Raw genomic sequence first — 57,671 nt, 5'->3', positions numbered from 1 at the left:
TTGCGCCCACCGTACTCCGTGTGGATGATCCGATGTACGTAACCATGTGCGAGGAGCTTTTCGGACCGGTGCTTACCATTTATGTGTATGATGAGCACAAATTCGAAGAAACGCTTAAACTGGTGGATAAAACATCAATTTATGCGCTCACCGGTTCAATTATTGCGCAGGATCGTTATGCCATTGAACTGGCCACCAAAACGCTCGAACATGCGGCGGGTAATTTCTACATCAATGATAAGCCTACGGGAGCAGTAGTGGGGCAACAGCCTTTTGGCGGCGCCCGCGGTTCGGGAACAAACGACAAGGCAGGAGCAATGATAAACCTGCTGCGCTGGGTATCACCCCGTACCATTAAAGAAACCTTTGTGCCTCCTGTTGATTATCGTTATCCCTTTCTTGGATAATATATAACCACGGCAATTATTTCTTCTGAAAAGCCCCGGCATCAAAAGCCGGGGCTTTTTTCATAACCGGACTGATAATAACAGTAAGTTTTTCCAAAAACAACAGAAAAAAATGAAGGTTCAAACCCTAGCGGAACTGCAGTACGGGTTTCATTTTTTCTGAAAGGGCTGTAAATGAAAATGAGTTTGGTCTGTCTAAACAAACAACGAATAACAGAGGTAAGCCTTTAGCTATTTCTTCCTTGTATTCATTGAAAGTTGTATGAATATCATGCAATTCAAAATAAACGAAAGCACAGGCCGGATAATCTGATTTTATTAGGTTGGGCGAATGTCGCTTTTTGAAAATACTTGTTTTCGCTGATGAATTTCGGGGGATACCAAAGAAGTTTTTTAATTTCTTTGACTCAATAATGTGAAACCTAAGCAGAACGGGTAATTTATACAGAAATACTTGTCTGCTGGGGGGGCTCACACACCGATAAAAATATGTAACTTTCATTTTCAATATTGGAAATCAAAATCAATCCGTGAAATTATTATTTAGCTACAGGAAACAACTATTGATAATCTGCAGAACGCTCATTCTCAAGCAAATGTTGAGATTTGGGCATGGCACTACACATCGGAAAATTAATCCGCAAACGCATCGAGCAGGCGGGCATGAACAAGAGCGAATTTGCCCGCCGGATCAACTCTACACCGCAAAATGTGTACAGCATTTTCAAACGCGAATCAATAGATACCGATTTACTCTGGGAAATTTCGCGTGTATTGAATTACGATTTTTTTCAGCATTACACTACTTCCGGCGGGGCCTATCTGAACGACGATTCAATGTCGTACAAGAATGCTTCGGAACTGAACAAGGAACTGGCTCAGGTAAAACGAGACACCGAATTGTTTGCGCAGGAAAACCGATATCTCAAAGAGTTAGTAAGGCTGCTTCGTGGTCGAACCGAAGGTCTGCCTTTCGAATTGCCTGAACAACCGGCAAAAACGTCAGATACTAAAAAGTCGTCCCAGAAGCAGGTATCACAAAAAAACACTAAAACCACCAAAGCGAACACAAAGAAACAACCTAAAACCACTAAAGCTGCCGCTGGCAGTTCGCTCAAACGCAAATAATATAACTCCGTTTTCTTGGGGAAGGAACCGGCAGATTTATTGCTCTAGCGTTTTTGTTCTGAAAATAATAGCTGAATCAATTAATTACAAACCACAAAAACAAACAGACCCACAAAAATGGCATTACACATCGGAAAAATTATTCGCCAGCATCTTGAGGAATTGGGGATGACGAAAAGCGAGTTTGCCCGTCGTATCAGCACTTCACCGCAAAATATCTATGGTATTTTCAAGCGTAAGTCAATTGATACCGAGCTTCTCCGCGAAATTTCGCGTACCCTCAATTACGATTTCTTTCAATATTATTCTTCTTCGGCACTTGTGGTGCATGAAGACAAAGCTGCTTATGGTAAAGCTCAGGTAATGACTGCCATGGAGCTTCAGCGCGAACTCGATGCGGCTAAGAAAGAGCTCGAAATTCTGCGCAGCGAAAACGCGTATCTGAAAGAGATTCATAAACTGCTGAAAGAAAGATCAGACGCAGATCCTGCTGTTCCTGCCCCCGCCCCCAGCAAAAAAGGCAAGTAACGGTGTTTCTTCACATAAAAAATCCCGTCTGTTAGCGCAGACGGGATTTTTTATGCATGACTTTCAGCAGGCTGTCCTTTTTTCTCAGGCAGCATAAGCAGAATAAATACGGCGATAAACGGCAATACACAACCTATCCCAAACCAAACGGCAAAAGAGCGTCCAAGGCGTTTGGCTAAAAAGGCGGCGGTGAGCGGCACCAGAAAAAAGAAGGCACCAAAAAATCCAAGTACAGGCATGAAGTGGTTGTTCTATGAAACAAAGTTAGTGTTTTTTTATTATTTAGAACAAATGTTCTAAATAATTGCCGCCTCACCCCAAAAAAAAAGACCGGCAATTACCGGTCTCTTTTTTCAGATGCACTTGAAATAGTCAAACGGCTCCTTACAATCGTCGCATTGCCAGAGGGCTTTGCAGGCTGTGGAGCCGAAATTGCTGATCATGTGGGTGTGTGCCGATTTACAGCGCGGACAATGCACTGTTTTGCCGGCGCCGTGTAATGCGGCTTTTTCGGCTGTGCTGTGTTCGGGCGGTGCAATGCCGTATTGACGTAATTTTTCGCGGGCCTCGTCGGTAAGCCAGTCGGTAGTCCAGGCCGGGCTCAGCATGTATTTCACGCTTACCTGGTCAAAGCCGTTCTGTGTAAGGCTGCGTTTTATTTCGTCGCCAATTACATCCATGGCCGGACAGCCGCTGTAGGTGGGTGTAATGCCCACAAACACGTTGTTGTCTTTCACTTCCACGCTGCGTACAATACCCATTTCCACCACGTTCAGCACGGGTATTTCAGGATCGGGTACGCGGCGCAGGAGATTCCACACGGCGGCAGTTTCTGCAAGAGTGGATTGTTCCGGCTGCATTCGTTTTCAGTTATTCATTCAATCGCTTCGCCGGCGGGGGCTGTTACCAGTTCACACCGGGATAGGCGCGGGTAAGTGTTTGCATTTCGCCCAGCAGGTAGCTCAGGGCTTCGGTATGCACGCCCTCACGGCTGCCTTTTTGCATCCAGCTGTCTGGCGGAAGTGTAAGTGTGGCCTGGCTGAGTATGCTTTCGAGCTGCTTTTTCCACGGCCCGTGAAGTGAGGCAATGTCGGGAATAATGCCTGCGGCAACGAGTTGGGCATCGGCTTCGGTGGAGGCAAATAAATCGCCGGTGTACATCCAAAGCTCGTCGATGCCTTTTTGCATGCGGCGGTGGCTTTCTTCGGTACCATCGCCGAGGCGAAGTGTCCATTCCGTGCAGTGGCGCAGGTGGTATTGAATTTCCTTGTGTGCTTTAGCGGCAATGCCAGCAAGCTGTGCATCGGTACTTTGGCGAAGGGCGCTGTAGCACAGATCGGCAAATACCGTGTAGTAAAGCTGGCGGGCAATGGTCACTCCGAAATCGCCGTTAGGCTGTTCTGCAAGCAGGGCATTGCGGTAATCGGCCGAGAGGCGGCCATAAGCGAGATCATCTTCGCTCCGGCCTTTGCCTTCTGTTTCGCCGGCATACGTAAGCAGCAGGCGTGCCTGACCAATGCAATCGAGTGCAATATTGGCCAGTGCCAGATCTTCTTCCAGAATGGGGCCTTTGCTGCACCATTCGGAAAGCCGGTGCCCGATTACAAGGCTGTTATCGCCAAGGCGAAGCAGAATTTCGAACAACGCCTGTTGTTTATTGGTTTCGCTCATGGCGGGAATTACATGTATTTAACGCCTTCGGGAATTTCGTAAAACGTGGGGTGACGATACGGCTTGTCGTTCGAAGGGTCGAAGAACGGGCCAATATCTTCCGGGCTGGATGCCGTGATGGCGTTGGCCGGAACAACCCAGATGTTTGTGCCTTCGCTGCGGCGGGTGTAAACGTCGCGCGCATTCTGAAGGGCAATTTCCTTATCGGGTGCGTGTACACTGCCGCAGTGTTTGTGCGGCATACCTGATTTGGTTTGTACGAATACTTCCCAAACAGGCCATTGACTATCGGTTACTGAACTCATTTTATGGTAGAATCGGTTTGGACAAAAGGGAGAATAACTCAGGCTACCTGCACCTGTGCGGCTTTGGCTTTTTTGGCGGCGTAAGCTGCGGCAGCTTCACGCACCCATTTGCCTTCTTCGTGGGCACGGATATGGTTTTCGATACGCATTTTGTTGCAGGGACCATTGCCTTTTACCACATTCCAGAACTCTTCCCAGTCAATTTCACCGAAATCATAACTGTTCCGCTCGGCATTCCATTTCAGGTCCTTGTCAGGAACGGTGAGGCCAATGTGTTCGGCTTGCGGCACCGTGCGATCTACAAATTTCTGACGGAGTTCGTCGTTTGTTTCGCGCTTGATTTTCCATTTGATGGATTCGGCGCTGTTTGACGATTCGGCGTCTTTCGGGCCAAACATCATCAGCGTGGGCCACCACCAGCGGTTTATGGCATCCTGCGCCATTGCCTTTTGTTCGGGCGAGCCTTTTGCCAGCGCGCAGATAATTTCGTAGCCCTGACGCTGGTGGAAACTTTCTTCCTTGCATATACGCACCATAGCGCGCGAGTATGGACCGTAGGATGTACGTTGCAGCATTACCTGATTCATAATGGCTGCGCCGTCAACTAACCAGCCAATGGCGCCGATATCGGCCCAGGTAAGTGTGGGGTAATTGAAAATGCTTGAATATTTCGCTTTGCCTGACTGCAGTTGCTGTATTACTTCGTCGCGGCTGATGCCTAACGTTTCGCAGGCGCTGTAAAGGTAAAGACCATGACCGCCCTCGTCCTGCACTTTAGCAAGCAGTACGGCTTTGCGGCGCAGACTCGGGGCGCGGGTAATCCAGTTGCCCTCGGGCTGCATACCAATTACTTCAGAATGGGCATGTTGCGAGATCTGGCGGATAAGGGTTTTGCGGTATTTCTCCGGCATCCAGTCTTTCGGCTCGATGAATTCGCCACGTTCGAGTTTCGCGTCAAATAATTCTTCGAGTTGAATGGTGTTTTCCATGCGGCTTACAAAAGTTTGTGATGCACAAATATACAGAAAGGTTTTGGGCCTGTGCTGACGATTATCATGCCTTTTTCGTAACGGCGGAAGTGCCCGCACTCAACCTGTGCACCCGGTGTGTATTTCATGCAGAATTAAATTTGAAACTGATTTTCATCAGCCTGAACACGCCCTGCGTGCATATTGTTCGTGTACAAAAGGGAATTGAAGATTTGTGGAAGAAATTTATAAATGGTACCTGCCCGTCTTAAACATAGTGGCTGATAAATACCACTCAATTTGCAATGCTGTTCTGGCTCAGTGCAATCTGTGCGTTTGCGGGCTGATGCTGTTTTCGGGGGCTGAGGATGTGGATAAAGTCGGTGCGGGAAAAACCTTAATTGGCAGAACGGGCAGATAATCCTATTTTTGCGCTCCGTTTTCCAATTTTGACCAAAAAAATATGGCTCGTTTTCATTCGCTCAGCGTAAAAGAGATCACCCGCGAAACCGCCGACTGTGTATCAATCGTTTTCGACATTCCGGAAGCGGCAAAGCAGGAGTTTACCTACATTCAGGGGCAATACCTGACGTTGAAACTGCAGGTGGGCGGCGAAGAACTTCGTCGTTCATACTCGCTTTGCAGCAGTCCGGTGGCTGATCCGGAAGTGCGTATTGCGGTAAAAAAAGTGGAGGGCGGCCGTGCGTCAACCTGGCTCAACGATTCGTTGAAAGCGGGTGATAAGTTGGACGTAATGACACCGATGGGCAATTTCTGGTCGGCAATGGATGCCGGAAACGAGAAGCATTATGTGCTTTTTGCAGGCGGCAGCGGCATTACACCTATGCTTTCCATTCTCAAAACCGTGCTGCACAGCGAGCCCAAAAGCCGGATTACACTTTTCTATGGCAACCGCGATGAGCAGTCGGTAATTTTTAAAGCACAGCTTGATGCGCTGGCCGCACAGCATGGCAGCCGTTTCAGCGTGTTTCACGTGCTCGAAAATCCTGCAGCTGGTACAGCCGAACTTTACACCGGCATGCTTACCGAGGTAAAAGTAAAAGCGCTGATCGAAAACCATGTGGGCCTGAACGGTAACAATGAATACTTCATTTGCGGCCCCGGCCCCATGATGGAAAATGTGAAGCAGGTGCTTACACAACTTCGTGTGGATACCAAGCTAATTCATATTGAATATTTTCAGGCAGTAGCTGAAGCCGTGCAGGCTGCCGAAAGCAAAGCCGCCACCGCATCAGCTGCCGGCACCAGCAAAGTCACTGTAATTCTCGATGGCGAAGAAATGCAGTTTGATATTGCCCAAAACGGCGCCACCATTCTCGATGTGGCTTACGATGCGGGCATGGATGTGCCGTTTGCCTGCAAAGGCGGTGTGTGCTGCACCTGCCGCGCCAAAGTAACCGAAGGCACTGTGCGCATGGATCAGAACTTTGCGCTTACCGATGACGAAGTGGCTAAGGGTTACATCCTCACCTGTCAGGCACATCCGGTGTCTGACAATGTGGTGGTGAACTTCGACGAGTTCTAGTCTGTATCTTCTCAGGAATTATCGTTCGCCCACACGCAGCGGTGCGGCACGCGGATTGAGCAGCTTGTAAATTTGCGGCTCAAGTACACCGCCGCTGGGTAAATCGGCCGGGGCGGCAAGCAGGCGGCCTTCTTCGTCAATCAGAAAGCCTACAGGCGTGGCGTAAATGCTGTATGCTTCTTTTGTGCGCTCATCGAAATTGTAGTGCAGCATTACCCAGTTGTATTTCGGGTTTTCGCGCAGGAATTTTTTCCACGCCAGCGTATCATTGCCAACCGACACGGCCACAAACGTCATTTTTTTGCCGTAACGTTTATGCAGTTCACTCATCAGGCGCATTTCATTTTGCGCGTTGGTGTTCCATTCGCTGAAGAAGAAAAGATAAACCGGCTTTCCGGCAAATTCAGTAACCGGATCAATCATTTTGCCGGTTTTGTCGATGGCTTCGAAATGCGCGGCCATGCTGCCGGCTTTGAGTTTGGTATAGAAAGCCACAATGCGGCGGGCAATTTCGCGGTGCTGCGGAATACGGCTTCGCGAGGTGGTTTGCTGGGCAATACTCAGCATGTTTCGCGGAATAAATGCCGGGTTGTGGTAACACTCAAAAAGGCCTTTCAGCATCACCAGTTCGCGCAGGGTATCGCTGCCCATCCAGCGCAGTGGTTTCATGGCATTCATCAGCGAATCATAACTTACCCACTGGTTAATGGCCGCACCAATACCGGCGCCTTCTTTGCGAATGCTGCCCATGTACATGTACTGCTCAAAGAAATTGTTGAAGAAGTTCATGTACTCGTTATTGTTATAAAATATCGGCTTGCCCAGCAGGTAGTTTTTGGCTAGTTTTTTTTCAGGATGAAAGGTGGCATCTTCCATCGAAGCAAACGAAAAATCCATCCACGGCAGGAAATACGGATTCTTTACAAACGCATAATGCTTGCGCATGGCAAGGTGAAAGGAGTCGAGTTTGTGGTATGAATTTTTATCGACGAAATAGCTGAAGTTTTTATTCCAGAATTTCTGAAAACGGGCGTTGAAGTCGATCGCCAGAAAATTCATATCCGTTGAATCTTCGGTGAAGCAGGTGAGTTCGGTTTCGTACTCCACATCCATATTCACCATACGGGCCGAATCGCGGGGCGGGCACATAATACGTACAAGGCGGCCGGGCTCGGTAAAGAAAAAGCCTCGGAGTTTGGCATAACGCACAAACACGCGTTCCACACCTTCGGCTTCGTAGGTAATTTCAAAATGACCATCGCCCTGAATAAGTGTTTCACCCAGTTTGCGTTCGGCCAGGGTAATGTATTCTTCGTAAGTGTGCAAACTGATCATTTGCCCTTCAAAGCCTTTGGCGTAGCCTTCCACGGTGCAAGGCTTGCCCGCTTTCAGTGCGGGCGAAAGCAGCAGCAGGGCAAGCAGAAAACGAAACATGTGCAAATTCATCTGTACGCTCATAAACGATTTTCGGGCAACTGATATTGCGGTGTAATCCAATTCCCGTGCCGTTATTCGCTCAGGTTAATGGCTGCGGGCACAAACTTGGAGGCATCGCCGCCGTTGCGCACAATATCGCGGATAATGGTGGAGTTGATGGCCGAAAGTTCGGGAGTGGGCAAAATGAAAAGGGTTTCAATTTCATCGGCCATGGCTTTGTTCATTTGCGCAATGGCTTTTTCAAACTCAAGGTCAGCCGTAGTGCGCAGCCCGCGCACAATAAACTGCGAACCTTTTTTGCGGCAGTAATCAATGGTAAGCCCCGAAAAGGTTTCCACTTTCACTTTGGGTTCGTCGGCAAAGGTTTGCTCAATCCACCGCTGCCGTTTTTCGAGCGGAAAGAAATAGCTTTTGTTGCTGTTTATGCCAATGGCCACAATCAGCTCATCAAACAAAGGCAGCACACGGCGCACCAGCGATTCATGTCCGCGGGTAAAGGGATCAAATGAGCCCGGGAAAATGGCTATTTTTTTCATGTGACGGATAAATGAGAACAGAGTAAAGGTAAATTATTCGGCTGATTCGGGAATCTTGCTCAACCGGGTGAAATTATGTCCGAACCGCAATTTTGTTTCTTCCGGACCTGAATAACCGTGCAGGCCAGCCATGCCGGTTCCATGCGGAGCAATCATACATACCGAAAGCATGGCTCCGGTTTCGAGTTCCAAAAAACGGCGGGCTTGTTATACTATTTTGCTACTAGGTAAGGTGAAAACCGGTTCGTTTAATGAGCACGTTTGAAGTGCTTACGATATTTTTCTTGCTGCGTGATGAATACGAAGAATGATGATATTTTTTCGCTGGATTTTGTAGAAAATTCTGTAATTGCCGTAAATGATTTCACGTATTGCCGGATTTCCTTTTTCCGGAACAATACGCCCTGAAAGAGGATGTGTTTCTAACAGATCAACAGCGTTAATTAAATGTTCTGTATGCCTGTCTGCATATAGGGCAGAATCAAGGGAAATATAATTATAAATGGATTGGAGATCTTTGATAGCCAGCTTAGACCAGTTTATTTTCGCCATTTTTTTACCAGTTTTTTTACTTCGGCATGGCTTGTGGTTTTGTTTTGCTTCACATCGGCTAATCCGGCTTCAATCTTTTCGATCACAATTAATTGCTCAACCAAATCATCAAGATTAAACTCTTTCGGGAATTCATTTAACGCGGAAATTACAGCTGCTTTTTTCATATTCAAATTTACTAAAGAAAACAGAAGTTTATCAAAGTACTTTTGATTAGTTATCTCCTTCCGTTTCATCCCCGAAAAAACTGAAATGCACCTTCCCGTACTTACGCACTTCTTTCAAATGCGACGTGTCGGTAAACCGTGTGGTATCGGGATGTTCGATAATAAGTAAGCCGCCGGGGGCGAGTAAATTATTGTCGAAAATAAGTTTGGGTAATGAAGCCGTTTCAGTCATGTCAAACGGCGGATCGGCGAAGATGAGGCTGTAGGGTTTACCGCCTTTGCGGATGAACGAAAATACATCGCTGCGCAGGGTGCGTATGCTGCGGAACTCAAATTTTGCGGCGGTGTCCTGAATAAATTTTATGCAGCGTGCGTCGGTGTCCACACAGGTAATGTTTTTGCATCCGCGCGAGGCAAGCTCGTAGCTGATGTTGCCTGTGCCGGCAAACAGATCAAGCACGGTTTCATCTTCAAAGTCGATGCGGTTGCCGAGCACGTTGAACAGGCCTTCTTTTGCAAAGTCGGTGGTGGGGCGCACGGGCAGATTTGACGGCGCTGAAATGCGGCGGCCTTTGTGTGTGCCGCTTATAATTCGGATCATGCGTAGTAGTGCAGGGCAAAAAGGTTAAAATGCCAGTGTGCAAGCAGTTGCCCGAAACCGGCTGCAAAGCGGGCATCCACCGGGCGGCCGCCAAATTTTACATGGCGCACATATTTGGTGAGCAGTTTATAAATGCCCGAATCGGGATCAATTTCGCCCACTATATCCATGGGCACCTGTTCGGGATTGAGGCGCAGCTGTTCGCAGGCAAAGAGCAGGTAATAGGCCACATCTTCGGCACTCTGGTAGCGATAGGTGTTGGCCAGCAGCAGCAGGCCACCATCGCTGATCAGCAAATCAAACCGCTGCTGCTGGATGTGAACAAGCACGCGGCGGCCTTCGGCATTTTTGTTTACCGAGAGTGTGCGCTCGATGAGCGGCGAGAGGTGATTGCGGAAACGAATGCCGGCAAACTGCCTGCGCAACACGGCCGTGAGGCTTTCGGCCACTGCGTATATGTTGCGCGCATCGGGCTGGCGAAGTAAATCGGTAAGCACTTCGTCGGCCTCGCTCAGCGGCTGGTTGAAACGTAAATACTGCGCCGCCGAAGCACTGTCGAACAAGGCCGCCGGCACCAGCGTAAAGCGTTCGGTGACCAGTATGCAATCAGTGCGCTTGAAACGGTTGGTCAGCCAGTCGTGATTGGCGGCCAGCAGTTCTACCGTAGCCGCCAGCGTATGCTCATCGGCCACTTTGCGCAGCGGGTAGTGCTCAAACGCAAGAAAATCGTTGGTGAGATTGTCGAGCACGGCCAGCGAAATGGCTTCGGCACTAATTTCGAGCACGAGGCAAAAGCTCTCGCTGCGTTCGGGATCGAAGGCAGAATCGCGGAAACTGATGCTTGGAACGGGAGTTCGGGCGGCCATGTGGCGGCAAAGTTAACAATTTCAGTGGCTGAGTTCCCGCAAGCCTGCGGGAATCGAAGCCACCGGGTACAATTGCTTGTCGCGGTGGCTGAGCTTGTCGAAGCCACCGCATCCGCTCAGCTTTCGCTCCACATGCGCATGAGGTTGCTCCAGGTCTGGAGCAGCAGATTGGCTTCGGGCGCATGCTGGCCTTTTTCGCCGAGCGACTGATACACGCGCTGAAGGTTGAAAAGGATATCGCGTTGCTGCGGATCGCGCACGGCGCATTGCAGCCAGCTGATGGCCACTATGCGGCGGCCGGAAGTTACTTCGGCCACACGGTGTACATTGTTGCACGAATAGATGACAGCACTGCCCCGCGCGGCTTTTATTTGCTGAATGCCGCTGCCGGTTTCAATTTCAAGCTCGCCGCCGTTGCAGGCGGTAGGCTCGCTCAGGAAAATGGTAATGGCCAGATCCGTGCGCAGCGGCGGATTGCCCATGATCGGATGGTCGATATGCCAGCCGTAGCTGTGGCCCTGATCGAAACGCGAAACCGCAAACGGCGACATGCGCAGCGGCACAAACAACGCCTGAAACATGGGATGCTGTGTGAGCGCCTGATTGATAAGCTGCTGAATCTGCGGCAGCACCTGTCGGTCGTCGGGTGCAATCTGAAGGTGGTTGCGCACGGCGTCACGCTCGGCAGGAAGTGCGAAGTTTGCAGCGCCAATGAGCGAATCGAGCGCGGAAAGCTGCTGCGGCGAAAGTAAATTGTCGAGTATGGTGAAGGGGTGTGTGTTCATAAAACAGGTTAAACAGGAATAATTTATTGATTGATACAAATGTAAGTGATGGATGGCGGCTGCAAAAACAAAAAACGTTGCAATCAATTCTCACCAAATAATTTCAGAACTTCACCCCTGAAATGAATTTCGCCGAACAAATCCTCGCCCAGTTCCCGTTTGAGCCCACCGACCCGCAGCGGCGCGTGGTGCAGCGGCTGGCCGAATTTGTAACCGACCCCGATCCGCAGCGGGTGTTTCTGCTGCGCGGTTATGCCGGTACGGGCAAAACCAGCTTAGTGAGTGCGCTTGTGAATGCCCTGCCGTCAATTCGCCGCCGGTGCATTTTGCTGGCACCTACCGGGCGTGCAGCCAAAGTACTTTCGGGCTACTCAGGGCAAACGGCGTGGACCATTCACAAAAAGATTTACCGTCCTTCGGTTTCGGCCGATGAAGGCTTTTTTGCCTTGCAAAGCAATCCGCACCGCAACACACTTTTTATTGTGGACGAAGCCTCGATGATTGGCGAAGGCGGCGCGGAAAAAGGCTTCACCAAACAGAGCCTGCTTGATGATCTGATGCAGTATGTGTATGGTGGCGATAACTGCCGCCTGCTGCTGGTGGGCGATACGGCACAGCTTCCGCCGGTGGGCCTGCTGCACAGCCCGGCGCTTGATCCTGAGTTTTTGAAACGCGCGTATGCCTTACCTGTAGGCGCTTTCGAGCTGCGCGAAGTGGTGAGACAGGGGCAGGAATCAGGTGTGCTGTACAATGCCACCAAGCTGCGTATCGACATTGCGCAGGGCGAGAAAAGCGTGCAGCCGAAGTTTGAACTGCAAGGCTACAAAGATGTAATCCGCATTCAGGGCGGCGATTTGCTGGATGCGCTCGAAGATGCCTACCGGACATACGGCGCAGAAGATACCATTGTAATTTGCCGTTCAAACAAACGCGCAAACCTTTACAATCAGCAGATCCGCGCGCGCATCCGCTGGCAGGAAGACGAAATTTCGGCCGGCGATCATTTAATGGTCGTAAAGAATAATTACATGTGGCTGCCCGACGAATCGAAAGCGGGCTTTATTGCCAACGGCGATGCCGCCGTGATACAACGCATCCGCAAGTACCGCGAAATGCACGGCTTCCGCTTTGCCGATGTGGTGCTGCAACTCACTGATTACCCCGAAGAACCCGAACTCGAAGCGCGCATCATGCTCGATACGCTGCACACCGAAGCACCCGCGCTTACCAGTCCGCAGCAGGCGCAACTCTACGAAAGTGTGGCCGAAGATTACCTCCATTTACCCACCAAACGCGACCGCTACCTCGGCATGAAAGCCGATCCGTGGCTTAATGCGTTGCAGGTGAAATTCGGCTACGCAGTAACCTGTCACAAAGCGCAGGGCGGGCAGTGGAAAGCCGTGTTTATTGAACAAGGTTACCTGACTGATGAAATGGTGAATCAGGATTTTTTACGCTGGCTTTATACAGCCCTCACGCGTACCACAGAGAAAGTCTATCTCATCAACTTCAACGAAGCATTCTACGCCTGAATTACACATTGGTGGAATTCACCGAATCTTCAATTTGCTTCTGTTTCGGGGTAGGCAGATACATATTGCCTTGTGCCTGATACATCTGCACGGCATAATACACACCCATTAACAGCGTAATGCCCAGCGCAATCAGAAACTGACGGTTTCGCAATAGTTCTTTCACGGGAGTATGGAATTTTCTGCAAGATACGTCATACGCAAGGATGTGTACATCCCAAAATACCTAAAACAGGGTATCGGAATACCCTTGATAGGGTATTGCCGCTGAAAGCGGGTAAGGATAGTTTTGCAGCCTCAACCAAACTCACAATGAAAAAATATATACTGCTTACGCTTGCCTTGTTGACCTTCTCGCTGCTGAATGCTCAGTACGCGGGCGTTGTTAAAGGTATCGTGCTGGATGCAAAAACCCGTGAACCACTGTCTTTTGTGAACATAAAGTATGAAAATGTCAAAACCTCCGAGACGAAAGGCGTGCTAAGTGATGAGAAGGGACAATTTGAAGTTAAACTAACACTAGGAACGTATCTGTTTACGTTCACGTATGTGGGTTACAGAGAAGAATTGAAAGAAATTAAACTGGAACCGGGGCATGAATTCAGGGAGATCAATTTACAGGTGGATATGGAGCCCCCATCCATTGGCCCGCCGGTGATTACCATTGTTGCCGAGTATCCGCAGGCGGGAAAAATGCATCCTGTAAGCGGCACTACTATTGCAGCCGGGAAGAAAAACGATGTAATATATCCGCAAAATTCAGATGCCAATCTGGCACAAAACAATACACGCCAGATTTTTGCGCGAGTGCCCGGTTTAATGATTTGGGAAAACGACGGAAACGGTACCGGCACATCCATAGCCGCCCGTGGCCTCAGCCCGAACCGCTCGTGGGAATTTAATAACCGCCAGAACGGCTACGACATGAGTTCGGATGCTTTTGGGTATCCTGAAGCGTATTATGTGCCGCCGGCAGAAGCCTTAGGCCGTGTGGAAATTATTCGTGGCGCGGCGTCGTTGCAGTTTGGGCCGCAGCTTGGCGGCATGGTGAATTATGTGTTGCAGGAAGGCTCACGCGATAAATCACTTACAGGAAAAGTAAGCCTGAGCGGCGGCTCTTACGGCATGGGCAATGCGTTTACCTCGCTGGGTGGCACAAAAGGAAAACTGAATTACTATGGTTTTTACAATTACCGCCGTTCCGACGGATGGCGCGAAAACAGTGCCTATTTCACCAACACCGGTTATGTAAATGTAAACTGGCTGATAAACAAACGTCTTACCATTGGCATGCAGTTTACCGGCATGCACTATCAGCTGCAGCAGCCCGGTGGCCTAACTGATTCGCTGTTTGCTGCAGATCACCGCGCATCGTTCCGCGAGCGCAACTGGTTTACGATTCGCTGGAACATGCCTGCCGTAACAGCCAATTACCGTTTCGATAACCGCACGCAACTCAGTGCAAAACTCTTTGGTCTGTTTGGCGAACGCAGCAGCGTAGGTTACACTGGTGCCGCAAATACAGTTGATCCCGGCACGGCTCGCACGGTTGACCGCGATTATTACACCAACTACGGTGCAGAAGTGCGTTACCTCATGCCGTTTACACTGCTCGAAAAGGAATCGTTTGTAAGCACCGGTCTGCGCTACTACCGCGGCAACACCCGCCGTGAGCAGGGCAAAGGCACCGATGGAAGCGATGCCGATTACAGCTACACCGCCACACTTACCCGCGATCTCGACCTGAACGCCGAAAACATGGCCGCCTTTGCCGAAGTACTTCTGCAACTTACTCAAAGGCTGAAAGTAGTGCCCGGCGTGCGTTACGAATACATCCGCACCTCGGCCGAAGGCACACCCGCCTTGCAGCGCGAAGAACGCACCAACGGCGTGCCTCTTTTCGGAGTGGGTGCGGAGTATAATTTTTTTAAGGGTTTGTCAGAACGCTCATCGCTTCTTGTGGCGTATGCCAACTGGTCGCAGTCATTCCGTCCTGCCACGTTTAACGATGTATGGACCAACCAGCCTGCGGTGCGTATCGACCAGAGTCTGGGCCCGGTAAAAGGCCAGAATATGGACATCGGTATCCGTGGTGAGATTTTCAAATACTTTTACTACGATGTAAATGCGTTCTTCCTGCTGGTTGACGGCCGCATAGGCGATGTATCGATGACTGACGAAAACGGTAATCCGTATCTGTTTCGTACCAACACCGGCAACAGCACCAACAGCGGCGTAGAATGGTATGTGGAATTTAAACCCTACAAAATTCCCTATCGCAGCCCGCACGACGGAAAGAACTACAGTCGTAAAAACCCGTTCGGTGAGCTCAGTATTTTCACCGCAGGCAGCCACCTCGAAGCCTGGTACACCGGTGGCGCCAACGAAGGCAAACGCGTAGAATATGCGCCGCGCTGGAATGTGCGTGCAGGGTTGATGTATCGCTACAAAGCAGTGAGCGCGTCGTTCAACTGGAACTATATCGACGATGTATATACCGATGCCCGGAACAGCGCTGCAAACGCCTCAGGTACTGCCGGTCCGCTGCCCTCGTACCAGCTTTTTGATTTTGGCTGCACGGTAACTTTGCCCAAAAATGTGGTGGTCAAAGCTGCTGTAAACAACATTGCCGATGTGCGCTATGCCACACGCCGCGCAGGCGGCTATCCAGGCCCCGGCATTATTCCCGGCGAAGGACGTACTGCGATGATTGGTGTTACGATGAATTTCTAATCTATATAAATATATTAACAAAAGAGAAAGCCTGTCGATTTCTGACAGGCTTTCTCTTTTTGTTAAAAAATGAAAAAAGAACTGATGTCAATTCCAAACTTTTTAGTTTTGCTTCGATGACAGTTCAACTTATCTCCACGTTGAAAAAGGGCCGCTCCTCTGTAGGAGTGGCATTTTGCATCCGTAATACTATCTTTTCCATTACCTCTTATCCTTCTGCATAACTGAGTGCGGCAATGCCGGTTAACCGGGCAAAGTCATGAGACTTTGCATGATTATTCATTTACCCTGATCAACCTCAGTTATGGAAATTTTCAACTTCCGCCACGGCGCGGCAGCATTTGAGTTTGTGCTCATTTCAATTTATTTACTCTTCCTTTTTGCCGAATGGATGATTCACCGGCACAGGAAAAGAAAATTGTTTACACGGGCGGGTTTTCTCCGAAATCTCACTATCGGTATTATCGCCTTTACTATCAACTATCTTTTCACCCTTGCATCAATTCCGTTTATGCAACTGCTGAAAGATAATTTCGGTTTATTTGAATTTAACTCGTCTGATTTTTTTCCTGCGCTCGCGTTATTTGTATTGCTCGATTTTATCGAATACGTATTTCACCGGCTTTGTCACCGTATCAATTTATTCTGGGTGGCGCATGTGGTGCATCATCAGAGCGAAGAATATAATCTCACCGTGGGTTTGCGCACTTCTTTTCTTATCCCGTTACTTAATGCTGCATTTTATATGGTGTTTCCGCTGCTTGGATTCAGTGTGGAAATGCTGTTGCTGATGATTTTTATTCAGGGTATGTATCAGTTGGTGATTCATTCGGAAATACCCGGTAAATGGGGCATTCTGGAAAAGGTGCTCATTACTCCTTCATTGCACAGGGTGCATCATGGCAGAAATTTGATATATCTGGATAAAAACTATGGGAAAGTACTATTGATTTGGGATCAGTTGTTCGGAACCTACTGCCCCGAAACAGAGAAACCCGATTTCGGTGTGCTGAATTACCGCGATACTGCCGGAGGCTGGATTAGCATCTGGAACCCGGTGAAGCAAACACTAACGGCCTGGAGGCGTGGAAATAAGCAGGAGCGGATAAAGCTGATTACAGGAACCCCGGATGACGCTTACCGGATTATCCGGAAATTTAACGATTTGAAGTAATTTTTGACTTTTTCCGGGTTGCTGTTCACAACTAAGCCTACTTTTCAACAACCTGCCGCCGGATGATGGCTCCTGACTACATTTGACATGCATGCTGAAAAAAGGTGACCCTAAAATTATTCGTGCCTGGACGTTTTACGACTGGGCCAACTCGGTTTATCCACTGGTAATTTCGTCGGCCATTTTCCCGATTTTTTACGAAACCGTTACCACAAAGCGCGATCCTGAAACCGGAGCAGTAATCAGTGACATGATTACCTGGGCCGGAATTGAGTTTCACAATACGTCGTTTTTGTCTTATGTAGTTGCGCTGTCGTATCTCATTGTCGCTTTTTTCTCGCCGGTGCTTTCGGGCATTGCTGATTATTCAGGCAACAAGAAACGTTTTCTTCAGTTTTTCTGTGTGCTGGGTGCTGTGTCTTCTTCCTTGCTGTGTTTTTTTGATGCCACACACATCGGGTGGAGTATGGCTGCGTTACTCTTTGCAAGTATTGGATATTGGGGAAGTCTTGTGTTTTATAATGCCTACCTCCCTGAAATTGCCGAACCGGCAGACCACGACAAGGTGAGTGCCCGTGGTTTTGCAATGGGATATATTGGTAGTTCTTTGCTGTTGATTATTATTCTTGTACTTGGGTCATTTACCAAGATAATGCCAATAAAATATGGCTTTTTACTTGTTGGTATCTGGTGGATCAGCTTTGCGATGTTTACATTTCGTCGGTTGCCCAACAATGTATATAATCACAAAGTAGAAGGCAATGTTTTCTCGAAAGGCTACGCCGAACTGATGAAAGTATTCCGTGATGTGCTTACACGAAAACAGCTTCGTCGCTTTCTCGGATCTTACTTTATGTACAACATGGGTGTGCAAACGGTAATGATTATGGCCGTGCCTTTTGCCACAAAAGCCATTGCGTGGGATAGTAAAGAACACATGCAAACCAGTCTGATCATCAGTATTCTGCTGATTCAGTTTCTGGGTGTGGCAGGATCGTTTCTGATGTCAGGCCTTTCAAGAAAAATCGGTAACCTGAAAACGTTAGGAATTGTTATCGCCATGTGGGTTGGTGTGTGTTCAATGGTATTTGCTATAGTCGATATGCCGGTTGAATTCTATATCACCGCCGCCTGTGTAGGCTTGGTAATGGGAGGCATTCAGGCACTTTCGCGTTCCACGTATTCCAAAATGCTTCCCGAAACCGAAGACCATGCTTCTTACTTCAGCTTCTTTGATGTAAGTGAGAAAATAGGTCTGGCAATTGGCACAAGTACCTTCGGGCTTATTGAAGATGCCACCGGCGGTATCCGCAATTCGGTATTATCGCTCATTATTACCTTTATTATCGGTTTCCTGCTCCTGCTGCGGGTACCCAAATCAGAAACCGTTCGTTAATTCATGATCGTCGATCTCTTCATACCCTGCTTTGTCGATCAGCTGTATCCTGAAACCGCACTGAATATGATTAAAGTGCTGGAGCGGGTGGGCTGCTCGGTAAATTACAATCACGAACAAACCTGCTGTGGTCAGCCTTCATTTAACGCGGGCTACTGGGATCACTGCAAGGAGGTGGGCGAAAAATTCATCAAGGAATTTCAGAACGACCGCTACATTGTTTCGCCTTCTGCTTCGTGTCCGGGCTTTGTGCGTAATTATTACAGCGAAATTTTTCACAATTCGGTGCTGCACAACCAGTGCCGGCAGGTGCAGAAAAACATGTATGAATTCACCGATTTTCTGGTGAATGTGCTGAAGATAACCGATCTCGGTGCGGTGCTCAACGGCACGGCTGTGTATCACGATTCATGCAGCGGACTGCGTGAGTATGGCATTCACCGCGAGCCGCGTGTGCTGCTTTCGAAAGTGCGCGGACTGGAAGTGAAGGAAATGGAACGGGCCGATGTATGCTGCGGTTTTGGCGGTTTGTTTGCCGTGAAGCACGAAAACATTTCGGTGGGCATGGCCGACGAAAAAGTGCGCGCCGCCGAAGAAGCCGGAGCCGAGTACATCATCTCTACCGATCTTTCCTGTTTGCTCCACCTCAACGGCTACATCACCCAGCAAAAAAAGCAGATTAAGGTGATGCACATTATTGATGTACTGGCCACCGGCTGGGATTAATTGTTGTACCTAATGAATACGCTGCAGCACCAACTCATGCGCATGGCCCGTTACAATGCGTGGGCAAACGAACTGATGGCCACTGCCATTGCATCAGTGCCGGTAGAATGGCTCGACCAGGAGCAGAAAAGCAGTTTCAGCACAATCCGTAAAACGACAAATCATTTGAGCGGCGGCGAAATGGTGTGGATGAAACGCATGCAGGGCACTTCGCTCACTGCTTTTCCCGAAAGCGAATATCCGGCGCCGTCAAACTACCACAGCAGCAGCCGCGCACTCCTTTCATTCCTCCGGCAGCAGCCTGATTCGTTTTTCGAAGGAGAAATCCGCTACAGTGCCTTAAACGGCGATGCTTTTGAAACACCCGTGGCCGATGTGCTTCAGCATTTGTTCAATCACGGCACATTTCACCGCGGGCAACTTGTAACCCTGCTTCGCGGCTGCGGATTTGAAGGTAAGCTGCCTCAAACCGATTTTATCGCCTGGCAGCGTTTGCGCGGATAAAATTTCAGTACAGACCTCCCGGTTTGCGGTTGTCATACTGCTCGTTTCCAAATGCAGGCAAACGTGCGGGTGCAGTTGCTTTTGCAGTGGTATCGGTGAGTGTGTGCAGGAATGCAATCAGTTCTGCTTTCTCCTTTGGCGTAAGACCGAGTTTGTCTTCAGGCAATGTTTGATTTACAGGCGCTATGCCGAGTCCGGTGCCGCCGCCACGGTTGTAAAAATCAATTACTTCTTCGAGTGAGGCATACACGCCGTTGTGCATGTAGGGAGCGGTTTTTGCCACCTGCGAAAGTCCCGGCGTTTTAAATGCGTGCCGGTGAAGTTCCATGCCGTTTACGCTGTAACGCCCTGCATCACTGTCGAGCGTGGCATGCAGTGTGTCTGTTGACGAAGGTACGCCGATTATTTCCACTTCGCCTTTGGCATAAAGCGGCGGCACATTACCTGAGAAATAAGGCAGAAAATGGCAGGTGGCGCAGGCTGCTTTGCCGGTGAAAATATTGAAGCCGTTTTTTGCATCGTTGCTCATGGCATTGGTTTCGCCGCGCATGTAGGCATAGAAGGGTGCATTGAAGGCAAGCAGTGTGCGCTGATAAGCTGAAATGGCAATGAAAATGCTGCGCGGCGAAATTACAGTGTCTTCGCTGCCGGCAAAGGCATTGCGGAAGAGCTGTATATATTCACTGCTCTGCATCAGCAGCGATGATGCAGCCTGAATATCGCCATGCAGCTCAATGCTGTTGGCCACCACAAGGCGCGCCTGATCTTCGAGCGAGGGCACACGTGCATCGTAAAAATAAGCCGGCTGCAAAGCGGCATTCCACAACGTAGGTGCATTGCGCAGCACGGTGCCGTTTCCGGTAAAAGCCGTACTGCGCGCATTCCCGTCGGTAAAAAAACGGTCGGCATTGTGGCACGATGCACACGAGCGTTGGCCATCGCCCGAAAGCAACGGTTCGAAAAAAAGCAAACGACCAAGTGCTGCTACTTCGCTGCGTTTGTGAATTGCATTGTTGTAGCGTGCATAAAACCACGGATCAATGGCATCGTTATCAAACGGTGTACCCGCCTCAAACCGAAGTGCAGTGGTGTTTACAGCCGGTTTCAGGTTTAGCAGTACGGCCACACGCGTAAGCTGCCGCGTGAGCGGATTTGCTTTTGTACGGATGAACGAAAGCCGGTCAAACGTATCTTCACTTGCGTTTAAATTGATACTCCCCACAAATGCTTTTAGCGCAGCTCGGCAATCCTTCTCCAGCTTTTTATTCCTGGGCTTCACCTCATTCAAAAAAAGCAGCGCATACTTTTCCACACTTTCTGCCGCAGCTTTTGCATCGTTCAGCGCCACGTCGTAGCCGGGAGCATCAAAGCCGGTAAGTCCAAGTGTATAAATGCGGATTATTTCAAGCCGAATTGCTTCCATGAGCTGCCATTCTTCAAACTTAGCCTGCTGCGCCATTTGCGGCAAACGAAAACAGGTGGCTGTAAAGCGTTTGCAACTGGTAACCAGATCTGCTTTTTCATCCTCATTTAAACGATCGGCATAAATCAATTCCGCAATATGTTGCAAGCCATCGGGTGTACGCACCAGCTGTGTTCCCTCTTCCTCATCGGCTTCCGGAATGGGAGGTCCGTTGAGCATCTGTTCCGTAGCCGGATAGAAATAGGCTGTAATTAACTCGGTACGTTTGTAGGCTTTTCGTGTGCGGGCAAGCTGCTGCTGCAGATTTTCGGATGATGTATTTCCTGCTGTGACAAGTTGCTGAAGAAGTTTGGCTTCTTTGAGCAACTGGTCTGCATCTCCTGCAAAAAATACAAGTGCAGTTTCTGTTTTTGAGGGCGCAGGAGCTTTTTCATTAAATGCAAACAGCGCAAACAGTAAAGGAAGTGCGGCAAGAAGAATCCGGATTGATTTTATTTTCATCGGACAAAAAAGATTAATTACCGGTATCAATACCAAACACCTCTGCAAATTTTTGCAGAGGTGTTTGAATGAAATAGACTGTATATACTGAGCTTAGTGCTGTTTAACCAGTTGCTGCTGGAATACACCATTATCAGTATAAATATTTACAATATATACGCCGTCAGCTTCCATGCTCAGATCGAGCTGCTGGTTGTAGCGGCCGTTGAAACGGGCTACTTTCTCGGTATATACAGTTTGTCCCACACTGTTTACAACTTCCACGCGGAAACTCTCTGTAGGTTCATTGCTGTTGAAATTGAGGGTAAATGAACCATCGTTCGGGTTGGGGAATACACGCACATTATTATTGAGTACGGTTTCCTCTACCGAAGTAACATTCATAAATACTTCCTGTGAAGCAGGCGACTCACATCCGTTGATGGTTACTACTACTGAATAGTAGCCGTCCTGAGTTACTACAATTGAAGGTGTGGTAATGCCGGGCATAGCCACGCCGTTGCGGTACCACTGGTTACCCGCTGTTGAGCTTGATACAAGCACAGTTCCGCTCTGATTAATTACAGGCATTGCCGGAACCTGATTTACAGTTGCTGTAACCGGTGTGCGGCTGCTGCCAACCACGCCGTCAACTTCAACTTCAACATAATAGGTTACGCTTGTGCTGAGTGCGGGTGTGTTGTATGTAGCGCCGGTAAACACAGGTGTGCCGCCGGTGGGTTGTGTGTACCAGTGGTAGCGTGTACCGTTGGTAGCCCAGAATGAGTTGCCTCCGGTGGCGCTGAGTACAGCTGTATTGCCTGTGCAAATGCTGTCGGCACTTACCACGGGTGTGGTAATTTTTACACGGGGAATGTTGGTTACGGTAATGAGCATGCTGCCCTGCTTTTCGGTAGGACGAAGTGTGCCACCGTCAACGCCTGAGAATTCAGGATATCGCCAGGTGTGGGGCTGCAGACAGATCAGGAATGCGTTGGGGATTTCGGCCGGAGTAAGATCAATCATTGCACCATATTCCCAGCTGCCAATACCGCTGCGCGAAAATGCAGTGCCGGCACTGTTGCGGTTGTAAACTGCACTGTCAACCATAGAGCGGTGGTGGTTAAGTTCCATGAGTGTAGTCCATGCACCTGTCTGTATGTCGTACTGATAAATACGTGCATCGTGTACATAAGGAAGGGCAGCGGCAAAGCTGTAACCATTGGGGTCTTCCTGCACATATATATAATCCTGCGTTACGCAGATATTGTCGGGCTGATAAAGTTCGCGGTAAGGATTTGACGCGCTCTTATCGTCGCCGTTGATAATGCATTCGAGTGTGCCCTGAAGCGGATTGTTGGGATCAAGCACAAGACGATATACGCGTCCCCACACCGTACGGTCAAGTGAGTCGGCGTTGGCTGCACCGGTTGCGTTAAAATAAATTTCGCGTGCAGCAGCGGGTCCGCCTTTGCGGTAGTCGATATCTTCCACGCGCTGAAACTCAATGCAGCTGAGTGTCTGACTGCTGTAGGCATCAAGCTGTGCACCTGTAAGCGAGGCGCCATTGGGCACTTCTACAAATTCAACGGCGTAGGTTTGGCCGGGTATGATAGAACGTTCGCGCTGGTTGAGATCGGTGCGGCGGAGTACGTAAATTTTGCCGTTGTTCAGATCACCTATTACATTACTCATATACATGGCAAGCTGGCCACCGTTCGGGCCGCTGTCGTCGTCGCCAATAATTACGATGGTTTTGTTGTAGGTAGCAGCCGGAAGCGGTACTGCGTTTTCAGCACTCCAGCGGCCAAGTCCGCGGGCAATGGTTGAATTAGCTGCCGAGAGTGAATCGGTAAGCGGATTGGCGAAAAGGTTTACGCTGTGTGTCATTGATTCCACGCCCGATTCGCCGCAGGTAAGGAATGTAGGACCGAAGCCGTGTTCCTGCGGTGTAGCCAGTGTGGCCGAGCAGAGACGCCACATGCCGGCATTTGAGTTCAGCAGATACTCGCCGCGCACAGGGGCAAAATTGCTGTTCAGCTGAAGGCGTGATACAGCGAAATTATCTTCGTGGTTCACAACCATGGTAAATGAACCGTCGGCATTGCGGATAATGCCCGCACCGTCGGCCGAGCCACCGAAACGATAGCCGGGAGAAGCGGCCAGCGAATCACGGCTGCCAATTAATCCATACACCTGCGTGTTGGGAAATGCAGATGTGTTGAGGGTCACAAGAGGCGGTGTTACCGAATGCTGCTGGAGGTTTACCTGTGCAACGGCCGCGCCTGCAAGCATTACTGCAAATGCAGTGAGGTGTAGTTTTGTGGTCATGTGTGTAATTGTTTACGTCCGCAAAACTATTCCCGCTGTATTACGTCAGCATGAAGCAAGGTAAATTCAAAAACAAGAATTCGTAAATCCTGAATCCGCAACCGAAGATGCTGATAAACTGATTGTTTTTAGCTGATTCAAAGGTTTTGATGCACGAATTATTAATGCATATGTAAATGTAAAATCGCTCCGGTGTAAACTATTAACACAGCGGATATCTCAAAATAATTTTTGGATAAAGCAGTGGCGTGTAAGCTAACCGAGCTTATAGTTTTTATACTCACCCGGCCGCCAGCCGGTGAGTTTTTCAATCCACATCAGCAACCGAACTTTTACACTCATTTTCCGCTTTGTGGGGTCGAATGTAAATTCCCAGTTCATCCGGTCAATGCGTGGCTGCATTACTTTCGGATGTGTGCCTGTAAAATGAACCAGCGAATCAATTTGCGAGTAATCGAATTGGTTTACCTGCGGAATGTTTCGTTTCATCCATTCATCATCGTGCCACATTTTATGAAACGATTGCTGCTTAGCCTGTTGTGCTTCGGGCGGTTTTACCCAGCCATAATGATTAACGGTAGCGTTTACCGGTTTTACACGCAGTTTTTCATTGCTGCGTGTGCGAAATCCCTGCGCATCGCGGTAGGAGCAGATGTTGTCGGTTTTACGCACAATGCGTATTTCGTTTCTGTACCACCGCCGCGAATCGCCCACGTAGCTGTAGGAGCCATAGAAATGCCGGTAACGGAAAAGCAGCCCTTGCACCGACTTGTCTTCTTTCCACCGCTGCATGGTTTCACGTATAGCCTGATAATCGGCCTCGTGAAACACTTCGTCGGCCTGAATATAAATACACCAGTCGGCCTGCGGCGAAATGGCTGCGTAGGCTTTATCGGTTTCTACTGCAAGCACACGCCCGCCTTCACGCAGCGAATCGTCCCATACCGTTTCAATGATGCGGATTTTCGGATCGTTTATATTACGTATCAGCTGCAGCGTTTCATCGTCTGATTTGCCCACAGCCACAATCACTTCATCGCAAAGCGGGAGAATTGAGCGTATGGCTTCCACCGCCGGGTAGTCGAAGCGGATGGCATTGCGGACGATGGTGAAGCCGGAGATGAACATGAGGTTAAATCCCCGTGTAATTAAACGGCGAAATCGCTTTTAATTCATCCTTCACCAAATCATTCACATTCAGCGTATCAATAAACGCGGCAATGGTGGAGGCGGTTACGGCTTCGTTGGTGCGTGTAAGGCCTTTGAGGGCTTCGTAAGGCTGCGGATAGCCTTCGCGGCGCAGGATGGTTTGAATGGCTTCGGCCACTACGGCCCAGTTGGCTTCAAGATCGGCGTGGAGGGCGGCTTCGTTAAGCAGTACTTTACTCAGGCCTTTTTGCAGTGAGCGCAGCGCAATTACCGTATGCGCCACCGGCACGCCTACATTGCGCAGCACGGTAGAGTCGGTAAGATCACGCTGCAGGCGCGAGATGGGGAGCTTGGCGCTGAGATGTTCAAACAGCGCGTTGGCAATGCCAAAATTTCCCTCGGCATTTTCAAAGTCGATGGGATTTACCTTGTGCGGCATGGCCGATGAGCCTACCTCGCCGGCTTTGATCTGCTGGCGGAAGTAGTTCATGGAAATGTAGGCCCAGAAATCGCGGCTCAGATCTACCAGTATGGTGTTAATACGCTTGAGTCCGTCGAAATAAGCCGCCAGATGATCGTAGTGTTCAATTTGCGTAGTGGGATGCGATCGTTTCAGGCCGAGTGAAGCCACAAAATCATCGCCAAACTTTTTCCAGTTGGTTTGCGGATACGCCACGTGATGCGCATTGAAATTGCCGGTGGCGCCGCCAAACTTGGCTGCAAACGGAACCTGTGCCAGTAGTTCAAGCTGTGCGCGGAGGCGTTCGGTAAATACGCGTATTTCTTTGCCCAGGCGGGTGGGCGAGGCGGGCTGCCCGTGTGTGCGTGCCAGCATGGGTACGTTTTCCCAATCGGCGGCCTGCTTTTCGAGCAGGGCAAGCGTTTCGTTGATCAGTGGCAGCAGCACCTGTTCGTGCGCTTCGCGCAAAAGCAGCGGTGTGGCGGTGTTGTTTACATCCTGCGAGGTAAGGCCGAAATGAACAAACTCCTTGTATTCAGAAAGACCAAGCAAATCGAGCTTTTCTTTCATAAAATACTCCACGGCTTTTACATCGTGGTTGGTGGTTTGTTCAATCTGTTTAACCGCCTCGGCATCTGCCTGCGTAAAATTCTCGTACATTACAGCACGCAGGTCAGCAAAACGGCTTTCGCTGATGCCGCTTAACTGAGGCAGAGGCAAACGGCACAAGGCTATCAGATATTCAGTTTCAATTCGAATGCGGTAGCGGATCAACGCCGATTCGGAAAAATAATCAGCCAAAACGGCTGTGTGCCGACGGTAGCGTCCGTCAACCGGAGAAATTGCCTGAAGCGATTCGAATGCCATACTGCTTGTTAAAAAGAAAGCGCGAAGGTACAAAAGATCAGGGCTATAAAGGCAGGTCGTTCGGACTGAAAAACGACCAAAGCATAAAAAAAAGAACATTTTTGAACAATCAGGCCCGGTTTGGGTTTTAATAGGGTGTGTGGCGCTGTGCGGATTAAAAATTATTGATCCGCTTATTCACATAAACAACAATAAGAGCCTCGGCTTGTTTAATGGAAAGTGTTGGAGAATGTGCTAGGTATAAACAGTTGCAGTCTCCTGATTTTGAATTGCCTATGTCGAAAAAGCAAACAGCTGTTGTAATTGGTTCGGGTTTTGCCGGACTTTCTGCCGCCACCGGTTTGGCGCGGCATGGATTCGACGTGACAATTGTGGAGAAAAACGCAACTCCCGGTGGCCGTGCACGAAAGTTCAGTGAGTCGGGTTTTATGTTTGATATGGGCCCAAGCTGGTACTGGATGCCTGATGTGTTTGAAAGTTATTTCAACCGGTTCGGCAAATCAGTTTCCGATTATTATGAGCTTGTTCGCCTTGATCCTTCGTATCGGGTAATTTATGGTGTTGATGATGTACTTGATGTTCCGGCAAGTATTGCGGAACTTGGAAAAGAGCTTGAAAAAATCGAACCGGGCAGTGCTGCCGCACTTCGCAGTTTTCTGGAAGAAGCACGTTACAAGTATGAAGTAGGTATTAATGAATTCGTGTACAAACCAAGTGTGTCACTGCGTGAGTTTGCCGATTTCAGAATTGTAACCAGCTTATTTAAGCTCGATATGTTCCGCAACATGCACAAGCATGTACGGAAATATTTCACGCATCCGAAAATTACCGCCCTCATGGAATTTCCGGTGCTGTTTCTGGGCGAAACACCCCGCCGTACACCGGCCCTGTACAGCCTGATGAACTATGCCGATATTGCACTGGGTACCTGGTATCCGCCGGGCGGCATGCATCGCATTGTGGAAGGCATGGTGAAACTTGCCGAAGAAAACGGTGTGAAGTTCAGATTCAATGCACCTGTTAATCGTATTGTTACGGCCGGAAACAAAACTACCGGCGTGCGCCTTGAAAACGGCGATATAATTAATGCCGATGTGGTGGTGGCCGGTGCCGACTACCACCATGTGGAACAAAAACTTCTCGGTCAGGCGGAACGACGTTATTCTGAAGCTTACTGGAACAAACGCCGCATGGCACCGTCGTGCTTACTTTATTATGTAGGCGTAAACCGGCGTGTAAACAATTTGCTGCATCATAACCTGTTTTTCGACGAATCGTTTGATGCGCATGCAGTTGAAATTTACGATGAGCCACGCTGGCCCTCAAAGCCTTTGTTTTATGTGTCAGCACCTTCGGTAACAGATACGACCGTTGCGCCCGAAGGATGTGAAAATCTGTTCCTGCTCATACCTGTAGCGCCGGGTCTCGACAACGACACTGAAGCGGTGCGTGAAAAATATTTCAATCTCATCATGGACCGTCTTGAACGTCAGGCCGGGCATGATATTCGTTCGCACATTGTGTATAAACGCAGCTATGCCCACCGCGATTTTGTAAATGATTACAACTCGTTCCGCGGCAATGCTTACGGTTTGGCCAATACACTGCGGCAAACTGCATTTATGAAACCATCTGTAAAAAGCAACAAAATTTCCAACCTCTACTATACCGGACAGCTTACTGTGCCCGGCCCGGGAGTGCCGCCGTCACTCATTTCCGGCTTGGTGGTAAGTGATCTTGTAGCTCACGAACAAAAAGCAAAAGCCCATGAAAAGCTTGTATGACCACGTTTGTATCCGCACCAGCCGGCAGGTAACGCGCGCCTACAGTACCTCGTTCTCGCTGGGCATTCGCTTCCTTGCCAAAGAATTCCGTGATCCGATTTACTCCATCTACGGCTTTGTGCGCTTTGCCGACGAAATTGTAGATACGTTTCACGATTTCGACAAGAAACAACTGCTTGCCGATTTTAAGCGTGATACCTATCTCGCCATCGAACAGCGTATCAGCCTCAATCCCATCCTGCAAAGCTTTCAGGAAGTAGTAAACCGCTACGGTATAGACCGTGAGCTCATTGATGCATTTCTGTTCAGTATGGAAATGGATCTGGGTAAGCGCGAGTATAGTCAGGACGAATACGAAAAGTATATTCTTGGCTCGGCTGAAGTGGTGGGCCTGATGTGCCTGAAAGTATTTGTGGAAGGGGATAATGCGAAATACGAAGAACTGCGCTGGTATGCAATGCGGCTGGGTTCGGCATTTCAGAAAATCAACTTCCTGCGCGATATGCGTGATGATTATGTGGGAATGGGGCGCACGTATTTTCCGGGTGTGGATATTACACGCTGGGACGAGGAAACCAAACGCCGCGTGGAAGAAGATATTGAGGTTGATTTCAGAAACGGTTACGAAGGCATTCTCAAACTTTCGCGTAAGGCAAGGTTTGGTGTGTATGTGGCTTATATCTACTATTTCTCACTGTTTCGCAAAATCAAATCGCTTGCGCCCAGACATATTCTTGATGAGCGTGTGCGTATTCCCAACCGCCGCAAGTATGCATTGTTTGTTACGTCGTACGTGCGCCACAGCCTTAACCTGATCTGATGCGTATAGCTGCAATGCTGCTTTTACTGCTTACAGCCGTGGCGGCCGGTGCGCCATCGCCCACGTTGTTGCAGGTGCGCAACCGTTTCGAAAATGCCAGCAAAGGAGAAACGCTTTGCGAATCATTGCTTGGTATGGTGCGCGGGCATACGGTTGAAAGCAATGCAGTAATGCACGGTTATCTGGGTGCGGGTGAAACAATTCATGCGCAATTTTCGGCAAACCCGTACACCAAGCTTTCCCGTTTCAATTCGGGCAAGGCCAAACTCGAAGCCGCAGTGACAAAACAGCCTCAGCTGATGGAGCTGCGTTACCTTCGATTTACGGTACAGTGCGGCGCACCTTCTTTTCTGGGCTACAACACACAGCTTGCCGCCGATAAAAAGTTTTTGCTTGAAGGCCTCAGTCAATTATCGGCTGATGATTACGATCTTTATTGCCGCATTGCCAAATACCTCGAACAAAGCACACAGCTAAGTGCTGCCGAAAAGCAGCAACTCGCGGCCATTTTAAAAGTATCGCCCGTTAAGAAATGATCAACACCACCGAGTTTGTTGTGCTGGTTGACGAACACGATCGTCAGACAGGGCTCATGGAAAAGCTTGATGCACACCGTAAAGGACTCCTGCACCGGGCTATTTCGGTTTTCGTGTTCAACAGCCGGGGCGAATTGCTCATACATCGCCGCGCACTTGAGAAATACCATTCGGGCGGGCTTTGGACAAACACCTGCTGCAGCCATCCCCGCGATGGTGAAACTGCCGGTGAGGCCGCCGTGCGCCGCCTGCGCGAAGAAATGGGAATGGTTTGCGAACTCACACATCAGTTCCAGTTCATTTACCGCGCTGATCTTGATCATGAACTTACCGAACATGAACTCGATCATGTATTTACAGGTATTTCCGACACCAACCCGCAGCCTGATCCGGCTGAAGTAATGGACTGGAGATGGGTACGCAGAGATGATTTACTGGCTGAAATGTCTGCCGAACCTGAAAAGTTTACGGCATGGTTTAAGATTATTGCTGAACGGGCGTTTGCAATTACAGCCTGAAAAATTACTGCCGCCACAGAAAATCTGGTTTTTCTTTCCAAAAGAGTGCTTATCTTAGAATTCCCAAGCCCTCTGAGTAAAATGCTTCAACGACTACTGTGCGTGGTGATGTTGGTTTTGTGTGCGTGCAGCCTGTGGGCACAGCAACAATACCGCATATCCGGAAAAATATACGATAAGAATACCAACGAGCCGATGCCCTTTGTAAGTGTATATCTGCTCGGAACCAATATTGGTGCGGTTTCTGATGTGGAAGGAAACTACCGCATTACATCCTCTCGGCTTACAGACTCCATCCGGGCCAATTACATCGGCTACAAAACCATTACACTTCCGCTCAAAAAAAATGCAGCCGCACAGGTGGTTAATATTGGCATGGAAGTCAATGCCAACAGCCTTGCCGAAGTGGTTATCCGCCCCGGCGAAAACCCTGCCTACCGCATTCTGCGGGGCGTGTGGGCAAACCGCGATAATAACAACGAAGAGAAATACGATGCTTATGAATACGAGGTCTATAACAAAATGGAGTTCGACCTCAATAACATTACCGAAGATTTTCAGAAACGAAAAGTGCTGCAACCGGTAAAGTTTATTTTTGATAATATCGACTCCACCAATCCCACCGAAAAACCCAAACTCCCGCTTTTCTTCAGCGAGTCGGTTTCCGATTTTTACTACCGTACCGATCCGCGTTTGCGCAAGGAAGTAATTAAAGGCTCGAAAGTTTCTGGTGTGGAAGATGCCAGCATTTCCAAACTTACCGGCGAAATGTATCAGAATGCCAATTTGTATGACAACAACATCATGCTCTTTGGCAAACTCTTCGTGAGTCCGATTTCTGATAACGGTATTTTCTACTACAAATATTACCTCAATGATAGTTTGCTGATCGACAATCACTGGTGCTATCACATTCAGTTTAAGCCACGCCGCAAGCAGGAACTGTTGTTTGAAGGGAATATGTGGATTGCCGATACGGCTTTTGCGCTTAAACGCATTGAGATGAAAATTACCGATGATGCAAACATTAACTATGTAAATGCATTTTCGATAATTCAGGAGTTTGATGACGCGTCGGGAAAATGGATGCTGGTGAAAGAGAAAATGGTGGCCGATTTTGCCTTGCAGGATAAACAGCTTGGCATGTATGGTCGAAAAACATCGTCGTACAAAAACATCATTGTCAGCAAGCCGCGCGATGTGGAGTTTTATACACGCACCGATAATCTGGTGGTGCAGGAAGGCGCCGAAAAACGCGACAGTGCATTCTGGGTCAATGCCCGCCACGATTCGCTGAATGCTACCGAAAGGCAGATTTATGCAATGGTTGATTCCATACAGCATTTGCCCATTTATAAATCGTGGGAGAATATCATAATCACGGCTTACACAGGTTACAAAGTCATTGGCCCGTTTGAATTTGGTCCGTGGTACAACACGGTGAGCAACAACCGCATTGAAGGCTGGCGTGTGCGTTTGGGCGGACGAACCAGTAACAATTTCAGTAAATGGGTAGAGTTTAGCGGCTATGCGGCATATGGTTTCCGCGATGATGATTTCAAGTATTCGTTTGCCTTCAAATCATTCATCACCAAAAAGCCGAGGCAGCTGGTGGGTGGCAATTACAAAAACGACTACGAAATATTAGGTCAGAGCAACAATGCGTTTACTGCTGATAACGGCCTTGCCGCACTTTTCCGCCGCACACCGCTCGACAATATGCTGCGCGTGGAGCAGTACAGTTTGTGGTATGAGCGCGACTGGTTTCCGGGCCTGAATACCAAGCTCAATCTGGTACATAAAAATCTGTTTCCGCTTGGCGCCACAGTTTATCTGCATCCGATAGGTAACGGCAATAACGAATACAAACCCGGCATTACGGCTTCCGAAATTCAGCTTACCACACGTTTTGCCTATCAGGAGCGGTATGTGGAGAGTGTGTTTTCGCGCGTGAGTTTGGGTACAATTTACCCGATTGTGCAGGTGCAGTACAATGCCGGTTTGAAGGGCGTGTTTGGAAGTGATTACGCGTATCACCGGCTGAGTATTAATGTGGACGACCGTATCCGCATCAATCCAATTGGCTACATAAATTATGTACTGGAGGCCGGAAAAATCTGGGGCACTGTACCGTTTCCGCTCATGGTGCTGCATGCGGGCAACGAAACCATCATATACGACTGGGCCGCATTCAATACCATGAACTATTTTGAGTTTGCCAGCGATCAGTATGCGCAGTGCATTCTCATTCACCATTTCGACGGATTTTTCCTCAATAAAATTCCGCTCATGCGTAAGCTGAAGTGGCGCGAGGTAGCTTCGTTCCGGGGCGTAATTGGCAGCGCGCGGTTAGACAACCGCGAAGAGCTTCTTTTTCCCAATCAGCTTTATACCCTCAATCGCGGGCCGTACCTTGAAGCGGGCGCGGGCATTGAAAACATCTTCAAGTTTTTCCGCGTTGATGTATTCTGGCGTTTGCGCTACCTCGATCATCCCGGCATCCAGAAAGTAGGTGTGAGGCTTTCGCTGCAGATTTTGTTCTGATCTGTTTGCTCACACTTCTTAACACCTCAGTTTATACTTTTTCTGCATCTTTGCAACGCATGATTCTCGGAGCCGAACACATTGTAAAACGCTACAAAGGCCGCACAGTCGTGAAAGATGTATCCATTGAGGTGCGTCAGGGCGAAGTAGTAGGGCTGCTCGGGCCAAACGGTGCGGGTAAAACCACTTCGTTTTACATGATTGTGGGCATGGTGAAACCAAACGAAGGCCGCATTTACCTCGACGATAAAGACATTACCCATGAGCCGATGTATCGTCGTGCACAGCTGGGTATTGGTTATCTGGCGCAGGAAAAATCGGTATTCCGCAAGCTGAGTGTGGAAGACAACATACGCGCGGTGTTGCAAATGACTAAACTCACCAAAGGCGAGCAGGAGCAGAAACTCGAAACGCTGCTTGATGAGTTTGCGCTGCACCACATCCGTAAAAATGCCGGCGATAACCTTTCGGGTGGCGAGCGCCGCCGTACCGAAATTGCCCGCGCGCTGGCTACCTCGCCCAACTTTATCCTGCTCGATGAGCCGTTTGCCGGAGTGGATCCGATTGCGGTGGAAGATATTCAGCAGGTGGTGTATAGTTTGAAGAAAAAAAACATCGGCATTCTCATCACCGACCACAACGTGCACGAAACGCTGGCACTGGTTGACCGCGCTTACCTGCTGTTTGAAGGGCAGATACTCAAAGCCGGCACCGCCGAAGAACTTGCCGCCGACGAACAGGTGCGCAAAGTGTATCTCGGTATGAATTTCGAATTACGCCGTATTTAATTCCGTTTATGTCTTTTCACGAAACACTTCTCGAACGTACAGAAGCGTACGTGCGCAAGACCTTGCAAAATGCCGAGGCCGGGCATGACTGGTGGCATATTGAACGTGTGCGCAACACAGCAAGGCTCATCAGCAAAACCGAACATGTAGATGCACTTGTGGTTGAGCTTACTGCCCTGCTGCACGATATTGCCGACAGTAAGTTTAATAATGGTAATGAAGAGCTTGGCCCACAACTGGCCGGCGAATTTCTGAAAGCCGAAGGGCTCGACGATGCGCGCATTGTACATGTGCAAAACATCATCCGCTACATGTCGTTTAAAGCCAGCTTTGGCGAGCAGGTGTTCACCTCGCCCGAAATGCAGGTGGTGCAGGATGCCGACCGGCTCGATGCCATTGGCGCTATTGGCATTGCGCGCGCATTCACTTACGGCGGGCACAAAAACCGCGAGCTTTACAATCCGGCAATTCCTCCCAACCTCACTATGAGCCGCGAGGAATATAAACACACCACAGCGCCCACCATCAATCATTTCTACGAAAAACTGCTGCTGCTGAAAGACCGTATGAACACCGCCACCGGCAAACAACTGGCCGAACAGCGGCACCAGTTTATGCTTCAGTTCCTCGATCAGTTTTATGCCGAGTGGAACGGAAGCAGTGAGGCATAAAAAAATCCCGCATCGTGTGTGATGCGGGATTTTTTGTGAGGGAAATTTATTTTTTGGCGGTTGAATCGGCTTTCGGAGCTTCTTCTGCTTCAGCCTGTTTCATGCGTTCGTTGTAAACTTTCAAACCTTTTTCGAGAAACAGGGCATACTCAGAGGCGTTGGGTGTGTAGCCCTGCGGTTTGGCGAGTACTTTACCGTTGTTGTCCATCAACACATAAAGCGGCTGGGAGTTCTGATTGAAATTTTCACGCTCCATCAAACTCCATTTTTTACCATAGGTGGTAATTTTTACCCCGTCGGCAGTGGTAAACTGCTTGTCGGCAGGCAGTTCTTTTTTATCATCCACATACAATGAAATAAGTACGTAATCATTACTGATGTGCTTATACACTTCGGGCTGCGGCCAAACGTTGTCTTCCATTTTGCGGCAGTTTACGCAGGCATAGCCGGTAAAGTCAACCAGCACGGGCTTGCCCACACTTTTGGCGTAACACATGCCTTCTTCAAAATCGTGAAAGCAGCTCAGGCCAATCGGGCAGTCCCCTTCATTCGGATCTTTCCACTCTTTGTAATACGAAGGGGGAAGATAACCGCTGATGAAGTTAGTGGGCGCACCAAACAAACCGGGAATCATATACACACCAAACGAGAATGTAATTATGGCCAGCATGATGCGCGGCACACTTACATGTTTAAGCTCACTGTCGTGCGAGAATTTGATTTTTCCAATAAGATAAAGGCCCAGCAGGAAAGCAATGATAATCCAGAGCGCCAGAAACACTTCCCGGGTTAAGAATTCCCAATGGTAAGCCAGGTCAACGGTAGAAAGGAATTTAAGCGCGAGGGCAAGTTCAACAAAGCCCAGTGTAACTTTCACCGAGTTAAGCCAGCCACCTGATTTGGGAAGTGTATTGAGCCAGCCCGGAAACATGGCAAACAAGGCAAAAGGCAATGCCAGCGCCAGCGAGAAACCAAACATGCCAATGGCAGGTCCGAGGAAATTGCCATCGCGGCCGGTTTCTACAAGCAGGGTGCCAATAATGGGACCAGTACACGAAAACGACACGAGCGAAAGCGTAAACGCCATGAACAAAATGCCGATGAGTCCGCCACGGTCTGAGGCCTGATCCACTTTGTTTACCAGACTGCTGGGCAGTACAATTTCAAACGCCCCAAAAAACGATACGGCAAACACAATGAACACCACAAAGAACAACAGGTTGAAGAACACGTTGCTCGACATTTCGTTGAGTGCATCGGAACCAAAAATGCTGGTTACCAGCAGGCCGAGTGTAACATAAATGCCAATGATGGAAAGTGCATAAATAACAGCATTACGAATACCTGTGGCGCGGTCTTTACTGCGTTTGGTAAAGAAGCTCACCGTCATCGGAATCATCGGGAACACGCAGGGAGTGAGCAGTGCAAGAAAACCGCCAATAAAGCCTGCAATGAAAATGCCCCAGAACGATTTGTCTTCAGCTACACCCGCATCTTCGAGTTTCACATCCATCGGTTTGTTCAGTTCAAACTTGCAGGGGCCGCCAGTGTAGGCAATTTTCTTTTTGCTGTTGCCGTCGCCATTTACGCTTAGTCCGGCTATCATGGCTTTAAGCGAATCACAGCCGCAGCCTGATGCGTCACCACCCGAAGCTGTAGTACCCAGATCGGCTTTCAAAGGCATTTCGCCGGTTGCACCCGTTGCTCCCGTAGGCCCGTTTGCTGCCGGCGCTCCGGCTCCGCTCAGCACATCCTTCACCTCAAACACCAGCTTGGTCGGATCAAGCTGTACACAGCGCGAATCATCGCACGACATGCCTTCTACCGTGCCGGTGATGGTAAACGGTTTTGCGTTGAGCACTTTTATTTTCTGGCGGAACGTGGCGGAGTTTTCGTAGTAGCTGATTTCGCCGCCAAACATTTCCTCAAACTTTTTTATCGACTTGCCCTCAATTACACCGCCCACCAGCTGATAATCGGCCGAGGGTTTAAAAGCAAATGAAGTGGGCAGCGGACCGTCGCCCGGGTTTTGTGTGTAGAGGTGCCAGTTTTTCTGAATGCTGGCCTGAACCACGAGTTCAGCTGTGCCGTCGCCGGTTTTTATCACCGAGGCTGACCATTTAACCGGATTAAGGATTTGTCCCCAAACAGGCGCTACCGCAAAAAGCAGTACCGCAGCCAGCAAGGGTAGTCGGATGAGGTTGTTTACTTTCATATAAAAGGAAAAGATCGTTGAGCAAACCCAAAAGTAAGGGTTTCTCCACGATCTTTGCGTTTATTATCGTAAAAAATGATGTGGAAGAGTGAATTTGGTTAGTTTATGCTGATTTCCAGCTCCTCTTCGTCGGGCGGAAGCATTTCGTTGGTGTTGCTCAGCATGTAGTTAATCACGCCACGGATTACGGGTTGTTTACCGGGACTAAGCTTTACTTTCTGGATATACATAACCTGGCCTTCAAGGCTGTTTACCTGCATATCAATTGCGGGTTCGTAAACGGGTTTTACTTTACCATTTTCTACAGGCTGACCCACGGTTTCGTATTCGGCAGACGCGTCGAATTCGAAGTTAAGTGCCATCGGTCCGTTTACATCAGGCACGGTTTGGGAAAACATGTGCCAGCCACCGGGAATCTGGGCTGTAAAACGGAGTTCGGCTTCGGTTTCGGAGAGTTTAACTACCTGCGTGCTCCATTTTACGCGCACAGCGTTCATGCGATGGGAGCGGAAGGCACTGAAAACGGTAAGTAAACCGACGAAGACAAAGGCCGCGATAACGCGACGAACAGCAATAGGGGTAAGCATGGGATTGTGTGTGTGCGTGTGTTGTTTATGTGTGTATTACAACCGGTGTGTGGCCGGTACACGGTTCCGGTGTGTGGCCGGAGGTGTAAATCAAAACTATTTCATTTTACGGATAAAAAAAGTCCGGGTTACTTTCCCGGACTTTCCTGAACTGCTTTTTATGTCAGGTAATTACTTCTACGATGCGTCGGATGGGAATTACCATGCCGCTTTTGAGGATAATCCGTTCGTCGGTAACGGCCCAGATTGTGGTTTGAACCTCCTTCAAACCCTCGGAATCACTGAAAATGATGCGTACCTTATTATGGTCGATGTTTCCCAGCACAAGCGCCCTGTCTAGCTCAGACTGCCTGCGGTGGCGGGCCTCTTCGCTGTGAAGTACTTCTCCGGCAGGGAAGCGGAGATCCCGCACCTGCTCTTTCTCGATGTTGATGAGTGAAGGAATAGCTGACATATCGATAAGCGTTAAAATGTGAGGTGTGAGTGTGTGTATTTGTACGATGAAATTAAGGATACGTTTCCAGAAAGTCAAGAATTGTTAGTAACAAGAGTCCCGTATGCCGCTAATAAATATTTCCCGGGTAGAGGCTAAAAATCAGATGCTATTATTTAGTTTGCAGCTCGCTGAGGCGTTGACTGATGCAGTTGATCATTTCTTCGGGGCGCTGGGTACCAATACGATAAATAATATTATCGTGGGTGGTAAGTTCCACTGCATCATTGCCGTGGGTGTAAAAACGAATCATTCCGCGGTTGAAAAGATTATACACCGGCCGGTTAAAAAAGGAAGGGCGAAGCCTAACACGCCGTATAGATTTAATGCCGTTTAAATCAATACGCACCCGTTTCACCGGCCAGCGCCCGTCAACCAATACCGCCTGCGGCAAAATTTGTGTGCGCATGTGCATCACAAAAAGCAGCCCTACCGAAAGTACCAGTACGGCCAGCCCAAGTACAAAAAACAACTCGCCTGAGCGGTCGTTGCCCGGATACTCGCCGATGCGAAAAAACTCAAGTTCCACCGGCTTCGGGTTTTCCGACCAGTAGTAGCCCACAAAGCAAAACGTAGCCAGCAGCAGGCGGCGAAGTATAGAATGGCGGTTTAAGCCGTGGTACTGCCGCTCGTCGAAATAGATGTGTTCGGATGCTGTCAATTGCCGGTGTGAAAAAATCAGAAAACAGCCTGAAGAAATTTGCCGTAACTGAAGAATTGCAGTTCTATGTTTACGATGTTAAAAGTAATGAATTTGAACTGCTGCTGTCTGATTAATTTTTACCAATATCTTTAGCCGTTGCATGGCATGCTAAGTATTTAGGCGGCCACTTGTCAAAAAAATGCGGGTTACGATAAATGGTCTTTTGTGATATTGGCTGATATGCTTTCATATTGTAACAGAATACAATCATGGACAGAAAAGTAAATCTCTATATCGCGATGAGTCTCGACGGTTACATTGCCGGCAAAGACGATAATATTGATTTTTTATCTGTGGTGGAAACGCCCGGTGAGGATTTTGGCTATGCTGCTTTTTTGCAGGAGATTGACACCGTAATATGGGGACGCAAAACATTCGACAAGGTGCTTTCGTTTGGAGGCGCGCTGCCGCATGCCGATAAAAGTGTGTTTGTAATTTCCCGTTCGCGTACCGGCAAGCACGAACATGCCGAATATGCGGATGATGTGGTGCAATTGGTGAAAAAACTGAAAGCAGAACCCGGTAAGGACATTTACTGCGACGGTGGTGCGGAGATTGTGTTTGAACTTCTCAACCATAAGCTTATCGACAGGTTAATTGTGAGTGTAATTCCGCACCTGCTTGGCGATGGTGTACGCCTGTTTAAAGCAAACAATGTGGAACAGCAGCTTCGGTTTAAAAAGAGCCTGACCTTTCCCTCCGGACTGGTTCAGCTTTGGTACGATGTGAAAAGTGAGAGCTTGAATATGCAATGACCTGCAGGAGCAATTTGCCTGTATTGCCATGCCTGTGCTTGAAATTGATTGTGTGCCGGTTGTATTGTCGCGCCAGATAGCCAAATGAACCGGCTGTAGTTATTTGCGCAACATTGATTTTTCCGTTAAAGCAGTGAGCCTGGTCATTGAAGGTTCGCCAACGGAATTCAGTCCCGCAATCCAGTGTACAGGCGGCATCCCGGCTAAACGTTTAGGGTCTGGCTCATTTAGTTTTTATTGCCAAATAATCAGCTTGACTAAAGAATGAACCGATTTCGTATTATTGACATGAATGGCTATTCTGAAAACATACTTCAATGCAATTTCTCCTTTGTCTGAAGCTACGTGGGAAGTGATATTACCACTGTTTGAAAAGCAGAAATTACAAAAGCACGATTATTTTGTAAAGCAAAGTGAGGTTGCCCGGAATATTGCCTTTTTAGAATCGGGTGTGGTAAGGGCCTATTTTGTGGATTCGGCCGGAAAGGAATACAATAAACAGTTTTTTGTAGGGCATTCGGTTATCGGGGCCTATTCATCACTGCTAACCAAAAAGCCTAATCTTATTTCGCAGCAGGCTTTGACAGATTGTGTGGTGTATGCGTGTAATTATGATTCACTTGTTTCGCTTTTCGACAGGTTTCAGGATCTCGAAAGGCTGGTGAGAAAGATGGCGGAGTATTATTTCATAGAGAAGGAGCGAAAGGAATTGGAAATTGTATTGCAGGATGCAAACAGCCGCTACGAAATATTCAAAAAGGAATTTCCGGCACTGGAACAACTGATTCCGCAGTATCATGTTGCCTCCTATCTGGGAATAACGCCCACACAATTAAGCCGTATCCGGCAGCATACGGCAGGCCGGAAGTAGGTTTGCGTATTTCTTTACCTATGTAAATGCTTTTTATTCTCAGTAAGCGGATGTTTGTCGGAAAAACATCTGTCATGCGTAAACCTTTCTGTCTAATTATCGGAACAGTAATAATGAGTTTGCTGTTCTCGTTTTTTTCTTGTGGCATCCGTCCGGTTGCTTGGAGTCCGGGAGAAATAAATGTTGTTGATCCAAAATTAACCCCGAATGAAAATTTAACCCGATCGCAGAAAATAGATTTAAAAGGATGGTACGGACCGGAAGATATTGTGTTTGATAGTTTGGGGAATTTGTATTGCGGTGTACACAATAAGGATTTTAGCGACGGGCGCATTTTGCGTATTGATACAAATGGCAATGTGGAGGAGTTTTACAATAGCGGTTCATGGGTAGCCGGCCTGCATTTTGATGCAAAACATAATTTAATAGCATTGAGTCATAAGCAGGGCTTGATTTCTATCAATACCAGCAAAAATGTTACGGTTCTGGCGGATCACGATACAGCGGGAAACCGTTTTTTTATTCCCAATGGGATAGACATTGCTTCGGATGGCAAAATTTATTTCACCAACACATCAGAAGTAGCCGGATATACACTCAGATACGGACGTAAGTTGATTTTAGAAATGCGTCCGCATGGTGCGTTATATTGTTTTGATCCTCACACGAACGAGATAAAGACACTGATTGACGGGACTTATTTTGGAAACGGCGTAGTGCTTTCTGATGATGAAACATATTTGCTGATGGTAGAAACTACAAAATACAGGGTGTTAAAGTACTGGCTGAAGGGAGAGAAAAAAGGACAGACAGCGGTTTTTGCGGATAATCTGCAAGGCTTTCCGAATGGTATATCTGCAGACGGCAATGGTAATTATTGGTTGGGTTTCACTACGAAACGAAATGCAGCATTGGATAATATCCACCCCAAACCTGCGATGAAAAAAATGGTATATGGTCTTCCCGGATTTCTTCAACCCAAAGCCGAACGGTTTGGTATGATTTTCAAACTTGCGGCTAATGGCTGTGTGATACAGGCATTGTATGATACAAAAGGAAAAGTAATTCCAGAGGCCGGAGCGGTAAAAGAGCAGAAGGGCTATTTATACATTGGTGGAGATGAATTGCCTTATATAGGTAAATACAGGCTGTAGCACATCTGGCAGTGATTTACTAATTATTGATAATACGCTTCATCAAACGTAAACCGCACAGCTTGTGTTGTGTTTTCTGTAATGCGTGTGTGGTGTGCCATGCGGCAGCCGGGCAGCCAGATAATTTCATTGCCGCTAAGCATTACCAGTGTTTGTTTGCGGATGTGTGCGGGCCAGCGTGCATCGGTAAGTATGTCGCTGATGTTTTTCTGCCCTTGCATGCCTAATGGTTGCATGGCATCAGCGGGTTGCCATTGCCGCAGGGTGAGCGGCCACTGCAGGCGGTGTGCATCAAATGTGGCCTGCCAGGGATTTTGGGCAAAATGGTGCGGTAAGGGTATTTCTTCAATTTCTACAAAAGCAGGCAGTTGATCGGGCAGCAGGGTGTACTTGGCTGGCGTAGTTTGTGTGCTTATCACCAGATGGTCGCGGCTGCAGGTGATTACATAGTTACCTGCGGCAATGCTGCTGTTTGAACCGGCCTGAATCAGCTGCATGGCCTGCGCGGTAGTGTAGCCGGGCAGTTCAAACTTTTGCAGCAAGGAGTGCAGCAGCAGTGCGGGCGCGGGTTGGGCAAGCAGTGCAGCAATATGTATATAGTAATGCTTTGCTTCGCTGTGCGTATGTGCCTGCTCAAATGTACGGGCGGCGTGGTTTACCAGCAACTGAGTTTCGCCAAGCAGTTGCAGCGAGTGGCGTAAGCCCTTGCGGCCCTGCGGCACGGCTTGCAGCAGTTCGGGCAATACGTGGTGGCGGATACGGTTGCGCGTGTATTTGTCGGTCTGGTTGCTGCTGTCGTTTCGCCATTGTAGTTGCTGCTGCTGCGCATAGTGCTCAATTTCAGCTCGTGTAAATTGCAGCAGCGGGCGTATGAGTTTGTCGTTTCGGGCTGCAATACCTGCTACACCGCTGATGCCAGTGCCGCGCACGAGCTGCAGCAGCAAAGTTTCGGCCGAATCGTCGAAATGATGTGCCGTGGCTATGCTTGTGCAACCTGCCTGCACTGCCGTTTTTTCGAAAAAAGCATAGCGTATTTTCCGCGCCGTACTTTGCACCGAACCCTGCATCTCTTCTTCGCTGCAAACGCGCATAAAAAAGGGCATCCCGTAAGTTTCTGCCAGCTTCTGCACAAAGGCGGCATCCTCTTCCGATTCATTCCCGCGCAGGCGGTAGTTTACATGCGCCACCGCGCAGCGCACACCCAGCACATACAACACATGAAGCAGCACCACCGAGTCGATGCCACCGCTTACAGCTACAAGTACAAAGCGTTTCTCACTCGCATCGAGGCGATCAAGCGAAGCTGCAAAAGCATCGAAAAAGGCATGCTTATTCACGGCACAAAGCTACACTGAATTTTTTACGCCAAGCGCATTGAGCATGGCCGCGGCCTTGAGGCTGCATTCTACAAACTCAGTTTCGGCATCGGCTGCTGCGGTAATGGCGCTGCCTGTTTTAAGCGAGAGATGTCCCGTGGCTGCATTGTACTGAATGCTGCGAATGACCACATTGAAATCGAAATCACCATCGGGCGTAAAATAGCCCACTGCGCCCGAGTAAAGTCCGCGTTTCATGTGTTCGGTTTCTTCGCAAAGCTGCATGGCCCGCACTTTGGGCGCACCGGTCATTGAACCCATCGGGAACGCACGTTTTATGGCCTGCACCGGATGTACATCGTCGCGCAGTTCGGCCTGCACGGTTGAGATAAGCTGATGGACGGTTTTAAAGGTGTGTACGCCAAACAACTCCGGCACATGCACACTGCCACGCCTGGCACTTCGTGAAAGATCGTTGCGCACCAGATCTACAATCATTACATTTTCGCAACGCTCTTTGGCGTCGTGCTGCAGTTCGTATTTCAGTTGCCCGTCTTCTTCGGGCGTTGTGCCGCGTCGTCGTGTGCCTTTTATGGGCTGCGAGCGCAGCGTGCTTTTTATTTTCTGCAAAAAGCGTTCAGGGCTGGCGCAGCAAAGGTGTTTTTCATTGTGTTTGTAGTATGCTGCAAACGGCGCTTCGCTCAGGCTGCAAAGCCTTAAATGCAATGCAGCCGGATCAAGTTTTACCGCATCAGCAAAATATTCAATGCAATAATTTGTTTCGTAAATATCGCCGCGCGCAATGTGCTTTTTCAGCTGGTTTACCGCTTGAATGTATTCCTGTTTTGAAGTACGTGCCTGAATGTCCGGCGAAGTATGCAGTGCATTCCGTGAAACTTCCGCAGTTTCAAGCTGCGAAAAAAACTGCGAAGCTTCATCAGCAGTGGCTGTGCCAATTTCTATCGTGTCCGCATTCCGTTTGCGAACTACAAATTGCGGACGAAAGAAGTAAAGCAGTGGAAAGTCAACACCGTCAGGATGTTCAGAGGTAAGCCCTTTTTCAATCTGGTTCTTTAAATCATAGCTGAAATGCCCGAAATACCAGTCGCGCCGGGCATCCACAAACATTTCGAGGCAGGTAAAAGCGTCTTCATTTTCAACGGGCGAAATTTCATCCATCACCCCAAATCCACCAATAATTTCTTCCGAAAAGCCATTCCCCATATTGCATCCGCAAATACACGCTGTTTCATACTTAGCCGCAGTTGCTGTAAGTGCATCAAGCAGTTTGTGGGAAGCAAACGGGAAGCTGTACCAGTTTCGCATACGGGCGCAAAAATACATTGCTTGGCTATATAAAATAAGATTAAAAGATTGAAAATCACGTAGTTTTTCTTGTTTTTATCTTCCTGTTTTGCTTAACTTGCCATCGACAACCCACGAGGTTAGACCTTAAACCTCAAACCCTTATATCCATGAAGGCCCCAGCCTTTAGTCTTTTCATAACTGTTTTTGCAGTTATCGTTTTCTGTTCTGTTTTGCCGGCTCAGAATGTAGGAATAAACGCTACCGGCGCAACTCCCGACGCTTCGGCTATGCTTGATGTGGTATCCACCACGCGCGGTTTGCTTATTCCGCGAATGACTTCAGCACAGCGCACAGCCATTGCCACGCCTGCAACCGGTTTGTATGTGTATGATACGACCACAAACAGTTTCTGGTTTTACAACGGCACCATCTGGACGGAAATGGCGTCGAATACAAACTGGCGTCTGGCGGGTAATACACTTGCCGGAACTGAATTTTTGGGCTCAATCAATGCGCAGCCGGTATTGTTTTATTCCAACAATGCCGAACGATTGCGCATTTTGAGCAACGGTCAAATTGGTGTGAATGTGGCTTCGCCGGGTACAGCACAGCTTTTTACCGCAGTGGCTACCACCACCGAGCGAATTGCCATTGCCGGCTTTTCAAACTCAACGGTTACGGGTAACAGTGCCATTTACGGCGAAATAAACAGCACAGCTTCCAGCCGTTCGTATGGCGTGCATGGCAACTTTAACGGTACAAATACCGGCACCATTACAGCATCCGGCGTTTATGGCATTACCAACAATGCCACTCAGGGCGCCAACTACACGTCGAGCTTTAACCGTGGGGTATGGGGCACGCTGGGCAATAACGTACAATATAGTTTTGGTGTGGTGGGTACTACAGCTGCCAATGGTTCTATTCGCACCGGAGGTGTTTTCGGACAAACCAACAACGGCACGGCTACCTGGACAAGCATTGCCTATTATTCATCGGGTTCATTAACATATGGGGTGTATTCGAGCAATGCCACAAACGCTAACGGTACCGGGCGTATGGCCAGTCCTGCGGCTGCACTTGCTGTTTATCCGGCCGAAGTAAACCGGGGGATTGGTGCGGGACTTAGTGGTGGTGTGATGGGGGCGTGGATACACGGACAAGTTTACGGCACCGTGCTTTCGGGTAATCGTTTCGGAGTGTATGTAGATGGTTTGACGATTACAAACAATGCCATCGTACAGTTTATTCCTGTATCAAATGGAACAACTGCACGTGTGGCTACGTATGCAGCTGCCGGAGTTACGCGCGATGTGTACAGCAAGGGGCGTGGTCAACTCACCGCAGGAAAGTGTACCGTGCAATTCGACAGCAGTTTTGCCGCACTCACGGCAAACGGACAGGATGTGGTGGTTACAATTACCCCGCTTGGTCCCGGAGCCGGTTTGTATATTGATGAAATCAGCGCCGAAGGTTTTACGGTAAAGGAAAATGGTACGCAGTTTTCATCCACACCATTCACCTGGATTGCAGTAGCCACGGTTTCAGATTCTGGTGCTGAAGTGACTGCCGAAATCAGAGATTCTTCATTCGACGAATATATCCGTCGCCTTATGCTTGATGAGAGTTTTGCCGACCCTTCGGGTTCGCTGTGGTGGGATGGTCAGCAGGTACGTTTTGATGCCCCTCCTGCAAGTTTCCCCGCTCCTGCGCCCTCACCGAATTAACTGAATAGACAACGGTTTATCCGGGATCGAAATCCGCCTTCGGGTTGTTTTTTTTCCCGTTCAAGAATTGAAATAAGTTTTAAAGCTTTTTGATTGAAACGATCTGTCACGCATAAATACCTCATTTTAATGCCATCCTGCTAATTGTTAGTTTGTATTTGCTATATTGTAGAAAATGCACAATTCGCCTCCTGTGCTTGAACTTTTACCGGACAAAGTACGCACAATGAAAAAAAGTTTACTCTCTGCACTATTATTTACGGCAACCGGTCTTACCGGTCTATATGCTCAAAACGTAGGTATCAATGCAACGGGCGCTGCGCCTGATGCGTCGGCCATGCTTGATGTGGTATCCACTACACGCGGTGCGCTGATACCCCGAATGACCACTGCCCAGCGCACAGCCATAGCCGCACCGGCTGCCGGCCTTTTTGTGTATGATACCACATTGGGCGCATTTTTTTACTGGGATGGCACAGTGTGGCGATTCATGGCATCCTCGGGAGGATGGTTACTGGCCGGAAATACACTGGCCGGTACAGAGTTTCTGGGTTCAATCAATGCCCAGCCGGTGCGCATTATGACAAACAACCTGGAGCGGATGCGCATTGTCGGCACAGGCAGTGGTGAAGTGGTACTCAACCAGCCCGGTGGTTTTGGCTATTTTCCAGGTGATATTTTTTCTTCTTACACCACAGGTGGCAATTTTGCCTTAAACGGGTATATCTCAGGCTCAGGCATTGGTATTGGCGTTTATGGTGAGAATTCTTCCTCAGGTTCCAATTCTATGGCAGGTTTGTTTGTGGCTACCAGTGCCGGATATGCTGTTTATGCCGATGCCACTGCCGCAAATAGACCAGGTATCTTTGGCGCCTCTTCGGCCGCTACGGGTACTGCAATAGCAGGGCTGGGCAATAACCTGGCCACCTATGCCACTTTGTTAGCTGGAAGCGGAGGGGCATTTACGTCAAACAATGCAGGGGTATATGGCTTCGGTTCTGTGGCTGGAGCCACCGGCGGCGTGTTTGTGGGTAACAATACCACAGCCAGTCTTCTTGTTGGCGGAACCGGTATTGCGGCTACCGGCACCGTTACCGGTGTTTACGGACATGCAAACAATACCGGAAACAATACCTGGGGAGGTTATTTTAACAACGGCTCGGCAACTGATTATGCTTATGTGGGCGGCCGCACTTTAGCCACCAACTTCAAAATTAACGGCCCGGGTACAGTGTCAACCATTGTGCGCGATACCAATGATCAACTGGTAAACCTGTATTGCCCCGAAGCTCCCGAAGTATTGTTTCAGGATTTCGGACAAGGGCAGTTGGTTAACGGCCGCGCTCATATTGAACTTGATCCCAACTTTACCAAAAATATTGCTGTAAATGCCGAGCATCCGCTGCGTGTAATCATCCAGCTTGAAGGTGACTGCAACGGTGTTTTTGTAACCAACAAAACAGCCACCGGTTTTGATGTAATCGAATTACAAAGCGGTAACTCCAATGTAAACTTTACCTGGTTTGTAACCGCCAACCGTGCCGACAGTCGTGATGCGCAGGGCAACCTCATTTCAAAATTTGCCGATGTACGCTTTGGCCCTGCACCCGGCCCGCTCGAAGAAATGCAACCTGCCATCCAACAGCATGAACGTGTGCCTGCACCGAAAAAAGAAATTGCTAAACCTCAGTAACCCGATGCAAAAGAGCAGGTATTTCATAGTAGCCGCCCTGTTGCTGAGTGCTTTTTCGCTGGGCGCACAGGGGCTCATCAATAACGGTGCGCGCATTGTACTCACCAACGGCTCGGCTGTGGTGGTTGACGGCGCTACCGGAAATTACACTTCACAAGCCGGCGGACTGATCACAAACGCTACTACCGGCGGAAGTATATATGTGGCCGGAAACTGGGTAAACAATGCAGGCAATGCAGGCTTCTCAAACGATGGTGCCACTGTGCTTTTAAACGGTGCCGCGCAAAACATCGGAGGCAGTGCTTCTACCACTTTCTTCAATCTTTCGCTGCTGGGCACAGGCTCCAAAACACTTGGCATAAATACTACCGTTGGCGGTATTTCCACGCTTACGGGTGTGTTAAGCCTCGGAACGCGTCCGCTGGTGCTCAATTCGTTTACACTTACAGTTTCCAATCCCAATGCAGCCGCCATTACCAATACCACCGGCTACATACAAAGTGAAACCAATGCAGCCACCAATCCCAGCATAGTAAGCTGGCAAATGGCTACCACCACCGGTGCGCATATATTCCCGTTTGGCACAAGCGCCGGCATTCTTATACCGTTTACGTTTAATAAAGTACCGGCTACATCCGCCACCGTAAGTGTGGCTACACGTCCCACCGCCACCAGCAACAACACGCCCTGGGCCACCGGTGTTACGCACATGTTTGATCCCACGCTGGCGCAGGATGGTTCTGACGAAGCCGTAATTGACCGCTGGTGGGAAATAAACAGCACGGCTGCAATAACTGCCAACCTCACGTTCAGCTACCGCGGCAATACCGAAAATACTTTGGTTCCGGCCTTCAACACCGGCACACTTGGCGCTCAGTACTGGGCCACCGGTGCATGGCTGCCCGACAATGCCGTACTTGGCAGCGGAACCGGTGTAACCGCCGGTGTGGGCACTGTTACTGCAAACGGAGTAAGCATTGCCGCTGCCTACACACCGTGGGTGCTTTCGTCACAACTGGCTCCGCTGCCTGTGGAATGGCTTTCCATAAACGGCAACTGTGCAAACAACCACGCCCTGCTGCGCTGGAGCACTGCCACCGAACAAAACAACGATTACTTCACCATCGAACGCAGCATCAACGGCACTTCCTGGACAGCCATCGGCAATGTGCAGGGCGGCGGAAACAGCAGCATGATTAATAACTATCAGTTCATTGATCCGCTTCCGCTCACTACCATAAACTACTACCGCATCCGCCAAACCGATTTCAACGGAAGCAGCTCTGTATCGTCAATACTCATGGTTTCGCCCTGCGGTGTAAGTGGCGATGTGGTTGATGCCTTTGCCGCAAACGGAAATCTATTTGTAAACATCAGCGCAGCATTTGCACAGGATTACCACATCACACTATACGACAGCCGCGGCCGTTTGGTAAGCGAACAGCAGTTTGCCGCACAGGCCGGAGGCAACCGTTTTGAACTCGAAGGCAATATACCCGCCACAGGTGTATATATGGTTTCGGTAGTAAGCACCGCTGGTGAAAGAATAAGTAAAAAACTGTTTGTGAGCAAAGAGTAAATATTTCCAATACCAAAAATAACGACTACTCCAACCTCCGAAGTCTTTTTTGACTTCGGAGGTTTTGCATAATAACGGTATTGGAAATCAAAGGAAAAGTGCAAACAGAACTTTTTATATGAAAAGGGAAATTCAACTCAAATCAGGTCAATTCAACTCAATGCAACAAACACGCGGGTTTCAGCGTTAAATTAACATGACCCCGTTTGTGTACGGTTGTACTGATTTGAACTGAGTTTGCAGAATTTGTTCCCGGCTTGTTACCCAACGGGGGAAACCATTAAACCAACAAGCCATGAGCGTAAAATTAAGACAAAAGAAACTAAAAGACGGTAGAATTTCCCTGTACCTCGACATTTACAGCAACGGGGTGCGTAGCTACGAAATCCTCAAACTATACCTATCAGGTAAGCGGGGCAATACAACAGACAACGCTATCCGGGTTGAGGCTGAATTGAGGCGGCGAAATGCCAAAGACCGGTTAATTTTCAGCCCTGAAAACCCGGTAATTCAAGTACAGAAATCAGCCGTGTGTTTTTTTGCCTTTATTGACCAAAGTATGAAGCGGCGAAAATCGGTAAGCCGTTGTAAGGCGGTGAAAGAACAACTTCAAGCGTTTACCGGATGCCAAACCCTTCCCATTGGTCAAATCAATAAGGAACTTTTATTGGAGGTTCAACAGTATATGATTGACAAGCGGGGCAATCTGGCAAATTCGGTAAATGGAAAAATGAAAATGATATGTACCCTTCTAAATGAAGCAAAGGCGGAAGGACTAATAAAGGCAAATCCGTTTTCCGATATTCCACGGCACCTGCGTGTACAGGCAAAAGCGCCTAAAATAAACCCGCTTAATTCTGAAGATATTCGGGCATTAATGGCTAATGCAGACGGTATTCCCCGGCAAGTGCAACAGGTGTTCTTTGTGGCATTATTTACCGGACTTCGTTGGTCGGATGTATCTAAAATTGAAAAGAATAGAGTAAAAACTATCCTAATTGGCCGTGAACGGCGCAAGGTGTACACCTTTGTACAACGCAAAGTCGATCAGTCGGCACAGCAGCCGCTTTCTAAAGAAGCTATACACTATCTGGCTGAACGTTTAAACGACGAACGCAAAGAAATAAAGGCGGCAAAAGAGAAAGGCATTAGCCCGCTTATTTCTTCGTATTTCTTCCCCAAATTAGCTATGCTCAATCCCACCACGGTTATGCTTATATGCACCCATTTTTAAAACTATGGGGCGTTCAGGCGGGATTGACCAAACGTTTACATTTTCACCTTGCCCGCCACAGCTTTGCCACACTCATGCTGGAACTTACAGGTAATTTACAGGTTGTAAAAGAGCTGCTCGGTCATGCGAGTGTTGCGACTATACAGCGTTACGCGCACGTTTTGGACGGACATAAAGCAGCAGCCGTAGATAAATTAGCATCCCTGCGTTTGATTGGTTAAGTATGTAAAATTCACCCGCCCGGCTGTATTTGAGCAGCCGGGCTTTTTATATCCTGTGTTATGAATAATCCCGAACCGCTCAATTTCCGCCCCCGGTATAACCGGATGTTAGCCTACAAAAGTTTAACGCTTGCCCGTCAAGCCCAAGACCAACAGGAAAGCATTACCGATTGGTATTATTTCTTTCGTGACAGTTTTGCCCACTACATGAACAATGCCTACACTGCAAACGCTTTAGAAATCTTTATTGCCGGGCAAAGTCAAAATGCACCGGTAACGGTTGTTTTCGATCAGATGGAGCGGTGGCGCAAACGTTGCGTTTCTGAAATGGAGCAAACCGGTTCATTCGATTTGTGGGTAAATGCTCCGGCAGAAATCACCGGGGCAGCCGAACGGGATAAAGCCAAACTGATACGGCGGTATTTTGGTTATCTGGATATGCTGATTTTGTTGGCTGACACCATTTTGCAAAAATACCCGTTATCCGGCGAGGCTGTGCAAATACGTAAGGCAATAGGAGAAACCACTGGCTTTGTAGCGACTGAACCGGAAGTAAATCCGGAACCTATGATTACAGATTTTCCTGATGAAATGATTATTAAGGAGGCGGCTATCTATCTCAAATCTACTGTTGACACACTTTATCAGTTAACGTCCCAAAAGCAAATTCCGCACTATAAGCGGGGGCGAAGACTGATTTTTATTCTTAATGAATTGAAACGTTGGCGGTTGTCGAAAGTGTTTACTAATGATGAAATAAGTACATTGGCAGCAAACAGGGCGTTTTTGGATGCACCGATGATTAAGAAAACGTAGCATTCAGTTGGCTTTATAATCGCCAAAATAAAGCCGAATACTATCGGCCAACATTCGCTCAACCTTTGACCACGACATCGTCTTACGACTCAACCGTTTCAATCGCTGCCGAAGATTCATATGCAGACGCTCTAAACGGATGATACCGAATTCAGTTATTTATAGATAGTTTCAGGTATCAATGCCGCGTAGCCGTTCCATCCATCTGTAACAATTCTTTTGGGTTTTAGTGTACAGAGTTGATCTGTTACTTCACGGATCACTTTCTGGTTTCTTCTTCCGATAGTTACAGCCACTATCTCACCGGTGCGTTTGTCCATCGCACTAATCACATACCGTCTGTGTGAATCTGTGTTTTGACCTACAAACGTCTGCAATTCATCCACAAGATAGATACCGTTTTCTTTTGTGGGTTTGGGTAAAGTCAGCTTTGCTGCTTTGCATTTCATGAGCATTTGTACGCTGGTGGCTGGAATGTTTAGTAAGCGACTTATAGAACGGATGCCTAAACCCTCATTGTGATGTTTACGTACTTCGTTTTCGTCATTCTCGGTGTAGTTGCGGTTTACATAAGCTGTTTGTTGATGTTTACCGCAAGACTTACAACACATCCGAATTGCGTTTCCACGATTTCCTTTTCTGATGCACTTAGGACTGCTGCAATACTTGCAAATAAAGGCTATGGAGGTTGCAGGAACCATTTTGAACACGAAGGATTGTACAGACCAATAGAATTAGTCTGTAACGAAGATTGAATAAAAAAACGGGGCTGGATAGCCCCGTTTTGAGGAAATTTGACATTCAGTTTACTTATTGAAAATCAGGATATTAAATCTGATTTTGGCATTTTGTTTAAGATCAGGAACCATTTTGAACATGACCGAAAACGTTAACAAAATTATATAACGAGCTTTGGTAATATTCATTTTGTAGAGTAATTTTGCCTAAAATAACCCTAATCCAACATCCTTAGTTTGAATAAGTCTACTGTCCTTTATAGTTCCATTTAAAATGGTTAGGCCAATTCTTATTCTAAGAAAATAAAAAAATAAAATAATCCGACATGGCTGATTCCTATTATTTTACGAATAATGATTTGATGAAAACTCAAATATTCAGCGAAAATTTGGAATATACTTCCTATTCTGGTAGTAATAGACAAAAAACAACTATGAAAAAAACAATGACACAAAAAACAACTAAAAGTATTTTGATTTATTTTAATCTATTTGTATTGTTTTTTTTACCTTTTATTCTTAATGCACAACTTACAGGAGTAAAAAATATTCCAGGTGATTATGCAACACTTGCAGATGCCATTACCGATCTAAATAATGTAGGTGTAGGGGCGGGCGGCACAACTCTTAATATTATTGGAGGAAATCCACAAACTGCCCCGGTTGGTGGATATCAAATTACTGCAAGTGGTACTTCCGTCAATCCAATTATTATTCAGGGTAATACAAATACGATAACAGCATTTTCACCTCAACCATTAGGTAGTTTAAGTGATGCTATTTTCAAAATTATTGGAGGTGATTATATTACAATTACAGGATTAACAATACAAGAAAACCCGTCGAATATTATTAATAATCCAGGAGGGAATATTATGACTGAATGGGCAATCGCACTTTTTTATGCCTCTCCTACAAATGGTGCACAAAATAATACAATCATAAATAACCAGATTTCACTTAATCGTTTGCATCCTAATAGTTGGGCGATATACAGTAGTGTACGTCACACATCCAACCTTAGTTTTGTTGATATAACTTCTATATCTGGGTCTAATTTCAATAATAAAATTTACAGTAATAGTATAAGTAATGTAAATTTTGGAATAGCATTTATTGGTTCTCCTACTGCATCACTAATGGATATAGGCAATGATATTGGAGGGACATCACTTTCTACTGGAAATACCATTGTCAATTGGGGTGGATCTGCAACTACACTAATACAATACCCATCAAATACAACATCAAATTATTGTATTTTGATGAATCATCAAACGGGTGATAACGTTTCTTTTAATACTATTCAAAGCGCCCCTAATCTTACAATGTCTGCGAATACAAACTTCTATGGCATTTATAAGGCATACACGTCTGTTTCTCCTATAGGTATTTTCACTATCAATATAAATCATAATAAATTGACAATGACTGGCGCGGTAGCTAATCGTACTCTTGAGCACATACGTAGCGAAGGATTGATAAATCTGCCTGCAGCCATAATCAATATAAATAATAACTTAATAATTAATTCAGCAATAACCGGTATCTCAACTAGTGGTATGATATCTGGTATTAATAACTTGTCTTCACCCGGCATAATTAATATTAATAATAATATTATTCAGAATCTATCGACTACCGCTACCACTGGAAATGTAAGAGGTATTTCAAATGACGGCTCTTTGGCCAATACGACTAATGTTAATATCAATAACAATCAATTCGGAAATACTTCAGGTGGCTTTATTACCTATGTTAATGCCAATTCAGGAAATTTAGTTGCAATATCTTCACTTAGTGGTACTGCCGTAACTAATTTATCGATAACAGGGAATGATATTCGTGGAATTAATCAAACAATACCTAGTACAACAAGTTTTTATTTTATACAAACTGGGAACAATGCATTGACTCTTACTATTAGTAATAATACTTTTACTTCATTGATTATTAATACAAATCAGAATATCTGTTTCTTTAAAACAAGTACGGTATTTCCAAGCGGAGGATCTCAAATTGTAAGTAATAATGCTATTGTTGGGTCTTTTGTAAATAATGGTGGAGGCGGCTTTATTACAATATTTGAGGATGGAGTTGGTTCACCTTCAACAACAACTCAACTCATATCTGGTAATAATTTTTCTAATATTACTTCGACAGGAACAACAACAATTTTGGGTTGGGAAACTCGAAATGGTTTTTCGAATAAAACGATTGTTAACAATACCTTTACTAATTGGACAGGAGGAAGTGGAGAAACAACTGTTATGTTACTTGCTGGAATATCAAATGGGAGTACTGTAAACAATAATGTTATTAATCAAATTACTAGTGAAGCGAAAATTACAGGAATTAGGGTGCTGTCGGGAGGAGTAAGCGCAACTACAGCAAGGATAACCGATAATACAATTAGTAATCTAAATTCAATATCAACAGGTGGAGACGTAATAGGGTTACTTTATTCAAACTCGAGTAACGAGGTATTACTTGAGAAAAACACAATTCATACTTTGTCATCGACAGGAATTGCTTCTGTTACAGGAATTAGCTTGAGCCAGGGTAATCCTGTGACTGTTTCGAAGAATAAAATATATAGTTTGAGCGGTAGTAATCCTTCAAGTATTATATCGGGTATTACTACAAGTGCGGGGAGTTTAATTACTATTAATAATAATCTTATTGGAAATCTTAGCGCACCCGCTACAAACTCAACGAATGGGATTATTGGTGTAAACATCACAGGAGGATCAACTGTAAATGTTTATTTTAATACTATTTATTTGAATGGTAGTAGCACAGGCAACAACTTTGGTAGCAGTGGTATTTATGCAATCACTAGTTCTATAGTTGACATGCAAAATAATCTGATCGTCAACTTGTCATCATCGACAGGAAGCGGTCTGACAACTGCATATCGCAGGAGCAGTAGTTTACTTACCAATTATGCAGCCACATCAAATAATAATTCATTTTATGCGGGAATACCTTCAGCCACTAATTTAATATTTCATGATGGCACCAATTCGGATCAGACATTGGCCTCTTACAAAACTCGTGTCTCTTCACGTGATAATGCATCTGTATCTGAAAATCCTGTTTTTGTAAGTACGAATGGTGCAAGTAGTGGTTTTTTGCATATTCCCTTCGGGTCGAGTTATTTTCTTGAAAGTGCAGGTTCAACTATTATTGGGGTGTCATCAGATTATGACAATGATGTTCGTCCAGGTCCTGTAGGATCTGTTAATGGAGGTGCAACAGCACCAGATATAGGAGCTGATGAATATGATGGTATTTCTTTGCTGATATGTGCGGGCAGCCCATCCTCAGGAACAGCATCAATATCACCATTATCAAATTGTAGTTCCGGAACTTTTACACTTTCTCTTACAGGTGCTTCGTCGGGGCCTAGTATTACTTATCAATGGCAGTCATCTGCTTCGTCCGGGGGCCCTTACACAAATATTGCAGGAGCAACTTCACCTACATATACAACAAGCACTATAAACAGTACTACATATTTTGTTTGTGTTGTAACCTGTACAACAAGTGGGCAGTCAACTACATCAATAGAGATCACTGGCTTAATAAATCCTTCCCCAGTTGTAACCGCCGGAGCTTCTCCATTAATCATTTGTTCAGGAGCTACCACCACTCTTTCATCTTCTGGAGCCAATACTTATGTATGGAGTCCGGGGAATATTAGTGGTTCATCTGTAAGTGTGTCTCCTACAATCACCACTACGTATACGGTGTTAGGAACAAATGCATTAACCGGCTGTACTAACACCGCATCAGTATTGGTAACGGTAACCCCTGCCCCTTCGTTATCCGTTTCTGCAACTTCTACAGTTATTTGTCAGGGTAGTTTCACTACTCTTTCAGCTACTGGTGCAAATACATATTTATGGAATCCAGGTAGTTTGAATGGTTCTTTCATAAGTGTATCACCTACAACAACTACTACATATACTGTAACGGGAACCAATACAGTAACCGGTTGTAGCAATTCACAAACAATAACAATTACGGTTAATCCACCACCTACAATAACCACATCTACACTTACTCCATTTATTTGTATAGGATCTTCGGCTATACTTAACGCTTCTGGAGCATCAACATATGTATGGAATCCGGGTAACCTAAGCGGTGGTTCGATAACAGTTACCCCTACCTCAACAACCACGTACACAGTAACGGGTACTAATTCCATAACCGGTTGCAGTAGTACTCAAACTTTACTGATTACTGTTAACCCTTTACCTACAATAACGACTTTAAGTTCTCTTCCTACAGTTTGTAATGGTAACCCGGTTTCGCTTTCTGCTACTGGCGCCAATACATACGTTTGGAATCCGGGGAATTTAACTGGCTCATCAGTTAGTGTGACACCCACATCTACAACAACATACACTGTAACCGGAACAAATACGCTGACTGGTTGCAGTAACATGCAAACTTTAGCGGTTACAGTATTGCCTACTCCCACTGTTACAGCAAATGCAACATCGAATTCAATTTGTTTCGGCGGCTCAACATCACTAAATGCCAATGGTGCTGATACATACGTATGGATTCCAGGCAGTCTCACTGGTTCTGTGGTAAGCGTATCACCAACTGTTACCACTACCTATACCGTGATCGGAACCAATTCATTAACAGGTTGCAGCAACACAGCAACTATTACAATTACAGTTAACACACCACCTACCGTTACTGCTTCTGCTGTAGCTACCACGATCTGTAGCGGAGGTTCAACAATATTATCCGCTTCTGGAGCAGATACCTATGTTTGGAGTCCGGGAAATCTTAGTGGTTCTTCAGTAAGTGTCTCTCCTAGCACAACTACTACCTATACTGTAACAGGAACAAATAATTTCACCGGTTGTTCCAATACTGCTATTTCGACAATCACTGTAAGCTCGCTCCCCATAGTTTCAACTAGCTTATCTGCCTCTCCCATCTGTTTAGGCAATTCGGCAATATTATCTGCTAGTGGGGCTAATACTTATACATGGAACCCCGGTAATCAAAATGGTGCATCCATTTCCGTATCTCCAACTTCGAGCACAACCTACACAGTAATAGGAACCAATACTTCAACCGGTTGTATCAATACTGCTACAACGACAATTATTGTTAACCCTCTACCTTTGGTAAATGCCAATGCGTCTATCCCGAATATTTGTAGTGGGGGATCAGCCACGCTATCAGCGACCGGTGCTACTAATTTTGTTTGGAATCCTGGTAATTTAAATAGTGCATCTGTAAATGTATCACCCACATCTACGACTACCTATACAGTAACAGGAACAAATGCTTCAACCGGTTGTACAAACACAGCAACAACTACGATTAGCGTAAATCCATTACCGATTATTACTGCCGTAAGTTCAGTTTCAGTAATCTGTGTAGGAGAGTCTACTACGCTTACTGCTTCAGGAGGAGATATTTATGTATGGAGTCCCGGTAACTTAAGCGGTTCATCTGTCAATGTATCTCCTACCGTAACAACGTCATATACAGTAACTGGAATTAATACTTTAACTGGTTGTACAAATACCGCTACGGTTACTATTACTGTAAACCCACTCCCTTCAGTCTCTGCTACAAGTTTTGCATCTTCTATATGTCTTGGTAGTTCCACAACACTCATAGCCAGCGGTGCCAGCACGTATGTTTGGAATCCGGGCAACCAGAGTGGAGCATCGGTTATTGTATCACCTACTTCTACAACTACGTACACCGTAACCGGCACAAATACCGTAACCGGTTGCGTAAATACGCAGACACTACTTGTAACTGTTAACCCACTTCCTCAGCTAACAACTACGAGTTCAGTTCCAGCGATCTGCATCGGCGATCAGGTTACACTTAATGCATCTGGTGCCAGCTCGTATGTTTGGAATCCGGGCAACCAGAGTGGAGCATCAGTTATTGTATCACCTACCTCTACAACTATGTACACCGTAACTGGCACAAATATCGTAACCAGTTGCGTAAATACGCAGACACTACTTGTGACTGTTAACCCACTTCCTCAGCTAACGACTACGAGTTCAGTTCCAGCGATCTGCATCGGCGATCAGGTTACACTTAATGCAACTGGTGCCAGCACGTATGTTTGGAGTCCGGGCAACCAGAGTGGAGCATCAGTTATTGTATCACCTACCTCTACAACTACGTACACCGTAACTGGCACAAATACCGTAACCGGTTGCGTAAACACGCAGACACTACTTGTAACTGTTAACCCACTTCCTCAGCTAACAACTACGAGTTCAGTTCCAGCGATCTGCATCGGCGATCAGGTTACACTTAATGCA

At 47.5% G+C, this 57,671-nt stretch carries 53 protein-coding genes (1 of these 53 running past the window's edge); 27 read left to right on the top strand and 26 right to left on the bottom strand.

Translation table 11 applies throughout. The annotated features are described in order from the left end of the window. From pruA to IM638_18495, 3 genes are all read left to right on the top strand, one after another. A protein-coding gene (pruA, locus tag IM638_18505) for an L-glutamate gamma-semialdehyde dehydrogenase (protein ID MCA6365029.1) crosses the window boundary here: on the top strand, positions 1-407 show its 3' end. The gene continues 1,219 nt to the left of window position 1, outside the view; 407 of the gene's 1,626 nt are visible here — the last part of the coding sequence; the start codon falls outside the window, past its left edge; it ends in the stop codon at positions 405-407. Between the two features lie 612 nt (positions 408-1,019). Further along, complete coding sequence (locus IM638_18500; GenBank protein MCA6365028.1) at positions 1,020-1,535, top strand: helix-turn-helix transcriptional regulator; 516 nt, start codon at positions 1,020-1,022, stop codon at positions 1,533-1,535. Between the two features lie 117 nt (positions 1,536-1,652). Then, complete coding sequence (locus IM638_18495) at positions 1,653-2,063, top strand: helix-turn-helix transcriptional regulator (GenBank protein MCA6365027.1); 411 nt, start codon at positions 1,653-1,655, stop codon at positions 2,061-2,063. A 50-nt stretch (positions 2,064-2,113) separates the two neighbouring features. Here IM638_18495 and IM638_18490 read toward each other — a convergent pair whose 3' ends face one another. The 5 genes from IM638_18490 to paaA all read right to left on the bottom strand — a co-directional run bounded on the left by IM638_18490 (position 2,114) and on the right by paaA (position 5,028). Next, complete coding sequence (locus IM638_18490) at positions 2,114-2,302, bottom strand: hypothetical protein (GenBank protein MCA6365026.1); 189 nt, start codon at positions 2,300-2,302, stop codon at positions 2,114-2,116. Between the two features lie 114 nt (positions 2,303-2,416). Further along, positions 2,417-2,923: a phenylacetate-CoA oxygenase subunit PaaJ gene (gene paaJ, locus IM638_18485; protein MCA6365025.1), complete on the bottom strand. Its 507-nt coding sequence runs from the start codon at positions 2,921-2,923 to the stop codon at positions 2,417-2,419. 43 nt (positions 2,924-2,966) lie between these two features. Further along, positions 2,967-3,734 (bottom strand): phenylacetate-CoA oxygenase subunit PaaC, encoded by a 768-nt coding sequence (gene paaC / locus IM638_18480; GenBank protein MCA6365024.1) that lies wholly within the window; start codon positions 3,732-3,734, stop codon positions 2,967-2,969. An 8-nt stretch (positions 3,735-3,742) separates the two neighbouring features. Beyond that, a complete protein-coding gene (paaB, locus tag IM638_18475) occupies positions 3,743-4,039 on the bottom strand; it encodes a 1,2-phenylacetyl-CoA epoxidase subunit B (GenBank protein ID MCA6365023.1) in 297 nt (98 codons plus the stop codon). Positions 4,040-4,077: 38 nt separating this feature from the next. Continuing rightward, entirely contained in the window at positions 4,078-5,028 is a 951-nt protein-coding gene (gene paaA / locus IM638_18470) for a 1,2-phenylacetyl-CoA epoxidase subunit A (GenBank protein MCA6365022.1), read from the bottom strand. Between the two features lie 442 nt (positions 5,029-5,470). On the opposite strand from paaA, the gene IM638_18465 reads away from it, so the two are divergent. Further along, on the top strand, positions 5,471-6,553 hold the full coding sequence (locus IM638_18465) for a 2Fe-2S iron-sulfur cluster binding domain-containing protein (GenBank protein ID MCA6365021.1): 1,083 nt from the start codon (positions 5,471-5,473) through the stop codon (positions 6,551-6,553). Between the two features lie 18 nt (positions 6,554-6,571). Here IM638_18465 and IM638_18460 read toward each other — a convergent pair whose 3' ends face one another. The 8 genes from IM638_18460 to IM638_18425 all read right to left on the bottom strand — a co-directional run bounded on the left by IM638_18460 (position 6,572) and on the right by IM638_18425 (position 11,497). After that, the gene (locus IM638_18460; GenBank protein MCA6365020.1) at positions 6,572-7,987 is read right to left on the bottom strand and encodes a TlpA family protein disulfide reductase; all 1,416 of its coding nucleotides are present in this window, start codon (positions 7,985-7,987) and stop codon (positions 6,572-6,574) included. Positions 7,988-8,061: 74 nt separating this feature from the next. Further along, complete coding sequence (coaD, locus tag IM638_18455; GenBank protein ID MCA6365019.1) at positions 8,062-8,526, bottom strand: pantetheine-phosphate adenylyltransferase; 465 nt, start codon at positions 8,524-8,526, stop codon at positions 8,062-8,064. A gap of 33 nt (positions 8,527-8,559) precedes the next feature. Continuing rightward, positions 8,560-8,718, bottom strand: a complete 159-nt coding sequence (locus IM638_18450; GenBank protein MCA6365018.1) for a hypothetical protein — start codon at positions 8,716-8,718, stop codon at positions 8,560-8,562. 78 nt (positions 8,719-8,796) lie between these two features. Next, positions 8,797-9,078, bottom strand: a complete 282-nt coding sequence (locus IM638_18445) for a type II toxin-antitoxin system RelE/ParE family toxin (protein ID MCA6365017.1) — start codon at positions 9,076-9,078, stop codon at positions 8,797-8,799. Further along, positions 9,066-9,314, bottom strand: a complete 249-nt coding sequence (locus tag IM638_18440) for a hypothetical protein (GenBank protein ID MCA6365016.1) — start codon at positions 9,312-9,314, stop codon at positions 9,066-9,068. The genes IM638_18445 and IM638_18440 overlap by 13 nt, the downstream gene beginning before the upstream one ends. Then, positions 9,292-9,843: an RsmD family RNA methyltransferase gene (locus tag IM638_18435; GenBank protein ID MCA6365015.1), complete on the bottom strand. Its 552-nt coding sequence runs from the start codon at positions 9,841-9,843 to the stop codon at positions 9,292-9,294. Before IM638_18435 ends, IM638_18440 begins: the two co-directional genes overlap by 23 nt. Next, positions 9,843-10,712 (bottom strand): DUF3822 family protein, encoded by an 870-nt coding sequence (locus IM638_18430; GenBank protein ID MCA6365014.1) that lies wholly within the window; start codon positions 10,710-10,712, stop codon positions 9,843-9,845. The genes IM638_18435 and IM638_18430 overlap by 1 nt, the downstream gene beginning before the upstream one ends. A gap of 116 nt (positions 10,713-10,828) precedes the next feature. Then, entirely contained in the window at positions 10,829-11,497 is a 669-nt protein-coding gene (locus IM638_18425; protein MCA6365013.1) for a Fe2+-dependent dioxygenase, read from the bottom strand. Between the two features lie 122 nt (positions 11,498-11,619). Between IM638_18425 and IM638_18420 the strand changes: the two genes are divergently transcribed. Further along, entirely contained in the window at positions 11,620-13,029 is a 1,410-nt protein-coding gene (locus tag IM638_18420) for an AAA family ATPase (protein MCA6365012.1), read from the top strand. A 1-nt stretch (position 13,030) separates the two neighbouring features. Here IM638_18420 and IM638_18415 read toward each other — a convergent pair whose 3' ends face one another. Next, positions 13,031-13,195: a hypothetical protein gene (locus tag IM638_18415; GenBank protein MCA6365011.1), complete on the bottom strand. Its 165-nt coding sequence runs from the start codon at positions 13,193-13,195 to the stop codon at positions 13,031-13,033. Positions 13,196-13,341: 146 nt separating this feature from the next. Between IM638_18415 and IM638_18410 the strand changes: the two genes are divergently transcribed. The 5 genes from IM638_18410 to IM638_18390 all read left to right on the top strand — a co-directional run bounded on the left by IM638_18410 (position 13,342) and on the right by IM638_18390 (position 19,562). Beyond that, the gene (locus IM638_18410; GenBank protein ID MCA6365010.1) at positions 13,342-15,762 is read left to right on the top strand and encodes a TonB-dependent receptor; all 2,421 of its coding nucleotides are present in this window, start codon (positions 13,342-13,344) and stop codon (positions 15,760-15,762) included. A 304-nt stretch (positions 15,763-16,066) separates the two neighbouring features. Further along, positions 16,067-16,936 (top strand): sterol desaturase family protein, encoded by an 870-nt coding sequence (locus IM638_18405; GenBank protein ID MCA6365009.1) that lies wholly within the window; start codon positions 16,067-16,069, stop codon positions 16,934-16,936. 91 nt (positions 16,937-17,027) lie between these two features. Then, positions 17,028-18,332 carry an MFS transporter gene (locus IM638_18400; GenBank protein ID MCA6365008.1) on the top strand — a complete coding sequence of 435 codons (1,305 nt, stop codon included), beginning with the start codon at positions 17,028-17,030 and terminating at the stop codon, positions 18,330-18,332. Between the two features lie 3 nt (positions 18,333-18,335). Beyond that, the gene (locus IM638_18395; GenBank protein ID MCA6365007.1) at positions 18,336-19,058 is read left to right on the top strand and encodes a (Fe-S)-binding protein; all 723 of its coding nucleotides are present in this window, start codon (positions 18,336-18,338) and stop codon (positions 19,056-19,058) included. A gap of 12 nt (positions 19,059-19,070) precedes the next feature. After that, positions 19,071-19,562, top strand: coding sequence for a hypothetical protein (locus IM638_18390; protein ID MCA6365006.1), 492 nt, complete (start codon positions 19,071-19,073; stop codon positions 19,560-19,562). Positions 19,563-19,566: 4 nt separating this feature from the next. Here the strand turns inward: IM638_18390 and IM638_18385 are convergent, their stop codons facing one another. The 4 genes from IM638_18385 to purB all read right to left on the bottom strand — a co-directional run bounded on the left by IM638_18385 (position 19,567) and on the right by purB (position 26,272). Continuing rightward, positions 19,567-21,486, bottom strand: coding sequence for a cytochrome C peroxidase (locus IM638_18385; GenBank protein ID MCA6365005.1), 1,920 nt, complete (start codon positions 21,484-21,486; stop codon positions 19,567-19,569). A gap of 93 nt (positions 21,487-21,579) precedes the next feature. Further along, positions 21,580-23,796 carry a T9SS type A sorting domain-containing protein gene (locus IM638_18380; protein MCA6365004.1) on the bottom strand — a complete coding sequence of 739 codons (2,217 nt, stop codon included), beginning with the start codon at positions 23,794-23,796 and terminating at the stop codon, positions 21,580-21,582. A gap of 255 nt (positions 23,797-24,051) precedes the next feature. Then, positions 24,052-24,924 carry a glycosyltransferase family 2 protein gene (locus IM638_18375; GenBank protein MCA6365003.1) on the bottom strand — a complete coding sequence of 291 codons (873 nt, stop codon included), beginning with the start codon at positions 24,922-24,924 and terminating at the stop codon, positions 24,052-24,054. Positions 24,925-24,928: 4 nt separating this feature from the next. Next, on the bottom strand, positions 24,929-26,272 hold the full coding sequence (purB, locus tag IM638_18370) for an adenylosuccinate lyase (GenBank protein MCA6365002.1): 1,344 nt from the start codon (positions 26,270-26,272) through the stop codon (positions 24,929-24,931). 275 nt (positions 26,273-26,547) lie between these two features. On the opposite strand from purB, the gene crtI reads away from it, so the two are divergent. From crtI to IM638_18335, 7 genes are all read left to right on the top strand, one after another. Beyond that, a complete protein-coding gene (gene crtI, locus IM638_18365; protein MCA6365001.1) occupies positions 26,548-28,056 on the top strand; it encodes a phytoene desaturase in 1,509 nt (502 codons plus the stop codon). Beyond that, on the top strand, positions 28,040-28,876 hold the full coding sequence (locus tag IM638_18360) for a phytoene/squalene synthase family protein (GenBank protein ID MCA6365000.1): 837 nt from the start codon (positions 28,040-28,042) through the stop codon (positions 28,874-28,876). The genes crtI and IM638_18360 overlap by 17 nt, the downstream gene beginning before the upstream one ends. Further along, complete coding sequence (locus IM638_18355; GenBank protein ID MCA6364999.1) at positions 28,876-29,412, top strand: hypothetical protein; 537 nt, start codon at positions 28,876-28,878, stop codon at positions 29,410-29,412. The genes IM638_18360 and IM638_18355 overlap by 1 nt, the downstream gene beginning before the upstream one ends. Beyond that, positions 29,409-29,930, top strand: coding sequence for an isopentenyl-diphosphate Delta-isomerase (idi, locus tag IM638_18350; protein ID MCA6364998.1), 522 nt, complete (start codon positions 29,409-29,411; stop codon positions 29,928-29,930). The genes IM638_18355 and idi overlap by 4 nt, the downstream gene beginning before the upstream one ends. An 81-nt stretch (positions 29,931-30,011) precedes the next feature. Further along, positions 30,012-32,474 carry a carboxypeptidase-like regulatory domain-containing protein gene (locus IM638_18345; protein ID MCA6364997.1) on the top strand — a complete coding sequence of 821 codons (2,463 nt, stop codon included), beginning with the start codon at positions 30,012-30,014 and terminating at the stop codon, positions 32,472-32,474. A 59-nt stretch (positions 32,475-32,533) separates the two neighbouring features. After that, positions 32,534-33,262 carry an LPS export ABC transporter ATP-binding protein gene (lptB, locus tag IM638_18340; protein ID MCA6364996.1) on the top strand — a complete coding sequence of 243 codons (729 nt, stop codon included), beginning with the start codon at positions 32,534-32,536 and terminating at the stop codon, positions 33,260-33,262. 8 nt (positions 33,263-33,270) lie between these two features. After that, entirely contained in the window at positions 33,271-33,933 is a 663-nt protein-coding gene (locus tag IM638_18335) for an HD domain-containing protein (GenBank protein ID MCA6364995.1), read from the top strand. Positions 33,934-33,979: 46 nt separating this feature from the next. Here IM638_18335 and IM638_18330 read toward each other — a convergent pair whose 3' ends face one another. The 4 genes from IM638_18330 to IM638_18315 all read right to left on the bottom strand — a co-directional run bounded on the left by IM638_18330 (position 33,980) and on the right by IM638_18315 (position 37,889). Then, positions 33,980-36,148: a thioredoxin fold domain-containing protein gene (locus IM638_18330; GenBank protein ID MCA6364994.1), complete on the bottom strand. Its 2,169-nt coding sequence runs from the start codon at positions 36,146-36,148 to the stop codon at positions 33,980-33,982. A gap of 98 nt (positions 36,149-36,246) precedes the next feature. After that, the gene (locus IM638_18325; protein MCA6364993.1) at positions 36,247-36,645 is read right to left on the bottom strand and encodes a sugar transporter; all 399 of its coding nucleotides are present in this window, start codon (positions 36,643-36,645) and stop codon (positions 36,247-36,249) included. Positions 36,646-36,898: 253 nt separating this feature from the next. Then, complete coding sequence (locus tag IM638_18320) at positions 36,899-37,189, bottom strand: hypothetical protein (protein ID MCA6364992.1); 291 nt, start codon at positions 37,187-37,189, stop codon at positions 36,899-36,901. Positions 37,190-37,340: 151 nt separating this feature from the next. Next, entirely contained in the window at positions 37,341-37,889 is a 549-nt protein-coding gene (locus IM638_18315; GenBank protein MCA6364991.1) for a hypothetical protein, read from the bottom strand. Positions 37,890-38,140: 251 nt separating this feature from the next. Here IM638_18315 and IM638_18310 point away from each other — a divergent pair, with 251 nt between their 5' ends. The 3 genes from IM638_18310 (at position 38,141) to IM638_18300 (ending at position 40,711) form a co-directional block, all read left to right on the top strand. Beyond that, entirely contained in the window at positions 38,141-38,686 is a 546-nt protein-coding gene (locus tag IM638_18310) for a dihydrofolate reductase (protein ID MCA6364990.1), read from the top strand. A gap of 292 nt (positions 38,687-38,978) precedes the next feature. Further along, positions 38,979-39,557 carry a Crp/Fnr family transcriptional regulator gene (locus tag IM638_18305; protein MCA6364989.1) on the top strand — a complete coding sequence of 193 codons (579 nt, stop codon included), beginning with the start codon at positions 38,979-38,981 and terminating at the stop codon, positions 39,555-39,557. A 26-nt stretch (positions 39,558-39,583) separates the two neighbouring features. Next, complete coding sequence (locus tag IM638_18300; GenBank protein MCA6364988.1) at positions 39,584-40,711, top strand: SMP-30/gluconolactonase/LRE family protein; 1,128 nt, start codon at positions 39,584-39,586, stop codon at positions 40,709-40,711. A gap of 23 nt (positions 40,712-40,734) precedes the next feature. Here the strand turns inward: IM638_18300 and tilS are convergent, their stop codons facing one another. Continuing rightward, positions 40,735-42,048, bottom strand: a complete 1,314-nt coding sequence (gene tilS, locus IM638_18295) for a tRNA lysidine(34) synthetase TilS (GenBank protein MCA6364987.1) — start codon at positions 42,046-42,048, stop codon at positions 40,735-40,737. A gap of 9 nt (positions 42,049-42,057) precedes the next feature. Next, positions 42,058-43,353: an anthranilate synthase component I family protein gene (locus tag IM638_18290; protein MCA6364986.1), complete on the bottom strand. Its 1,296-nt coding sequence runs from the start codon at positions 43,351-43,353 to the stop codon at positions 42,058-42,060. Between the two features lie 149 nt (positions 43,354-43,502). Here IM638_18290 and IM638_18285 point away from each other — a divergent pair, with 149 nt between their 5' ends. The 6 genes from IM638_18285 (at position 43,503) to IM638_18260 (ending at position 50,605) form a co-directional block, all read left to right on the top strand. Then, positions 43,503-45,062 carry a hypothetical protein gene (locus IM638_18285; GenBank protein MCA6364985.1) on the top strand — a complete coding sequence of 520 codons (1,560 nt, stop codon included), beginning with the start codon at positions 43,503-43,505 and terminating at the stop codon, positions 45,060-45,062. A 226-nt stretch (positions 45,063-45,288) separates the two neighbouring features. Beyond that, positions 45,289-46,755, top strand: coding sequence for a hypothetical protein (locus IM638_18280; GenBank protein MCA6364984.1), 1,467 nt, complete (start codon positions 45,289-45,291; stop codon positions 46,753-46,755). Between the two features lie 4 nt (positions 46,756-46,759). Continuing rightward, positions 46,760-48,334: a T9SS type A sorting domain-containing protein gene (locus tag IM638_18275; GenBank protein MCA6364983.1), complete on the top strand. Its 1,575-nt coding sequence runs from the start codon at positions 46,760-46,762 to the stop codon at positions 48,332-48,334. 295 nt (positions 48,335-48,629) lie between these two features. Beyond that, entirely contained in the window at positions 48,630-49,568 is a 939-nt protein-coding gene (locus tag IM638_18270; protein ID MCA6364982.1) for a site-specific integrase, read from the top strand. Beyond that, positions 49,553-49,789: a tyrosine-type recombinase/integrase gene (locus IM638_18265; GenBank protein ID MCA6364981.1), complete on the top strand. Its 237-nt coding sequence runs from the start codon at positions 49,553-49,555 to the stop codon at positions 49,787-49,789. Before IM638_18270 ends, IM638_18265 begins: the two co-directional genes overlap by 16 nt. A 60-nt stretch (positions 49,790-49,849) precedes the next feature. Further along, positions 49,850-50,605, top strand: coding sequence for a helix-turn-helix domain-containing protein (locus IM638_18260; GenBank protein ID MCA6364980.1), 756 nt, complete (start codon positions 49,850-49,852; stop codon positions 50,603-50,605). Positions 50,606-50,608: 3 nt separating this feature from the next. Here IM638_18260 and IM638_18255 read toward each other — a convergent pair whose 3' ends face one another. Both IM638_18255 and IM638_18250 read right to left on the bottom strand, forming a co-directional pair. Beyond that, positions 50,609-50,725, bottom strand: coding sequence for a hypothetical protein (locus IM638_18255; GenBank protein ID MCA6364979.1), 117 nt, complete (start codon positions 50,723-50,725; stop codon positions 50,609-50,611). 35 nt (positions 50,726-50,760) lie between these two features. Then, positions 50,761-51,306, bottom strand: coding sequence for a hypothetical protein (locus IM638_18250; protein MCA6364978.1), 546 nt, complete (start codon positions 51,304-51,306; stop codon positions 50,761-50,763). Between the two features lie 362 nt (positions 51,307-51,668). Here IM638_18250 and IM638_18245 point away from each other — a divergent pair. Continuing rightward, the coding region (locus IM638_18245) for a hypothetical protein (GenBank protein MCA6364977.1) at positions 51,669-57,671 on the top strand (6,003 nt) is incomplete at its 3' end.

The organism is Bacteroidota bacterium, from assembly GCA_020402865.1.
Classification (GTDB): domain Bacteria; phylum Bacteroidota; class Bacteroidia; order Palsa-965; family Palsa-965.
The sequence above is the reverse complement of the archived record's forward strand: the minus strand, read 5'-3'. Positions and strand labels throughout refer to the sequence as shown.

Coding starts and splice junctions, on each gene's coding strand:
- IM638_18280 (MCA6364984.1), top strand. CDS start 45,289: ATGAAAAAAAGTTTACTCTCTGCACTATTATTTACGGCAACCGGTCTT.
- IM638_18400 (MCA6365008.1), top strand. CDS start 17,028: ATGCTGAAAAAAGGTGACCCTAAAATTATTCGTGCCTGGACGTTTTAC.
- IM638_18425 (MCA6365013.1), bottom strand. CDS start 11,497: ATGAACACACACCCCTTCACCATACTCGACAATTTACTTTCGCCGCAG.
- paaJ (MCA6365025.1), bottom strand. CDS start 2,923: ATGCAGCCGGAACAATCCACTCTTGCAGAAACTGCCGCCGTGTGGAAT.
- purB (MCA6365002.1), bottom strand. CDS start 26,272: ATGGCATTCGAATCGCTTCAGGCAATTTCTCCGGTTGACGGACGCTAC.
- IM638_18255 (MCA6364979.1), bottom strand. CDS start 50,725: ATGAATCTTCGGCAGCGATTGAAACGGTTGAGTCGTAAGACGATGTCG.
- IM638_18320 (MCA6364992.1), bottom strand. CDS start 37,189: ATGTCAGCTATTCCTTCACTCATCAACATCGAGAAAGAGCAGGTGCGG.
- IM638_18495 (MCA6365027.1), top strand. CDS start 1,653: ATGGCATTACACATCGGAAAAATTATTCGCCAGCATCTTGAGGAATTG.
- IM638_18270 (MCA6364982.1), top strand. CDS start 48,630: ATGAGCGTAAAATTAAGACAAAAGAAACTAAAAGACGGTAGAATTTCC.
- IM638_18290 (MCA6364986.1), bottom strand. CDS start 43,353: ATGCGAAACTGGTACAGCTTCCCGTTTGCTTCCCACAAACTGCTTGAT.
- IM638_18300 (MCA6364988.1), top strand. CDS start 39,584: ATGCTTTTTATTCTCAGTAAGCGGATGTTTGTCGGAAAAACATCTGTC.
- IM638_18310 (MCA6364990.1), top strand. CDS start 38,141: ATGGACAGAAAAGTAAATCTCTATATCGCGATGAGTCTCGACGGTTAC.
- IM638_18345 (MCA6364997.1), top strand. CDS start 30,012: ATGCTTCAACGACTACTGTGCGTGGTGATGTTGGTTTTGTGTGCGTGC.
- crtI (MCA6365001.1), top strand. CDS start 26,548: ATGTCGAAAAAGCAAACAGCTGTTGTAATTGGTTCGGGTTTTGCCGGA.
- IM638_18380 (MCA6365004.1), bottom strand. CDS start 23,796: ATGACCACAAAACTACACCTCACTGCATTTGCAGTAATGCTTGCAGGC.
- IM638_18285 (MCA6364985.1), top strand. CDS start 43,503: ATGAAGGCCCCAGCCTTTAGTCTTTTCATAACTGTTTTTGCAGTTATC.
- IM638_18355 (MCA6364999.1), top strand. CDS start 28,876: ATGCGTATAGCTGCAATGCTGCTTTTACTGCTTACAGCCGTGGCGGCC.
- IM638_18335 (MCA6364995.1), top strand. CDS start 33,271: ATGTCTTTTCACGAAACACTTCTCGAACGTACAGAAGCGTACGTGCGC.
- IM638_18390 (MCA6365006.1), top strand. CDS start 19,071: ATGAATACGCTGCAGCACCAACTCATGCGCATGGCCCGTTACAATGCG.
- IM638_18250 (MCA6364978.1), bottom strand. CDS start 51,306: ATGGTTCCTGCAACCTCCATAGCCTTTATTTGCAAGTATTGCAGCAGT.
- IM638_18460 (MCA6365020.1), bottom strand. CDS start 7,987: ATGTTTCGTTTTCTGCTTGCCCTGCTGCTGCTTTCGCCCGCACTGAAA.
- IM638_18405 (MCA6365009.1), top strand. CDS start 16,067: ATGGAAATTTTCAACTTCCGCCACGGCGCGGCAGCATTTGAGTTTGTG.
- IM638_18395 (MCA6365007.1), top strand. CDS start 18,336: ATGATCGTCGATCTCTTCATACCCTGCTTTGTCGATCAGCTGTATCCT.
- IM638_18430 (MCA6365014.1), bottom strand. CDS start 10,712: ATGGCCGCCCGAACTCCCGTTCCAAGCATCAGTTTCCGCGATTCTGCC.
- IM638_18275 (MCA6364983.1), top strand. CDS start 46,760: ATGCAAAAGAGCAGGTATTTCATAGTAGCCGCCCTGTTGCTGAGTGCT.
- paaA (MCA6365022.1), bottom strand. CDS start 5,028: ATGGAAAACACCATTCAACTCGAAGAATTATTTGACGCGAAACTCGAA.
- IM638_18375 (MCA6365003.1), bottom strand. CDS start 24,924: ATGTTCATCTCCGGCTTCACCATCGTCCGCAATGCCATCCGCTTCGAC.
- lptB (MCA6364996.1), top strand. CDS start 32,534: ATGATTCTCGGAGCCGAACACATTGTAAAACGCTACAAAGGCCGCACA.
- IM638_18385 (MCA6365005.1), bottom strand. CDS start 21,486: ATGAAAATAAAATCAATCCGGATTCTTCTTGCCGCACTTCCTTTACTG.
- idi (MCA6364998.1), top strand. CDS start 29,409: ATGATCAACACCACCGAGTTTGTTGTGCTGGTTGACGAACACGATCGT.
- IM638_18420 (MCA6365012.1), top strand. CDS start 11,620: ATGAATTTCGCCGAACAAATCCTCGCCCAGTTCCCGTTTGAGCCCACC.
- paaB (MCA6365023.1), bottom strand. CDS start 4,039: ATGAGTTCAGTAACCGATAGTCAATGGCCTGTTTGGGAAGTATTCGTA.
- IM638_18265 (MCA6364981.1), top strand. CDS start 49,553: ATGCACCCATTTTTAAAACTATGGGGCGTTCAGGCGGGATTGACCAAA.
- IM638_18410 (MCA6365010.1), top strand. CDS start 13,342: ATGAAAAAATATATACTGCTTACGCTTGCCTTGTTGACCTTCTCGCTG.
- IM638_18445 (MCA6365017.1), bottom strand. CDS start 9,078: ATGGCGAAAATAAACTGGTCTAAGCTGGCTATCAAAGATCTCCAATCC.
- IM638_18500 (MCA6365028.1), top strand. CDS start 1,020: ATGGCACTACACATCGGAAAATTAATCCGCAAACGCATCGAGCAGGCG.
- IM638_18325 (MCA6364993.1), bottom strand. CDS start 36,645: ATGAACGCTGTGCGCGTAAAATGGAGCACGCAGGTAGTTAAACTCTCC.
- IM638_18465 (MCA6365021.1), top strand. CDS start 5,471: ATGGCTCGTTTTCATTCGCTCAGCGTAAAAGAGATCACCCGCGAAACC.
- paaC (MCA6365024.1), bottom strand. CDS start 3,734: ATGAGCGAAACCAATAAACAACAGGCGTTGTTCGAAATTCTGCTTCGC.
- IM638_18490 (MCA6365026.1), bottom strand. CDS start 2,302: ATGCCTGTACTTGGATTTTTTGGTGCCTTCTTTTTTCTGGTGCCGCTC.
- IM638_18305 (MCA6364989.1), top strand. CDS start 38,979: ATGGCTATTCTGAAAACATACTTCAATGCAATTTCTCCTTTGTCTGAA.
- IM638_18260 (MCA6364980.1), top strand. CDS start 49,850: ATGAATAATCCCGAACCGCTCAATTTCCGCCCCCGGTATAACCGGATG.
- IM638_18440 (MCA6365016.1), bottom strand. CDS start 9,314: ATGAAACGGAAGGAGATAACTAATCAAAAGTACTTTGATAAACTTCTG.
- IM638_18330 (MCA6364994.1), bottom strand. CDS start 36,148: ATGAAAGTAAACAACCTCATCCGACTACCCTTGCTGGCTGCGGTACTG.
- IM638_18360 (MCA6365000.1), top strand. CDS start 28,040: ATGAAAAGCTTGTATGACCACGTTTGTATCCGCACCAGCCGGCAGGTA.
- coaD (MCA6365019.1), bottom strand. CDS start 8,526: ATGAAAAAAATAGCCATTTTCCCGGGCTCATTTGATCCCTTTACCCGC.